Annotated in this window: 46 protein-coding genes (2 of these 46 cut by a window edge); 24 read left to right on the forward strand and 22 right to left on the reverse strand. The window is 69.8% G+C overall.

Features of this window, described 5'->3' with window-relative positions:
• The 3 genes from aspA to ABDW61_RS15140 all read left to right on the forward strand — a co-directional run.
• A protein-coding gene (gene aspA / locus ABDW61_RS15130; RefSeq protein ID WP_343639764.1) for an aspartate ammonia-lyase crosses the window boundary here: on the forward strand, positions 1 to 478 show its 3' end. It extends 935 nt beyond the left edge of the window; the window shows 478 of its 1,413 coding nt (coding positions 936–1,413); its start codon lies beyond the left edge, outside the window; it ends in the stop codon at positions 476 to 478.
• Between the two features lie 93 nt (positions 479 to 571).
• Positions 572 to 1,921 (forward strand): dicarboxylate/amino acid:cation symporter, encoded by a 1,350-nt coding sequence (locus ABDW61_RS15135; RefSeq protein WP_343639765.1) that lies wholly within the window; start codon positions 572 to 574, stop codon positions 1,919 to 1,921.
• Positions 1,922 to 1,954: 33 nt separating this feature from the next.
• Entirely contained in the window at positions 1,955 to 3,424 is a 1,470-nt protein-coding gene (locus tag ABDW61_RS15140) for an amino acid racemase (RefSeq protein WP_343639766.1), read from the forward strand.
• On the opposite strand, the gene ABDW61_RS15145 is transcribed toward ABDW61_RS15140, so the two are convergent.
• Positions 3,393 to 3,800, reverse strand: coding sequence for a GFA family protein (locus tag ABDW61_RS15145; protein WP_343639767.1), 408 nt, complete (start codon positions 3,798 to 3,800; stop codon positions 3,393 to 3,395). The two genes, ABDW61_RS15140 and ABDW61_RS15145, sit on opposite strands and share 32 nt — an antisense overlap.
• Between ABDW61_RS15145 and ABDW61_RS15150 the strand changes: the two genes are divergently transcribed.
• Positions 3,799 to 5,037 carry a histidine kinase gene (locus ABDW61_RS15150; protein ID WP_343639768.1) on the forward strand — a complete coding sequence of 413 codons (1,239 nt, stop codon included), beginning with the start codon at positions 3,799 to 3,801 and terminating at the stop codon, positions 5,035 to 5,037. The two genes, ABDW61_RS15145 and ABDW61_RS15150, sit on opposite strands and share 2 nt — an antisense overlap.
• A gap of 46 nt (positions 5,038 to 5,083) precedes the next feature.
• Here the strand turns inward: ABDW61_RS15150 and ABDW61_RS15155 are convergent, their stop codons facing one another.
• The 3 genes from ABDW61_RS15155 to ABDW61_RS15165 form a co-directional block, all read right to left on the reverse strand.
• Positions 5,084 to 6,937 carry a DUF885 domain-containing protein gene (locus ABDW61_RS15155; RefSeq protein WP_343639769.1) on the reverse strand — a complete coding sequence of 618 codons (1,854 nt, stop codon included), beginning with the start codon at positions 6,935 to 6,937 and terminating at the stop codon, positions 5,084 to 5,086.
• Between the two features lie 331 nt (positions 6,938 to 7,268).
• A complete protein-coding gene (locus tag ABDW61_RS15160) occupies positions 7,269 to 7,910 on the reverse strand; it encodes a hypothetical protein (RefSeq protein WP_343639771.1) in 642 nt (213 codons plus the stop codon).
• Between the two features lie 426 nt (positions 7,911 to 8,336).
• Positions 8,337 to 9,515: an NAD(P)/FAD-dependent oxidoreductase gene (locus ABDW61_RS15165; protein WP_343639773.1), complete on the reverse strand. Its 1,179-nt coding sequence runs from the start codon at positions 9,513 to 9,515 to the stop codon at positions 8,337 to 8,339.
• Positions 9,516 to 9,668: 153 nt separating this feature from the next.
• Between ABDW61_RS15165 and ABDW61_RS15170 the strand changes: the two genes are divergently transcribed.
• The 3 genes from ABDW61_RS15170 (at position 9,669) to ABDW61_RS15180 (ending at position 14,529) form a co-directional block, all read left to right on the forward strand.
• Positions 9,669 to 10,343, forward strand: coding sequence for a YitT family protein (locus ABDW61_RS15170; protein ID WP_343639775.1), 675 nt, complete (start codon positions 9,669 to 9,671; stop codon positions 10,341 to 10,343).
• Positions 10,344 to 10,854: 511 nt separating this feature from the next.
• Positions 10,855 to 13,614, forward strand: a complete 2,760-nt coding sequence (locus tag ABDW61_RS15175; RefSeq protein WP_343639776.1) for a TonB-dependent receptor — start codon at positions 10,855 to 10,857, stop codon at positions 13,612 to 13,614.
• Positions 13,615 to 13,686: 72 nt separating this feature from the next.
• A complete protein-coding gene (locus ABDW61_RS15180; RefSeq protein ID WP_343639777.1) occupies positions 13,687 to 14,529 on the forward strand; it encodes a DUF6502 family protein in 843 nt (280 codons plus the stop codon).
• Positions 14,530 to 14,548: 19 nt separating this feature from the next.
• Here ABDW61_RS15180 and ABDW61_RS15185 read toward each other — a convergent pair whose 3' ends face one another.
• From ABDW61_RS15185 to ABDW61_RS15195, 3 genes are all read right to left on the reverse strand, one after another.
• A complete protein-coding gene (locus ABDW61_RS15185) occupies positions 14,549 to 15,385 on the reverse strand; it encodes a hypothetical protein (protein ID WP_343639779.1) in 837 nt (278 codons plus the stop codon).
• A complete protein-coding gene (locus ABDW61_RS15190; protein WP_343639780.1) occupies positions 15,382 to 16,041 on the reverse strand; it encodes a peroxiredoxin in 660 nt (219 codons plus the stop codon). The genes ABDW61_RS15185 and ABDW61_RS15190 overlap by 4 nt, the downstream gene beginning before the upstream one ends.
• A 222-nt stretch (positions 16,042 to 16,263) precedes the next feature.
• A complete protein-coding gene (locus ABDW61_RS15195; RefSeq protein ID WP_343639782.1) occupies positions 16,264 to 16,935 on the reverse strand; it encodes a hypothetical protein in 672 nt (223 codons plus the stop codon).
• A 659-nt stretch (positions 16,936 to 17,594) separates the two neighbouring features.
• Between ABDW61_RS15195 and katG the strand changes: the two genes are divergently transcribed.
• The 3 genes from katG (at position 17,595) to ABDW61_RS15210 (ending at position 20,932) form a co-directional block, all read left to right on the forward strand.
• Positions 17,595 to 19,790, forward strand: coding sequence for a catalase/peroxidase HPI (gene katG, locus ABDW61_RS15200; protein ID WP_343639783.1), 2,196 nt, complete (start codon positions 17,595 to 17,597; stop codon positions 19,788 to 19,790).
• Positions 19,791 to 19,965: 175 nt separating this feature from the next.
• Entirely contained in the window at positions 19,966 to 20,598 is a 633-nt protein-coding gene (locus ABDW61_RS15205) for a CAP domain-containing protein (protein ID WP_343639785.1), read from the forward strand.
• Between the two features lie 91 nt (positions 20,599 to 20,689).
• Positions 20,690 to 20,932 carry a glutaredoxin gene (locus ABDW61_RS15210; RefSeq protein ID WP_343639786.1) on the forward strand — a complete coding sequence of 81 codons (243 nt, stop codon included), beginning with the start codon at positions 20,690 to 20,692 and terminating at the stop codon, positions 20,930 to 20,932.
• 42 nt (positions 20,933 to 20,974) lie between these two features.
• Here the strand turns inward: ABDW61_RS15210 and ABDW61_RS15215 are convergent, their stop codons facing one another.
• The gene (locus ABDW61_RS15215) at positions 20,975 to 21,577 is read right to left on the reverse strand and encodes a chalcone isomerase family protein (protein WP_343639787.1); all 603 of its coding nucleotides are present in this window, start codon (positions 21,575 to 21,577) and stop codon (positions 20,975 to 20,977) included.
• Between the two features lie 267 nt (positions 21,578 to 21,844).
• Here ABDW61_RS15215 and ABDW61_RS15220 point away from each other — a divergent pair, with 267 nt between their 5' ends.
• Complete coding sequence (locus ABDW61_RS15220) at positions 21,845 to 22,870, forward strand: transporter (protein ID WP_343639789.1); 1,026 nt, start codon at positions 21,845 to 21,847, stop codon at positions 22,868 to 22,870.
• 13 nt (positions 22,871 to 22,883) lie between these two features.
• On the opposite strand, the gene ABDW61_RS15225 is transcribed toward ABDW61_RS15220, so the two are convergent.
• Both ABDW61_RS15225 and ABDW61_RS15230 read right to left on the reverse strand, forming a co-directional pair.
• Complete coding sequence (locus ABDW61_RS15225) at positions 22,884 to 23,267, reverse strand: VOC family protein (protein ID WP_343639790.1); 384 nt, start codon at positions 23,265 to 23,267, stop codon at positions 22,884 to 22,886.
• Positions 23,268 to 23,299: 32 nt separating this feature from the next.
• Complete coding sequence (locus tag ABDW61_RS15230; RefSeq protein ID WP_343639792.1) at positions 23,300 to 25,846, reverse strand: ATP-binding protein; 2,547 nt, start codon at positions 25,844 to 25,846, stop codon at positions 23,300 to 23,302.
• 299 nt (positions 25,847 to 26,145) lie between these two features.
• Here ABDW61_RS15230 and ABDW61_RS15235 point away from each other — a divergent pair, with 299 nt between their 5' ends.
• The 6 genes from ABDW61_RS15235 to ABDW61_RS15260 all read left to right on the forward strand — a co-directional run bounded on the left by ABDW61_RS15235 (position 26,146) and on the right by ABDW61_RS15260 (position 33,426).
• Complete coding sequence (locus ABDW61_RS15235) at positions 26,146 to 27,552, forward strand: efflux transporter outer membrane subunit (protein ID WP_343639793.1); 1,407 nt, start codon at positions 26,146 to 26,148, stop codon at positions 27,550 to 27,552.
• 32 nt (positions 27,553 to 27,584) lie between these two features.
• Positions 27,585 to 28,802 carry an efflux RND transporter periplasmic adaptor subunit gene (locus ABDW61_RS15240; protein ID WP_343639794.1) on the forward strand — a complete coding sequence of 406 codons (1,218 nt, stop codon included), beginning with the start codon at positions 27,585 to 27,587 and terminating at the stop codon, positions 28,800 to 28,802.
• Between the two features lie 2 nt (positions 28,803 to 28,804).
• Complete coding sequence (locus tag ABDW61_RS15245; RefSeq protein ID WP_343639795.1) at positions 28,805 to 30,760, forward strand: MacB family efflux pump subunit; 1,956 nt, start codon at positions 28,805 to 28,807, stop codon at positions 30,758 to 30,760.
• Positions 30,761 to 30,918: 158 nt separating this feature from the next.
• Positions 30,919 to 31,116, forward strand: a complete 198-nt coding sequence (locus ABDW61_RS15250; protein WP_343639797.1) for a hypothetical protein — start codon at positions 30,919 to 30,921, stop codon at positions 31,114 to 31,116.
• Between the two features lie 288 nt (positions 31,117 to 31,404).
• A complete protein-coding gene (locus ABDW61_RS15255; protein ID WP_343639799.1) occupies positions 31,405 to 32,310 on the forward strand; it encodes an SDR family NAD(P)-dependent oxidoreductase in 906 nt (301 codons plus the stop codon).
• 60 nt (positions 32,311 to 32,370) lie between these two features.
• The gene (locus ABDW61_RS15260) at positions 32,371 to 33,426 is read left to right on the forward strand and encodes a nitronate monooxygenase (RefSeq protein WP_343639801.1); all 1,056 of its coding nucleotides are present in this window, start codon (positions 32,371 to 32,373) and stop codon (positions 33,424 to 33,426) included.
• Here the strand turns inward: ABDW61_RS15260 and ABDW61_RS15265 are convergent.
• Positions 33,410 to 34,357 (reverse strand): LysR family transcriptional regulator, encoded by a 948-nt coding sequence (locus tag ABDW61_RS15265; RefSeq protein WP_343639803.1) that lies wholly within the window; start codon positions 34,355 to 34,357, stop codon positions 33,410 to 33,412. The two genes, ABDW61_RS15260 and ABDW61_RS15265, sit on opposite strands and share 17 nt — an antisense overlap.
• Positions 34,358 to 34,500: 143 nt before the next feature.
• Here ABDW61_RS15265 and ABDW61_RS15270 point away from each other — a divergent pair, with 143 nt between their 5' ends.
• The gene (locus tag ABDW61_RS15270; protein WP_343639805.1) at positions 34,501 to 35,364 is read left to right on the forward strand and encodes an oxidoreductase; all 864 of its coding nucleotides are present in this window, start codon (positions 34,501 to 34,503) and stop codon (positions 35,362 to 35,364) included.
• 28 nt (positions 35,365 to 35,392) lie between these two features.
• Here ABDW61_RS15270 and ABDW61_RS15275 read toward each other — a convergent pair whose 3' ends face one another.
• From ABDW61_RS15275 to ABDW61_RS15290, 4 genes are all read right to left on the reverse strand, one after another.
• Positions 35,393 to 36,370 carry an aldo/keto reductase gene (locus tag ABDW61_RS15275; protein WP_343639806.1) on the reverse strand — a complete coding sequence of 326 codons (978 nt, stop codon included), beginning with the start codon at positions 36,368 to 36,370 and terminating at the stop codon, positions 35,393 to 35,395.
• Between the two features lie 139 nt (positions 36,371 to 36,509).
• Positions 36,510 to 37,583, reverse strand: a complete 1,074-nt coding sequence (gene rtcA / locus ABDW61_RS15280) for an RNA 3'-terminal phosphate cyclase (RefSeq protein ID WP_343639808.1) — start codon at positions 37,581 to 37,583, stop codon at positions 36,510 to 36,512.
• A gap of 97 nt (positions 37,584 to 37,680) precedes the next feature.
• Entirely contained in the window at positions 37,681 to 39,045 is a 1,365-nt protein-coding gene (locus tag ABDW61_RS15285) for a HEAT repeat domain-containing protein (protein WP_343639810.1), read from the reverse strand.
• 48 nt (positions 39,046 to 39,093) lie between these two features.
• Positions 39,094 to 40,308, reverse strand: a complete 1,215-nt coding sequence (locus ABDW61_RS15290; RefSeq protein WP_343639812.1) for an RtcB family protein — start codon at positions 40,306 to 40,308, stop codon at positions 39,094 to 39,096.
• A 320-nt stretch (positions 40,309 to 40,628) separates the two neighbouring features.
• On the opposite strand from ABDW61_RS15290, the gene rtcR reads away from it, so the two are divergent.
• Positions 40,629 to 42,251, forward strand: coding sequence for an RNA repair transcriptional activator RtcR (rtcR, locus tag ABDW61_RS15295; RefSeq protein ID WP_343639814.1), 1,623 nt, complete (start codon positions 40,629 to 40,631; stop codon positions 42,249 to 42,251).
• A gap of 118 nt (positions 42,252 to 42,369) precedes the next feature.
• A complete protein-coding gene (locus tag ABDW61_RS15300; protein ID WP_343639815.1) occupies positions 42,370 to 45,405 on the forward strand; it encodes a two-component regulator propeller domain-containing protein in 3,036 nt (1,011 codons plus the stop codon).
• A 45-nt stretch (positions 45,406 to 45,450) separates the two neighbouring features.
• Here ABDW61_RS15300 and ABDW61_RS15305 read toward each other — a convergent pair whose 3' ends face one another.
• The 3 genes from ABDW61_RS15305 to rsmI form a co-directional block, all read right to left on the reverse strand.
• The gene (locus tag ABDW61_RS15305; RefSeq protein WP_343639817.1) at positions 45,451 to 46,599 is read right to left on the reverse strand and encodes a 3-deoxy-7-phosphoheptulonate synthase; all 1,149 of its coding nucleotides are present in this window, start codon (positions 46,597 to 46,599) and stop codon (positions 45,451 to 45,453) included.
• Positions 46,600 to 46,905: 306 nt separating this feature from the next.
• On the reverse strand, positions 46,906 to 48,369 hold the full coding sequence (gene tldD, locus ABDW61_RS15310) for a metalloprotease TldD (RefSeq protein ID WP_343639819.1): 1,464 nt from the start codon (positions 48,367 to 48,369) through the stop codon (positions 46,906 to 46,908).
• Between the two features lie 97 nt (positions 48,370 to 48,466).
• Entirely contained in the window at positions 48,467 to 49,423 is a 957-nt protein-coding gene (gene rsmI / locus ABDW61_RS15315; protein WP_343639820.1) for a 16S rRNA (cytidine(1402)-2'-O)-methyltransferase, read from the reverse strand.
• On the opposite strand from rsmI, the gene ABDW61_RS15320 reads away from it, so the two are divergent.
• From ABDW61_RS15320 to ABDW61_RS15335, 4 genes are all read left to right on the forward strand, one after another.
• Entirely contained in the window at positions 49,416 to 49,823 is a 408-nt protein-coding gene (locus ABDW61_RS15320) for a YraN family protein (RefSeq protein WP_343639821.1), read from the forward strand. The two genes, rsmI and ABDW61_RS15320, sit on opposite strands and share 8 nt — an antisense overlap.
• 92 nt (positions 49,824 to 49,915) lie before the next feature.
• Complete coding sequence (locus tag ABDW61_RS15325) at positions 49,916 to 50,485, forward strand: SIS domain-containing protein (protein WP_343639822.1); 570 nt, start codon at positions 49,916 to 49,918, stop codon at positions 50,483 to 50,485.
• A 63-nt stretch (positions 50,486 to 50,548) separates the two neighbouring features.
• Positions 50,549 to 51,205 (forward strand): BON domain-containing protein, encoded by a 657-nt coding sequence (locus ABDW61_RS15330; protein ID WP_343639850.1) that lies wholly within the window; start codon positions 50,549 to 50,551, stop codon positions 51,203 to 51,205.
• 219 nt (positions 51,206 to 51,424) lie between these two features.
• Entirely contained in the window at positions 51,425 to 52,492 is a 1,068-nt protein-coding gene (locus ABDW61_RS15335) for a sce7725 family protein (RefSeq protein WP_343639824.1), read from the forward strand.
• A gap of 13 nt (positions 52,493 to 52,505) precedes the next feature.
• Here the strand turns inward: ABDW61_RS15335 and ABDW61_RS15340 are convergent, their stop codons facing one another.
• The 4 genes from ABDW61_RS15340 to ABDW61_RS15355 form a co-directional block, all read right to left on the reverse strand.
• On the reverse strand, positions 52,506 to 54,767 hold the full coding sequence (locus ABDW61_RS15340) for a molybdopterin-dependent oxidoreductase (protein WP_343639825.1): 2,262 nt from the start codon (positions 54,765 to 54,767) through the stop codon (positions 52,506 to 52,508).
• A 275-nt stretch (positions 54,768 to 55,042) separates the two neighbouring features.
• The gene (locus ABDW61_RS15345) at positions 55,043 to 55,804 is read right to left on the reverse strand and encodes a LytTR family DNA-binding domain-containing protein (protein WP_343639826.1); all 762 of its coding nucleotides are present in this window, start codon (positions 55,802 to 55,804) and stop codon (positions 55,043 to 55,045) included.
• Positions 55,801 to 56,910 (reverse strand): histidine kinase, encoded by a 1,110-nt coding sequence (locus tag ABDW61_RS15350; protein ID WP_343639827.1) that lies wholly within the window; start codon positions 56,908 to 56,910, stop codon positions 55,801 to 55,803. Before ABDW61_RS15350 ends, ABDW61_RS15345 begins: the two co-directional genes overlap by 4 nt.
• A protein-coding gene (locus ABDW61_RS15355) for a histidine kinase (RefSeq protein ID WP_343639829.1) crosses the window boundary here: on the reverse strand, positions 56,907 to 56,914 show its end. Its footprint extends 1,153 nt past the window's final position; 8 of the gene's 1,161 nt are visible here — the last part of the coding sequence; its start codon lies beyond the right edge, outside the window — the gene reads right to left on this strand; it ends in the stop codon at positions 56,907 to 56,909. The genes ABDW61_RS15350 and ABDW61_RS15355 overlap by 4 nt, the downstream gene beginning before the upstream one ends.

Genomic DNA, 56,914 nt, shown 5'->3' on the forward strand with positions numbered 1-56,914 from the left:
GCCGGCCATGCAGGCCGGCTCGTCGATCATGCCGGGCAAGGTGAATCCGGTGATCCCGGAAGTGGTGAACCAGGTGGCCTTCGAGGTCATCGGCAACGACCTCACGATCTCCTTCGCGGCCGAGGCGGGGCAGCTGCAGCTCAACGCCTTCGAGCCCATCATCGCGCACAGCCTGTTCAAGAGCGTGAACCACCTGCGCGCCGCGCTGCTGACGCTGGCCGAGCGCTGCGTGCGCGGCATCAGCGTCGATCGCGACGCGCTGCGCGACAGCGTGCAGCGCTCGATCGGGCTGGTGACCGCGCTGAATCCGTACATCGGCTACGAGAACGCCACGCTCATCGCGCAGGAAGCGCTGCTGAGCGGCGCCAGCGTCTATGACCTGGTGATCCACAAGGGCCTGCTGTCGGCCCGGCAGCTCGACCAGATCCTGCGGCCCGAGGTGCTCACGCAGCCGCGGGCGCAGCTGCAGCTTCAGTAGACAGGGACGACGGAAACCCGTGGGCCGCAGAGCCCGAGGACGGCGCAAGGGCGCCGCTTCCCATTCGCCCGCCGCGCGGGCAGGAGACAAGCGATGAAGTTCAACAAACTCACCACCTGGATCGGCGTGGCGCTGGTGCTGGGCATCGGCGCCGGCGCCCTCTGTCACGCGAGCGCGCCCGACGCCGCGGCGGCCAAGGAGCTCGGCGGCTACTTCAGCATGGTGGCCGACATCTTCCTGCGGCTGGTGAAGATGATCATCGCGCCGCTGGTGTTCGCGACGCTGGTGGCCGGGATCGTCGGCATGTCCGATGGCAAGAGCGTCGGCCGCATCGGCGCCCGCGCGATGGGCTGGTTCGTGACGGCCTCGTTCGTGTCGCTGCTGCTGGGCCTGCTGTGGGCCAACCTGCTGCATCCGGGCACGTCGATGCACCTGCCGCTGCCCGACGCGCATGCGGCGACCCACCTCAAGACGGCCTCGCTGAACTTCAAGGAGTTCCTGCCCAACGTCTTCCCGAAGAGCATCTTCGATGCGATGGCCTCGAACGCGGTGCTGCAGATCGTCGTGTTCTCGCTGTTCTTCGGCTTCGCGCTGCGCGCGGTGCGGGAGCGCGCTGGCGAGGCGATGGTGTCGGCGATCGACGGCCTGGTGCACGTGATGATCAAGGTCACCGACTACGTCATGCTGTTCGCGCCGGTCGGCGTGTTCGCGGCGGTGGCGGCGGCCATCACCGTGCAGGGGCTGGGCGTGCTGGGCACCTTCGCCCGGTTCATCGCGAGCTTCTACCTCGGGCTGTCGTCACTGTGGCTGGTGCTGGTGCTGGCGGGCTACCTGGTGCTCAAGGGGCGGGTGTTCAGGCTGCTGGGTCTGGTGAAGGAGCCGACGATGATCGCCTTCTCCACCGCCAGCAGCGAGGCCGCCTATCCCAAGACGATGGAGCAGCTCAAGAAGTTCGGCGTCAAGAGCGAGGTGACCGGCTTCGTGCTGCCGCTGGGCTACGCCTTCAACCTGGACGGCTCGATGATGTACCAGGCCTTCGCGGTGCTGTTCGTCGCGCAGGCCTATGGCGTCGAAATGTCCTTCGCGACGCAGCTCTCGCTGCTGCTGTTCCTGATGATCAGCAGCAAGGGCATGGCGGGCGTGTCGCGGGCCTCGCTCGTGGTGGTGGCCGCGACGCTGCCGATGTTCGGGCTGCCCGAGGCGGGCCTGCTGCTGATCATGGGCGTGGACGTGTTCCTCGACATGGGCCGCACGGCGACCAACGTCATCGGCAACAGCCTGGCCACGTCGGTGATCGCGAAGTGGGAAGGCAAGCTGGGTCCCGAGGAGATCGGATCGGAAGCGGGTGCTGGGGCTGCCGGGCTCTCAACGGAGGGCGCCGCCACGGCGGCTCACGCGATGGATCGGGCGCACGCCGTGCGCGTGGCCGAGCCCGCCGTCTGAGCCCGCTGGAACGCTGAAGCCGGAAGCTTCTTCATGCAGTACACCCACCCACCGTATCGCTTCGGCATCGTGGGCGGCCTCGGGATGCTGGGCGCCGCCGACCTGTTCTTCAAGCTGACGCAGGCGCTGCCCGCATCGCCCGGCGAGGGGCAGGCCGGTCTGATCTTCGAGCAGCGCCCGTTCCACGAGGGACCCAGTCCGGGAGCGGCCGAGGCGCCCCAGAGCGGGCGCAAGCTGTACGTGTTCGATCTCGTGCGCTCTTTCGAGTCGCGCGGCGCGCAGGCGGTGCTGCTGCCGTGCTTCCTGAGCCACACCTTCCTGCCGGAGCTGCAGGCGGAGGTGAAGGTGCCCATCGTGGACATGATGGCGGCGCTGAAGGCGGACATCGAACGCCGTCACGTGAAGGCGCGCCGCATCGGCGTGCTGACCTCCGACCATGTGCGGGCGAAGCGGCTGTTCGAGCGCTACTTCGGCGAGGACCGTTGGGCGCTCGTGTACCCGGACGCGCGCACGCAGGAGGACTGCGTCATGGCGGCGATCTACGGCGCCGAAGGCCTGAAGAGCGGCCAGCTGCGCGCCGGTCCCGTCGACCTGCTCGCGAGCGCGTGCGAGGCGCTGGTGCGCGAAGGGGTCGACCTCATCGTGCCCGGCTTCTCGGAGATCCCGATCGCCATCGATGCGCTCAGGAGCCGCGGCTACCCGGTGCTGGACTCCAACCTGGCCTATGTCCGCGCGGCGACGGCACAGGAGCCGGGCGGTTCGGCACCGGTGAAGGTCGGCGTGGTGGGCGGGGTGGGGCCCGCGGCCACGGTGGACTTCCTCGGCAAGCTGGTGCGGAACACGCCGGCGGCGCGCGACCAGGACCACATCAAGGTGGTGGTCGAGCAGAACCCGCAGATTCCCGACCGGACCGCCAATCTGATCGGCGACGGCGTCGATCCGACGGTGTCGCTGTATTCGACCTGCAAGCGGCTGGAGGCGGCGGAGGCGGCATTGATCGCGATCCCGTGCAACACGGCGCATGCCTTCGTCGCGCGCATTCAGCCGCATCTGTCGATCCCGATCGTGAGCATGCTGGAGACCACCGCGGAGCATCTGAGGGATCACCTCGAGCCCGGTGCGAAGGTGGGGTTGCTCGCCACGTCAGGGACGGTGCAGAGCGGCATCTATGCCGAGGCCCTTGAGCACGCGCAACTGGCGCCGCTGCTGCCTGATGCGCCTCACCAGGCGCTGGTGATGTCCGCGATCTACGGACCGCAAGGGGTGAAGGCGGGCTTCACGAACGGTCAGTGCTCGCAGGCGCTGCAAGCGGCCCTCGAGCATCTGGTGGATCGCGGCGCACAGGCGATCATCCTCGGCTGCACCGAGCTGCCGCTGGTGATCGCCGCCGATGACGCGCTGATGGTGCGCGGGCGGCCGATCCGCGTCGTCGATCCGACGGATCTGCTCGCCAAGCGATGCGTGAGTCTGGTCATGTCGGCTCCGGATCCTCGGATCGGGTGAGTCCTTCGCGGTCGCGTTCGTAATGCCTCGTGAGCGGGAAGGGCGGCAGCCAAGCCTCGCGCCGGATCGTCCACAGCTCATACGTCGGCTGTAGCTGGTCCGGCGCATCGAGCGCCCCGAGGCTGACCTCGATCTCGTCCGCGCTGCGTCCGAAGACCGAGGACCCGCAGCGCGGGCAGAAGTGGCGGCCGCGGTACTCGTGCGTCTCGCCCTCGATGGACACGGCGTCCTGGGGAAAGATCCCCGACGCGTGGAACAGCGCGCCGTGGTGCTTGCGACAGTCCAGGCAATGACAGACGCCGACGCGATACGGCCGGCCAGTGGCCACGAGTCTCACGGCGCCACAGAGGCAGCCGCCGGTGAATCGATCATCCATGATGGTGTCCATGCCTCGTTTCGTTCGGACGCGTGGTGACGACGCAACCTCAGGCCCGCTGGGTGAAATTCGACCTCGCCTGGCGGCCATAGACTGGTTCACCGGCAAGCCCCTTGGCGAGGTGATGACCTTGGCGACGCAGCAGTACCCCTTCGATCTCCAGCCCGAACTTTTGAAGAAGTTCACCGATGACTACTTTCGCCGACATGCGGCGCAGGACGTCGGCGATCACGTGCTCGCATGGAAGGCGCAGCGCGTCTATCCCTTCAGCGAGGAGCCTCGCAATCCGGTCGAGCATGTGGAGCGGCAGGTGTTCGACATCGTGGCCGTCAACATCGCGCGATATCTTCCCGAATTTGAAGAGTCCGGGACGGCGAGCAAGGCTTTCCAGCTTCGCATGCTTCGGCAGGCGATCGAGAAGAGCCCGCAGGAGTTGCAGCTCATCCTGTCCGATGTGCTGGCCCTGCCGAAGGACAGGCAGCGGGAACTGGCCGAGCTGCTGCGGGATGTGTCGCTGTCCGCGATCATCGGCTCGGCGCGCGTGGTCGCGGACCGCCTGCTCTTCCTGAGCGGATTGGAAGCGATCCTCTTCGACGATGAGCCGCGCAAGCGATTGAAGGAGCGGAGCCAGCTCCATCGCATCGTTGCGCAGAATCCCTGGCTGTTCGGCGATGAATTCGCACTGTCGGTGGACGACCGATCGCTGACGGAGGTCTTGCGCAAGCACCAGAGGCTGCTGGACCAGGATGCCGTGATCGATGCGCCGGTGCGGCACGTGTCCCAGGAGCGCGGCATCGTCGATCTCATGCTCTCGAAGGCCGTACGCCGCCATCGGGCGAACAGCCTGACCCATCTGGTGGTCGAGCTCAAGGCGCCCATGGTGAGGCTGGACCGGAAGGAGGTGTCTCAGATCGAGGGCTACGCGGCTTCCGTCATGGCGGATGCCCGCTTCCGGAATGTGGAAGTGCAATGGCAGTTCTGGGCCGTCGGCGACGATCTGAGCGACTTTGCGAAGTTCCGCGTCGGTCGCGGCGATGGCGTGATCCTCGATCAGGACAACTGCACCGTCGTGCTGAAGACTTGGGCGCAGATCATCGACGAGAACCGCGCCCGCCTGCAGTTCTTCCAGGAGAAGCTGGCCTTCGGGCCAAGCCGGCAACAGGCGCTTGGCCACCTTCAGGCCGTTCATGGGAAACAGCTCGTCGGCGTACTCGATGGCACCCAGGTGGATCGGTAGGATCTGACGCCTCGTCCGTCCCCCGGCGCCACCGCCATCGAGTGACTCAAGGCGCCGCGTTCGCCGCGCCCGAGCCGGCGTTGCGGCGGCTGTCCACCCAGTCGTCGACGACCTGACCGAGCACCGTCAGCGGCACATCGCCGGTCAGCAGCACGACGTTGTGGAACTGGCGGATGTCGAAGCGGTCGCCGAGGCGCTCGCGCGCCTGGTCGCGCAGCGCCTCGATGCGGAGGCGGCCCAGCATGTAGGCGCAGGCCTGGCCTGGCCAGACGATGTAGCGGTCGACCTCCTGCGGGTTGATGCCGTAGTCGATCGCCTGCTGGCGGGTCCACTTCATCGCATGCAGGCCGGTGTCGACGACCAGCCGGCGCGCGCGGAAGAGCGCGCCGTAGAGCTGGCCGAGATGGCCGACCGGGTCGCCCTCGTACCAGCCGTTCTCGACCGCGAGCTGCTCCGCGTAGAGCGCCCAGCCCTCGACATAGGCCGAGCCGGCCGCGTAGGCGTAGCGGCGGCGGAAGTAGGGCAGCTCCTTGGCCTCCATCTGGATGGCGAGCTGGAAGTGGTGACCCGGCACGGCTTCGTGATGGACCAGCGTGCGCATGTCCGCGATGTCATAGGTGGGTCCGGCCAGCGGGGCCCAGAAGACGCCAGGCTTGGAGCCGTCAGGCGCCGGGGTCGTGTAATGCGCGGCGGCGGTGGGCTCGGTCAGCGCGGGCTCGCGGCGGACTTCGACCGGCGCCTTCGGCAGCACGTCGAACAGCGGCTTGGCGCGCGCCTCGGCATCGCGCAGGTAGCGGGTGTAGCGGTCCAGCAGCTCGACCTGCGGCGCGGCGTCCTTGGGTTGGCGGTCGGCGTCCATCTTGCGGAAGCGTTGCTCGATGCTGCCCTCGGTGTAGCCGAGCTGGCGCAGCAGGCCGTCCATCTCGGCCTCGATGCGGGCGACCTGCTTCAGGCCGATCGCGTGGATCTCGGCGGGCGTGAGCTCGGTCGTCGTGTTGGCGCGCAGCCGCGCGGCGTAGAACTTGTCGCCGCCGGGCAGATGCCAGACGCCAGCGTCGTCCGTGGTCAGCGGGAGCTGCGCGCGCATCAAGGCCAGGCCGCGCTTCCACGCCGGCACGATGGACTTGGCGACCAGCGCCTCGGCCTGCGCGCGGGCGCGCTGCTTCGCTGCTGCGTCCATGCCGTCGATGCGGGCCATGCGCTCGGTCAGCGAGAGCACCAGCGGGTTGTTCTCAGGCGGCGCGCCGACGAACTGCTCGATCTGGCCGATCGTCGTCGCGGTGATGAAGCGCGGCATCAGCACGCCCTTGGCCTGCGCGGCGCGCGCGCGGGCGATGCCCTGGTCCATCAGCGCGGGCAGGCCCGCCATGCGTTTGAGATAGCTCTGCACGTCGGCCGCGTTGCGCAGCGGATGCTCCTGGACGAGGAAGGTCACCGGTCCGACGTGGACGCCGGACATGTGCTCGAACACGTACTGCTGGTCGAGGAAATCGGCGCTCGCGATGCTCTGGCGCATCGACCAGTCCATCAACGCGGCGGACACGCGCTGGGTGGGCGTCAGCGCGTCGCGCTTGAAGCGTCCGAGCTCCGCGAGCGCCTGCCGGTCGCGCGCGATGGCCGCGAGCTGGTCGCGTTTGGAGATCGGGTCCCACAGGCCGTCGAGGCGGGCTTGGGTGTCGCCCTCGAAGTACTGCATGCGGGTGGCGTGCTCGGGTGCGGCGCGCATGCGCTCGGCGGCGGCGCGGTCGGCCCAGGCATCGAAGCCGGCGGGGCTGAAGTCGGCAGCGGCGGCCTTGGCGGCGGACGCGGTGGCGGTCGGGGTCGCGGCCATCGCCGGCGCGATGGCCAACAGGCCGCCCAGCCCCGCAGCCAGCAGGGCGGTTCGGATCGTCTTGCTCATGTGGTCTCCCTGATCGACGAAACGTCGATTGAAACGGCAGCGAGCGTATCCGCCATTCGTCATTCCCTGGCGGATGGGGCACGAGCCGGGCGGGGTTTCAGCGAGGGCGATGACGCTGGCGGCGATGTGTGGTTGGCGATTGGAAATCTTGCGGGTGCTTCGGGGCCTCGCTAGACTTCGCGCCTCAAGATCTACCTGGGCGGAGTGCGATGGGTAGAGCCCTCCGAGTCATCGGAGTCCAGCTGGACTGGTTGTTCGCCTCACGGCGATAGAGAACTCCGCATCGCGGCGGCCCCTTCGGGGGCCGTCTGTCTTTCTGGACTGCAAGCGTTCAACCGGTGACCTTGCGCCGCAAAGTCGTCGCTTTGAGCAGGTTGACGAGAGTGATTCGACGACGCAGACGGAAGTGCTCTCGAAATGTTGCCTCGACTGCGTACGCTGATTGAACCTGCAGGAGCAAACGTCCCTTTCGCTTGGGGTCGCGAGCGATGTCAAAGAAGACGACGTACTGATGAATGGTCTCCGAGACGCCGGTAATCGGCTGCATCGTCACGAAGTTCTGCGGGTTGTCACGGGCGAACTGAATTGTCCTTCGGCGTAGCTCGCGCATGAGCACCGGCAAATGGCGCCGAGACAGTTCGTATCGGAGGTCGCAGAGCACGCGAACCTCGCGTCCGTCATTGAACAGCTCGCCGGCGGGGATTTCTCGGCGAGATCGCCCATCTCGAGCCAGCGACCGCGTGAAGCAATGACATGAAAAGAGCACCACCACGGTCACTTCGAATCCCAGTCCCGGATCGACGCGGAAGGCGAACGGCTCCAGGTGCGAGAGATCCCACGCTTTGCCACAGCGTGCCACGCCCTTGAAGCGATGGTGAGGCCGGATGGCCTCCAGGTGCTCGGCGATTGGCACCTCGGTGAACGCGATGGAATCGGTGCGACGGGCGTCGCTCTCCAGCTCGGAACTGCTCATGACCTGGCACCTCTCGGCACAACGGGGCGGTCATGTTTCCGAGGAAGCTGCCATCGAGCCTTGCGCTCGATCAACCTCGCCGCGGGTCAAGCAGAACCTGCGTGGTTCGTCGCGGGACGGAGACCTTCAATCAGTGCCTCGCTTGTGCGCGCTGACTGAGGGATGCGGCGGCGTTGGCATGCATGAGTGATGAATTGAAGCCGGGATGGAAATGCCCCTCCTGCGGATGTCGCCGGACAGTCTTGTGCACAGCCGCGCCAGTCACTAGACTTCGCGCCTCAAGAGCTACATATGGCGGAGTGAGAAAGGTAGTGCCGCCCGAGCAATCGGGTCCCAGCTGGAATGGGAGTTCGCCTCACGGCGATAGAGAACTCCGCATCGCGGCGGCCCCTTCGGGGGCCGTCTGTCTTTCTGGCGTTGCGCCGCTCAGACGAACTGCGCCGCCGCGTGCGCCGAGGCCCAGGCCCACTGGAAGTTGAATCCGCCGAGATGGCCGGTCACGTCCAGCACCTCGCCGATGAAGTACAGCCCCGGCGACTTCAGCGACTCCATGGTCTTCGACGACACCTCCTTGGTGTCCACCCCGCCCAGCGTGACCTCCGCCGTCCGGTAGCCCTCGGTGCCCGCCGGCACGACCTGCCAGGCGCCGAGCCTGGCCGCGATCTGCTCCAGCTCCGCGTGCGTGTACTGCTTGATCGGCTTGGAGACGAACCACAGCTCGCCGATCAGCGCCGCCATCTTCTTCGTGAACAGCTCGGCCAGCAGGGTCTTGAGCTCGGCGTTGGGCCGGTCGTTGCGCTGGCGCGCGAGCCAGTCCGGGATATCGAGGTCGGGCAGCAGGTTGATCTCGACCGCCTGGCCCGGCAGCCAGTACGACGAGATCTGCAGGATCGCCGGGCCGCTGAGCCCGCGATGCGTGAACAGGATGTTCTCGCGGAAGCTCTTGCCGTTGCAGCTGACGAGGCAGTCGACCGAGGTGCCGCTCAGCTCGTTGCAGAGGTCCTTGAGCTGATCGGTGATCGTGAACGGCACCAGGCCGGCGCGCGTCGGCAGCACATGGTGGCCGAACTGCCTGGCGACCTGATAGCCGAAGCCAGTCGCGCCCATTGATGGGATCGACAGTCCGCCCGTGGCGATCACCAGCGACTGGCAGCGCATCGGGCCGGCCGAGGTCGCGAGGGCATAGCCCTCCTGCGTCTTCTCGATCGTCTCGACCGAGGTCTCGAGCATCGGCGTCACGCCGGCGTCGGCGCATTCGGCGAGCAGCATGCGCAGGATGTCGATGGACTTGTTGTCGCAGAACAGCTGGCCGAGCTTCTTCTCGTGGTACGGGATGTTGTGCTTGCTGACCAGCGCGATGAAGTCCCACTGCGTGAAGCGGGCCAGCGCCGACTTGCAGAAGTGCGGGTTCTGCGAGAGGAAGTTGGCCGGCTCGGTGTAGAGGTTGGTGAAGTTGCAGTTGCCGCCGCCGGACATGAGGATCTTCTTGCCGGCCTTGTTGGCGTGGTCGAGCAGCAGGACGCGGCGGCCGCGCTGCGCCGCCAGCGCCGCGCACATCAACCCCGCGGCGCCCGCGCCCACGATCACGACATCGGTGTCCCGCACTTCCCGCGTGTCCTGCACAACTGCTTCCCTTCGACCTTGCTTCGATTGCCTGCGCCGCCGCTGCGGCGGGCGCGGGAGCTTAACGCATGAGCCGCTCGCTGAAGCCCGCACTGCTGCGACACTTCCGGGCATGTTTCCTGCTGCGAGCCCGGCATGACCGCCGCCCCTTCCGATCCGACGCCGCCTGCCCCGCCGGCCGCCGCCTCTGGCGCCGAGCCTCTCGCCGAACTGGCCATCCGCTCGCACACGGCCTTCGAGGACGCGCAGGCGATCTTCACCGGGACGCTGTTCGTGTCGCTCGCCCTGATCCTGTTCGCGCAGGTCGGCCTGCTGACCGGCGGCACCGCCGGCGCCGCCTTCGTGCTGCACTACGCCACCGGCGTGAGCCTGGGCAAGCTGTTCTTCCTGATCAACCTGCCGTTCTACTGGTTCGCATGGACCCGCATGGGGCGCGAGTTCACGCTGAAGACCTTCATCTCGATCGCGTTCCTGTCGGTGGTGACCGAGTTCTCCCCCAAGCTCTTCGCCATCGACCGCATCCATCCGGCCTATGCAGCCATCCTCGGTGGCCTGCTGCTCGGCTCGGGCTGCCTGTTCCTGGCGCGGCACCGCGCCAGCCTCGGCGGCGCGACCATCGTCTCGCTCTACCTGCAGAAGGCCAAGGGCTGGCGCGCCGGCAAGGTGCAGATGGGCATGGACTGCGCCATCGTGCTGCTCGCGCTCACCGTCGTGGAGCCGCAGCGCGTCGCGTACTCCGTGCTGGCCGCCGTCGTGATGAATCTCTTCATCGCGGTCAACCACAAGCCGGGACGCTACGCCGTGCTGTGAACGGCGCGCTCAGCGCCGGAACGGCAACCCGTTCATCGGGATCAACTCCGAACCTCTACTCGGCGCGATGCCGATCAGCAGCACGAACTGCCTGACGTCGCGGAGCCGCGGCCGGTTGCTCGATGTGGCGCACCGCCAACATTGTGGACATTTCGATTCACAAGAAGTCATCCTCTCCTCGGCGAGGAGAATGCACGCCCCTTTGGGGCCCTCGTGCTCCGCAAGAGGGTGCGACGGCCGCCGCGTGCACCAGGGATGAGCACATTCATCACCGGACCGTCGATGGAATCGCGGATCCGGGGGGAGTTCCAACAGAGTCTCAACGCGTCGGGCGGATCGCTTCCTACCCCGGGGAGCCCGGTTCCTGACGCCTCAGGGTTCCTACGGCCAACTCAAGTGAGGTGTTTGTTTCACACTTTGTGCGTGGGTAATTTGTCTCACAAAACTGTCGCCGCGTCGGCGACTCGCGGATCCCCCCAGCACAGGCGCCCTCAAGGGCGGAGACAGCATCATGACCAGCGACACCATCCACCGCTTGACTCCCCGGCAGCTCGCCCTGGCCGCAGCCCTGTGCTGTGCCGGCGGGCTCGTCGGCGGCACGGCCCTGGCCCAGGACAAGGCAGCCGACCCGGCCACCCTGGAGCGCATCACCGTCACCGGCTCCAACATCCGGCAGCTGGACCTCGAGACGGCGCTGCCGCTGCAGGTGATCAGCGCGGAAGACATCCGGCGCAGCGGCAAGACCTCGGTGACCGAGGTGCTGCAGTCCTTGTCGGCCAGCGGGCCGAACGGCCTGACCGACTCCGGCTCCTTCAGCAGCTTCGCCTATGGCGCGTCGGGCGTGTCGCTGCGCGGACTCGGACCGACGGCCACGCTGATCCTGATCAACAGCCGCCGCGTCGTGCCCTACAGCGTGCCGGACATCAACAACGGCCTGACCAACTTCGTGAACGTCGATGCCATCCCGCTGGCCGCGATCAAACGGGTCGAGGTGCTCAAGGACGGGGCCTCGGCGATCTATGGCTCGGATGCGATGGCCGGCGTCATCAACATCATCCTGCGGGACGATTACCAGGGCGCGGTGGTCGAGGCCAACGCGCGGCGCAGCACCGAGGGCGGCTTCGGCACGCAATGGGCCGGCGTGACCGCCGGACGCGGCGATCTGCAGCGCGACGGCTGGAACTGGCTGGCTGCCGTCGACGTCTTCCATCGCGACCAGGTGATGCTGCGCGACGTCGCCGACAACGTGATCGACCCCCGCCATCGCGACAGCAGCTTCTATTACACCGGCCGGCCCGGCAACAACCGGTTCACGCCCACGCCGAACTACTACAGCGGCGTCTCGGTCGATCCGGCCTCGGGCGCCTCCTTCGTCAGCACGCGCACCGGCCATGCGTCACCGAACTGCCCGGCCGACCAGCGCTGGGCCTTCAATGGCAATTTCACGCCCGCGCTGAACCTGTGCGGCTACAGCTACTGGGACGACGCCGCGCAGTACGTGTCGCCGCAGCAGCGTCAGAGCCTGTTCAGCCGCGGTGAGATGCTGCTCAGCAGCGGCGTGTCGGTGTTCGGCGAACTCGCCCTGTCGCGGCTCACCAACCGCCAGCGCGACTGGCCGACGCCCTTCGGCGCCGGGCTGGGCGCCACGCCGGATGGCCGCGACGGCGGCGTCGCCTATGTGCCGCAGTTCCTGCCAGCGGGCCACCCCAACAATCCGTTCCCCAACCAGCCGGCGGGCATCACCTACCTGTTCTCCGACGTCGGCATGCAAGGCACGGACGTGACCAACAACACCGGCCGGGTGCTGGTGGGCGCGCGCGGCAGCATCCACGACTGGAACTGGGAGACCGCGCTGATGCATGCGCAGGACACCACCGAGGTCTCCTATCGCAACCGCGTCAGCCTGCCGGTGCTGCGCGACGCGGTGCTGGCCGGCACCTACAACTTCGAGCAGCCGTCCGCCGGACCGGTCACCGCGGACCAGCTGCGCATCAATCCGATCGATCACGGCCGCGCGTCCTTCACGCTGGTCGATGCGAAGCTCAGCGGCGAGTTCGGCCAGTTGCCCGGCGGGCCGATCGGATTCGCCGCCGGCCTGGAGGCGCGGCACGAGCAGCGCGCCTATCACCCGGATGACCGCATCTACTCCGGCGAGGTCTACCTGCAGGTGGCCGGCCGGACCGATGGGAGCCGCAACGTGATGTCGGCCTTCAGCGAGCTGAGCCTGCCGTTGACGAAGACCCTGCAGGCACAGCTGGCGCTGCGGGGCGACCACTATTCGGATTACGGCTCCTCCGTCACGCCCAAGGTGGCCCTGGCCTGGGCGCCGGTGAGCAGCGTGAAGCTGCGCGGCAGCGTGTCGCAGGGTTTCCGGGCGCCGTCGCTCAATGAGGCGGCGAGCTCCGACACGCCGTTGTTCTCGGGCGTGGGCTTCGACCCCAAGCGCTGCGGACAGTTCAACATCGACTGCGATGGCTACAACAACAGCGGCGTGGTGCAGGCCAACCACAACCTCAAGCCGGAGCGCTCGACGGCCTATGGCCTGGGCCTGGTGGTGGAGCCGATGCGGGCGCTGACGCTCACGCTGGACTACTGGGAATTCCGGCGCCGCAATGAGATCACCTTCGTCGACCAGCAACTGCTGATCGACAACGAGGACAGCACCGATCCGCTCTACGCCGGCCGTGTCCACCGCCTGCCCGCCGACACCGACAGCGTGCCCGGCCAGAGCATCCCGGGCCGCATCGCGACGGTGGACCAGCTCTACATGAACCGCGGCCGCACCGAGGTGCGCGGCGTCGACGTCGGCGCCAAGGCGACCCTGCCGCTGCCCGGCACCGCGCCGCTGCGCATCGCGCTCAACGCCACCTACGTCGACCGCTTCCGCGTGCGCAACACCGATGACCAGCCGTGGATCGTCATGACCGGCAGCCTGGGCAACCCGCGCGTGCGGGGCACGCTGACCTTCGGCTGGTCGCCGGGAGCCTGGGACCTGAACGCCGCGGTCAACCACGTAGGCGGCTTCCGGGCGACGAACGCGCAGCAGGACTGCACCGGCAACGCCTTCCTGGGTGTGTGCGACATCGCGTCCTACACCACGCTCGACCTGGGCGCCGCCTACCACTGGACCAAGGCGCTGACGCTGCGCGGCAACCTGATCAACGCGGCCGACACGCGCATGCCGTTCACGCCGACGATGCCGCTGGGCAATCGCAACTGGTACTCTCCGGCGGGCCGCCTGCTGTCCGTGGCGGCGAGCTACGAGTTCTGATCCGGCGACGGGAAGCCGGAGCGGGCTCGACAATGCGGCGCCCCCGTCGGGGCGCCGCGTCACCTCATCATCATGCCCTTCGACTTCTCGCCCCTGCTGCGCTATCTGCTGCGGCGCCTGATCCGCATCGCCATCTCCAGCGGCATCACCTACCAGGCGTTCTGCAAGCTGGCGCGATCCGTCTACTTTGAAATGGCCTCGGAGTTCGAGCCGGTCAAGGGCAAGCCCAACTCGGACAGCCGCGTGAGCCTGCTCACCGGCCTGCCGCGCCGTGACGTGCGCGCGCTGCGGGAGAGCTTCGACACGCCGGACGCGCCGCGGCCCAACATCGAACGGCTGGTGCTGGACGCCTGGTCCTCGTCGCTGGAGCTGCTCGACGCGAACGGCCGCATGCTGCCGCTGCCGCGGACGCAGCGGCAAGGCGGCGCGCGTTCCTTCGAGGCGCTGGTGGAGAGCGTCAGCAAGGACTTCCGCGCGCGTTCGCTGCTGGATGAATGGCTGCGCAAGGGCTTCGTCGTGCTGGACGAGCAGGACCGTGTCGTGCCCGTGCAGCGGCGATCGACCGGCGTGGTCGAGGGCGCCGCGGGCACCGGCCTGCTGCTGAGCGAGATGGTCTCGGACCTGCTCAACGGCTTCGAGCGGGTCTATCTGCACGAGCAGGCGGTACCGGGTTTCGGTTTCCACCTGGTCTACGGCCATGGACTCAGCGACGAGTCGGCACAGCTGATCTGCGCGACTGCGCAGACCGAGGGCGTGCAGCTCATGAACCGGCTGAACCGGCTGGTGGTCGAGCGGGAGGCGCTCGACGCGCCGCGCGCCGATGCGACGCGGCGCGTGATGATCGGCTTTGGCAGCTATCAGGCCGACGGTGTGGACGATCCAGGGCTGATGACGCCGGGCTCGCGGCCGTCCTGAGCCGTCGCTGGACGCCGCGTCATCCGCCGGCTGGCGGATGCGCCTTCCTGATTTGACCCACCCAGGCCGCGGCGAGCGCCGCTGCCTCCCGCTCCTCTTGATCCGTGAGCGGCGGGTCGTTGCCATCGCTGGTCGGAAGAATGATCGGGGCCAGGGTCTCGTACGCGATTCCATAGGCGTGCGCCTCGACTTTCGAGAGGCCCAGCGCCTGGCCGCGGAGACCGAGTACACGCGCGGAGTAGGGATCGCCGTCCAGGAAGTCTCCGCGCAGCGCGTTGACCAGCGGTTGGCGCATCGACTCGGGCGGGTCGAAGCGGACGGCCTCGGCGTAGATGATCCCGACGCCCTTCACGCCGCCCGCGATGGCGCGCTCGGCGAGTTCTTTCGTCCGCGCCTTCATGTCGTCGGTCAGGGACTGGCATCGGCGGCCGCGCTGATCGGTCTCGTCGATCACGCGGTTGGCTATCCGCTCGTCCATCTGCCCGGCCGACTTCAAGGCCTCGATCGAGAAGCGCGTGATGTCGACCACGCTGCAGTTGGAGATCAGTTGCGCGGCGCGGCCCGCCTGCTGCGCCGTCCCGCCGTTGAGCGCGGCGAGCACGAGCTGGCCGTAGTCCGCGATCGCCGCCTCGGCGCCGACCCCATCCGACGCCGAGGCGCGCACCGCGGAAGCCCCTGCGGCAGGCATCGCGATGGGGATGCCGGACGCGGCCGGGGCCGGCTCCGCCGCGCCTGGCGCAGTCCGCGCCGCGAGCATCGCCCGCTCGCCGCCGGCCGGACGCGTCCAGACGTAGGCGATCGCCGCCGCGGCGATCAACGAGCCGGCGACGAACGCCGTGCGGCGGGCCAGGCTCACTTCGGCTGCTTGACGATGCGCAGGTAGGGCTTGGGCGCCTTCCAGCCTTCGGGGTAGATCGTCTTGGCTTCGTCGTCCGAGACCGAGCCCGCGATGATCACGTCATCGCCCTGCTTCCAGTTCACCGGCGTGGCGACGCGATGCTTGGCGGTCAGTTGCATCGAATCCAGCACGCGCAGGATCTCGTCGAAGTTGCGGCCCGTCGTCATCGGGTAGGTCAGCATCAGCTTGATCTTCTTGTCCGGGCCGATGATGAACACCGAACGCACCGTCGCGTTGGTGGCCGCGGTGCGGCCGTCGGAGGTGCCCGCCTCGTCGGCCGGCAGCATGTTGTAGAGCTTGGCGACGTTCAGGTCGGTGTCGCCGATCATCGGGTACTTCACCGCGGCGCCCTGGGTCTCCTCGATGTCGGCGGCCCACTTCGAGTGGTTCTCGACCGGATCGATGGACAGGCCGATCAGCTTGGCGTTGCGCTTGGTGAATTCCGGCTCGATCTTCGCCATGTAGCCCAGTTCGGTCGTGCACACCGGGGTGAAGTCCTTGGGGTGCGAGAAAAGGATGGCCCAGCTGTCGCCGATCCAGCTGTGGAAGTCGATCTCCCCGTGCGTGGTCTTGGCGGTGAAGTTCGGGGCGGTGTCGTTGATGCGCAGAGACATGGTGGGCTCCAGGTTGAGGGGGCCGCCGCTGCGCGCGGGCGAGCGGCGGGAGGGCGCGAGGCCGGACGATTCTCGTCGTCAATCGGACGGGGAACGGCCGGGAGGCGACATTCTTGTCCTTCAAACCGACGACGCGGAAAGTCTGCCCTATGCCCTTGCTCGGGCCGCGACTTTACTCATTTGCTCAGCGCATGTCGGCCGGGCCGGCGGGGCGTTCGCGGCTCATTGGCTGAAGGTCCAGTTGAGCCCGCCGGTCCACCAGGTTTCGCGGGGCGCCGAGCCGACGGCGTCGCCGCGCGCGATGCTGAGATCGAGCGACAGGCGCTCGTTGATGTCGTGGCGCAGACCGAGCCGCTTGAGCGGGCGCGTGCCGTCGTGGAAGACCTCGGCGAGGAACTGCGAGCCGGCCGTCATCTGCCATGCGACAGCTGCGCCGCGCTGGGTGCGATCGGGCGCGCCACTGGCGAACGCGCGGCCGAGATTGAGGTGGAACGCGAGGTCGTCGCGGGGCGTCCAGCTCAGCGGCATCAGCAGGGAGCGCTGCGCCCGCGGGGTCTGGTCTTGCCAGCGCAGCGCGCCGACAAGGCCGATCGACAAGCGCGGCTGGAGATCAGTGGCCCACTTCAGCTGCAAGGCGTGGAGGTGGCGGGTGGACGCGGAGCGCGTCGTCTCGCGATCGCCGTTGATCTCGGCCTCGAGCCCCATGACGTGGCAGCCCACGCCGGCGTGCTGGAGCTGGCGCCGGTCCGTGCCCGAGCGCTCGGCCCAGAGCTCGAGCGTGCACTGGCCTGGAACGGCGATGACCGCGTCGTCGACGGCGTGATGGCCGCCAGCGGCCAGGCAGGGGAAGGGAAGCAGCAGGCTGGCCGGGAGAACCAGCAGGAAGAGGGGCATGGGGGATCTCCTGTCGGGGGAGTGTGGCCCCCGAAGGGGGGCCGGATGATGACGATGGGGGATGCGAACGATCGCGACGGGTGAGTCGTCGGAATGGGGCAACAAGTGCCACTCGCGAATGGCCCTGGGTTCATCCGAAAATCGTTCACGAAGTCGTCGCGCGCCGATAGACTTCGCTTCCTCGCCCCAGGCTGCCCCCCGTCCTCATTGATCCTGGACGGGCTGTGCCCCTGGGGCGTTATTTCTCCCCTTCAGCAAATCCCTGGACGATCAAGCCTCATGTCATCCAATCCCTCTTGAAGGGGCAACTGCGGCTTGAAGATCTGACCGACTCCGACGTGGTACCGGATGTGCGGCAGAAGGGAGTCGACATGAACATCGGCGATGTGGCAGCCCGTCTCTGCAAGTCTGCAGGAGCACATCGATGGTCTCCGATCCACCGCCAGGCGGCGTCGTCGGCCTGACGAAGAGCCGGCCAGACCGCTGATGAAGCTCGTTGAAGAAGCGGCCTGAGCCGAACGGCCCGAGTCCGCCGAGAAAGCTATCGCCCCGATAGGCGACGGCTGTTGCTCCGATCTCCTGCCGAGTCCTAGACTCGTCCGCGCTCGCACGTTGCGGACAAGCGGACGGTTCCCCAAGGCTCAACTCAGGAGACGGACATGTCAGTCGAATCCAAGTGCCCCTTCACGGGCGTGTCACACAAGCACACGGTGGCCGGAGCCAAAGGCAACCGCGATTGGTGGCCCGATCAGCTCAACCTCTCCATCCTCTCGCTTCACTCGCCCAAGACCAATCCGATGGGCGAGGAGTTCAAGTACGCGCACGAGTTCAAGACCCTGGACCTGGACGCCGTCGTCAAGGACCTGCATGCGCTGATGACCGATTCGCAGGACTGGTGGCCCGCCGACTACGGCCACTACGGCCCGTTCTTCATCCGCATGGCGTGGCACTCGGCCGGCACCTATCGCGTGCAGGACGGCCGCGGCGGCGCGGGCACCGGCGCGCAGCGCTTCGCGCCGCTCAACAGCTGGCCGGACAACGGCAACCTCGACAAGGCCCGCCGCCTGCTCTGGCCGGTCAAGCAGAAGTACGGGCGCAAGCTGTCGTGGGCCGATCTGATGATCCTGGCCGGCAACGTCGCGCTGGAATCGATGGGCTTCAAGACCTTCGGTTTCGCTGGCGGCCGCGCCGACGTGTGGGAGCCCGAGACCGACATCTTCTGGGGCCCGGAGACCACCTGGCTGGGTGACGAGCGCTACGCCGGCGACCGCGACCTGGCCAATCCGCTCGCCGCGGTGCAGATGGGTCTGATCTACGTGAACCCGGAGGGCCCGAACGGCAATCCCGATCCGGCCCAGTCGGCGCGCGACATCCGCGAGACCTTCAAGCGCATGGCGATGAACGACGAAGAGACCGTGGCGCTGGTGGCCGGCGGCCACACCTTCGGCAAGGCGCATGGCGCGGGCGACGCGAGCCAGGTCGGCGCGATGCCGGAAGGCGCGGAGCTCGAGGAGCAGGGCCTGGGCTGGAAGAACAAGTTCGGCGATGGCATGGGCGTCTACACCATCACCAGCGGCATCGAGGGCGCCTGGACGCCGACGCCGACCCAGTGGGACAACAGCTACTTCGAGACGCTGTTCGGCTATGAATGGGAACTGACGAAGAGCCCGGCCGGCGCGCACCAGTGGACGCCCAAGGGCGGCGCCGGCGCGGGCACCGTCCCCGACGCGCACGACAAGAGCCGCAGCCACGCCCCGATGATGACGACGGCCGACCTCGCGCTGCGCGTCGATCCGGCCTACGAGAAGATCTCGCGCCGCTTCCTGCAGCACCCGGAGGAACTGGCCGACGCGTTCGCGCGCGCCTGGTTCAAGCTCACGCACCGGGACATGGGGCCGCTGTCCCGCTACCTCGGCAAGCTGGTGCCGAAGGAAGAGCTCATCTGGCAGGACCCGGTCCCGAAGGTCTCGCATCCGCTGGTCGATGACAAGGACGTCGCGGCGCTGAAGGCCGCGCTGCTCGCCAGCGGGCTGAGCGTGTCGCAGCTGGTGACCACGGCGTGGGCCTCGGCGTCCACCTTCCGCGGCGGCGACAAGCGCGGCGGCGCCAACGGCGCGCGGATCCGCCTCGCACCGCAGAAGGAATGGCCGGTCAACCAGCCGAGCGAGCTCGAGAAGGTGCTGGCCAAGCTCGAAGCGGTGCGCAAGGAGTTCAACGGCGCGGCGGCCGGCGGCAAGCAGATCTCGCTGGCCGACCTGATCGTGCTGGGCGGCTCCGCGGGCATCGAGGCCGCGGCGAGGAAGGCGGGGCACGAACTCGTCGTGCCCTTCACGCCGGGCCGCACCGACGCGACGCAGGAGCAGACGGACGTCGAGTCCTTTGGCGTGCTCGAGCCGGCCGCCGACGCCTTCCGCAACTACATCCGCAAGGATCTGGTGAAGCACGCCGCCGAGCTGATGGTGGACAAGGCGCAGCTGCTGACACTGAGCGCGCCGGAACTCACCGCGTTGATCGGCGGGATGCGGATGCTGGGCACGAATTTCGGCCACACGAAGCACGGCGTCTTCACGACGCGGCCTGAGACTCTGAGCAACGACTTCTTCGTCAACCTGCTGGACATGCGGACGAAGTGGCAGCGCTCGGAAAGCGACGAAGGCGTGCTCGAGGGCCGCGACCGGACCTCGGGGGCGCTGAAGTGGACCGGCACGGCGGCGGATCTGGTGTTTGGCTCCAACTCGCAGCTGCGGGCGCTGTCGGAGGTCTATGCCTCGAAGGACGGGGAGCAGGTGTTCGTCCGGGACTTCGTCAAGGCGTGGACCAAGGTGATGAACCTGGATCGCTACGACCTGATGTGATCCGCCAAAGGGGCTGGCGCCTGGAAAGGCAGCCGGCCCTGTCGGCGTGGCGGCTGTAGGCGGATTGGCTACGTTGTGGGCAATTTGGCTACAGCGTCGGCGATCCGGCCAGACTTGAGCGGCTTTGGAACGTTTCGTTCCAGCTTTCTTTCCATCTGTTTCCTAAGATTCCCGGATGGATGCCACTTCCAACAAGCCGGCCCACCGGCAGTTCCCTTTTTCCATGCTCGTTGCCGCCTTGCTGGCGCTCGGCCTGGGCGCCTGCGGCGGCGGAGGCAGCGATGCACCGGCCAGCGGTGGCACCCCGGTCACGCCCACCCCGACCGATCCCAGCCAGCCCGGACCGACGACGCCTCCCGTCGTCGCCGGCACCTGCGACCTGCCCAACTTCAAGCAGGACCTGCTGGACCGCATCAACGCGCTGCGCGCTTCGGGCGCCAATTGCGGCGGCACGAACTACCCCGCCGTGCCGCCGGTCGTCTGGAACGACAAGCTGACCCAGGCCGCCGACGGCCACGCGCTCGACATGGCGACGAAGAACTACTTCAGCCATGACAGCCAGGACGGACGCACCTTCGTCGACCGCATCAACGCGGTCAACTACAGCTGGGCCGCGGTCGGCGAGAACATCGCCGCCGGGCAGGCGGACGTGGCGTCGGTGATGAGCTCCTGGCGCAACAGCGCCGGCCACTGCGCCAACCTGATGTCGGCGAACTTCGTCGACATGGGCGTCGCCTGCCGGCCCGCTGCCTCCTCGTCGAACGCCTACAGCAAGTACTGGGTCATGGACCTGGGCAAGCAGCGCTGATCGCTGTCAGCGCTTCATCCGCGCGCCGGGCGGCGGACCGCGCGCAGCTCAAGCGCAAGGCGCCGGGCGACCCCGCATACACTCCCTCCCCATGCAGCTGAAGATCGTCGTCTACTCCAAGTCCGCCTGCCCGCAATGCGACACGGCGAAGAGCCTCCTCAAGTCCCGCGGGATGGAATTCCAGGAGATCCTGATCGACGACGAGGCCGAGCGCCTGGCCTTCTACGAGAAGTGCGGCCCATCGGTGCGCCAGATGCCGCAGGTCTTCATCAACGACCAGCGCGTCGGCGGCGTCACCGGCCTGCAGGCCGCGCTGAAGCAGCTGGGCCGCTGAGCCCTCGCGGACCGGGCGCGAGGCCCGGCCGCGCCACGTCGTTCACTTCGGCGGGGCGATGCCCAGCAAGCCGTCGCGCGTGCTGCCGCGCACCTTCGGCCCGATCCAGACCTTCATCATCATCGGGAAGAAGCTCTCGCCCTGGATGGTGTCGCCGATCTTCTGGCCATTGAGGCTGAACTCGGTGGTCTGCTTCACCGGGTCGTAGTCGATCGCGCACAGATCGCCCTTGAGCAGCTTGGCGCGGTTGCCGAAGATCACGCCCAGCTGCGAGGTCTGGACGATGTTCTTGTTGAACTCCTCCGCCGCGTTCTGGCGGATGCGGTCCAGCATCGCGTTGGCCAGGTCGCGCGAGGACACGTCGCGCATCATGTAGAAGGTGATGCGCTTGGCCCCCTTCTCCGCGACGGCCGCCTCCATCGTCGACTGCTTGCGCGGCAGGTAGAAGGCCACCGCCGTCGAGCGCGTCGAGAGGATGCTGGAAGTGGCCGCGCCGTTGAGTTGCAGCGTCTGGCCGTGCAGCACCGTGGTGTCCTGGAACTTGTAGCCTTCGACGTCCACCTCGGCGGCAAAGGACAGGCTGGAAGCGGCCAGGAGGCCGATGGACAGGGCGTTGCGCAAGGCGGTCTTGATCTTGAATGGCATGGATGTCTCCTCCGCTCGAATCGCGGTGGGGGCGGATTAAACGCGAGCGGCTGTGGCGCGTCAGCCCCGGAAACTGGGGCCGTGCCTCTAATCGCGGGGCCGATGTGACGTTTACCACGGCACCCCCGCGCATCCGCTGGCACGATGCGCGCCGCTTCATCACGCCCCTGTCGCCAGCGCCGTGAACCAGTTGCGGACCGCATTCAGACCGGTTGCCGCGTCGATGAAGGACCGCCCAAGAATTCCAAGTCCTCCGGAGAGATCCCTGTGTCCATCGACTGTTTCCGCCTGATGCCGCGCGCCCTTGCCGTGGCCGCCGCCCTGCTTGCCGCCGCGGGTGCCGCCCACGCCACCGAGAACAGCCAGGTCCGCGCGCTGCTGGGCGCGCCGTCCTATGAGATCTCGACGCCGCAGTTCCCCGGCCTGTATGCGCAGTTCTGGGTCCAGCACTACGAGGCCGACAAGCTGCGCGATGCCGATGGCCACACGCCGACGCGCGCGATGGCCGTGCCTGGTGTCGGCACGCTGCCGCTGACGGTCAATGGCTCGATCAAGGCGGATGTCTTCGTGCCGCGTCTGACCTGGGTCACCGAGAAGATCGTGATGGAGGGCCGGCTGGGCTTCTCCGCCGCCTTCCCGATGGTGCGCCAGACCAACGACTTCACGCTGACGACGGTGATCCCCGCGGCCGTGCCGCCGGCCGCCGCCGCGCAGATCAACGCGCAGCTGGCGGGCGCCGGTGCCGCGCTGTCGGGCAAGCGCAGCGGCCTGGCCGATCCGGAGCTGGCCGCCTATCTCGACTGGCAGCAGGACGAGTCGCGGGTGGCGCTGGGGGTCGCGTTCAATCCGCCGCTGGGCTCGTACGACGCGAGCCGCGCGGTCAATCCGGGCGCTGGCAAGTTCTGGACCTTCAAGCCGCTGCTGGTGGCTTCGCGCGTGTGGGAGAACGGCATCGCCGTCGGCCTGCGCGCGACCTACTCGTTCAACACCCGCAACGACGACACCGGCGTGCGCTCCGGCCAGTACCTGCATGCGGACTGGTCCGGCACCTATCAGCTGAACGACCAGTGGAAGGTCGGCGTGCAGGGTTACGTGCTCAAGCAGTTCACGGCGGATCAGGGCAGCGCGGCCGGCGCCAACAAGGTGCAGGCGCTGTCGGCCGGACCGCTGGTCGCTTACCTGTCGGAGAGCGGCGACTGGGGCGTCGACTTCAAGGTGATGAAGGAGTTCTCGGTGCGCAACCGCCCCGAGGGCACCGTGACCTGGCTGCGGCTGAACTACCGGTTGAACTGACCCGGAACGCCGCTCAGCGCTCGTAGAGCTCGAGCGGCAAGCCGTCCGGATCGGCGAAGAAGGTGAAGCGCTTGCCGGTGAGCTCGTCGACGCGCACCGGCTCGACGGCGACGCCGCGCGCCTCGAGTTCGGCCTTGCCGCGCTCGACGTCGTCCACCTCGAACGCGAGATGGCGCAGCCCCTGCGCCTCCGGATACGACGGGCGCGGCGGCGCGCCCGGGAAGCTGAACAGCTCGATCTGCCCGCCGTCCGGCAGCGCCAGGTCCAGCTTGTGCGAGCGGCGCGCCTCGCGATAGGTCTCCGCGATCACGCGCAGGCCCAGCACCTCGGTGTAGAAGCGGCGCGAGCGCTCGTAGTCCGAGCAGATGATCGCGGCGTGGTGGATGCGCAGCAGCATGGCAGTCTGTTCTCCCGTTCGCGTCGGAACCATCAATCCATCGCCGGCCGGCGGCCAGCCATCAGCGTCGCCTTCAAGGCGTCGACGTCGACCGGCTTGACCATGTGGTCATCGAAGCCGGCCGCGCGCGTGCGCTCGCGGTCCTGCTCCTGGCCCCAGCCGGTCAGCGCGATCAGGCGCGGCTGGCCGATCTCGCCGCTCATCTCGCGCAGCCGCCGCGCGACTTCGTGCCCATCCATGTCCGGCATGCCGATGTCCAGCAGGATCGCGTCCGGGCGCAGCGCGCGCACCGAGTCCAGCGCCGTCGGGCCGTCATAGGCCACCTCGACCTCCGCGCCCATCAGCCGCAGCAGCTCGGCCGTCGTGTCGGCGGCATCGCGGTTGTCATCGACCAGCAGCAGCCGCGCCGCCAGCGGGCCGTCGTCGCGCGCCTCGGCCGGCGCGCTCGCGACCGGCGCCGGAATCTCCGGCAGCCGCAACTGGAACCGGCTGCCCTGGCCCAGGCCCTCGCTGAAGGCCGTCAGCTGACCGCCGTGCAGCCGCGCCAGCGTCTGCGCCAGGCTCAGCCCGATGCCCAGCCCGCCCTGCGAGCGGCTGTGCGAGCGGTCCAGTTGCGAGAACAGCTCGAACAACTGCGGCAGTTGCTCGGGCGCGATGCCGATGCCGGTGTCGGTCACGGTGATCACGGCGTCGGCGTCCTCACGCGTGACGTGGACGTCGATGTGGCCGCCCGGGTCGGTGTAGCGCGCGGCGTTGTTCAGCAGGTTCACCAGCAGCTGCGTGAGCCGCACCGGATCGCCCTGCACCCACGGCGCCGGCCCGTCGAAGCGCAGCGTCAGCTTGTGATGCTCGCGGTCGACCAGCGGATGGCTGCTCTCGACGGCGGCATCGGCGATGTTGCTCAGGCTCACCGGCTCGTGGCGCAGCGTGATCAGCCCGCGGCTGATGCGCGAGACCTCCAGCAGGTCATCGACCAGGCGGACCATGTGATTGACCTGACGCTCGAGCAGATCCCGGATCTGGACGAAGCGCCCCTCGCGATCGGCGGCGCCCAGCAGGTGCACCGCGTTGCGGATCGGCGCCAGCGGATTGCGCAGCTCGTGCGCGAGCGTGGCCAGAAACTCGTCCTTGCGCCGGTCCGAGCGCAGCAGCCGCTCCTCCCGGTCCTGCGCGATCGCCTGGTTGCGCGCGCGCTCGACCGCCACGCGGGTGCGGTGCGCCACTTCGCGGATCAGCGCGACGTCTTCGTTGCTCCAGGCGCGCGGCGACTCGTCATGCACGAACAGCAGCGCCACCAGCCGGCCCTGCTCCAGCACCGGCACGTTGACGATGGAGCGCACCCGCATCGCGTCGAAGGCGGCGCCATGGTCGCGGGTCAGGGGATCGTCGGCCACATCGGCGATGGCGACGACCTCGTCGCGCTTGAGCGCCTCGACGAAGCTGCCGTAGTCGCGCAAGCGCCGCGTGCCCGCCAGGCTGTCGAGCCCTCCGCGCATCCAGTCGCGCTCGATGCGCACGGTCTCGGCCTCGTGATCGACGGTGCAGTAGCCCGCCCGCGTCGCCGACAGCATCATCCCCAGCATCTGCGCCGCGGCGAAGCCGACGTCCGCGGGCGCACCGACCTCGCGCAACCGCTCGCTCAGGCCGGCGAGCGCGGCGCGCCGCTGCTCGCCGCGCACGCGGGCGGTGACGTCGACGCCCTCGACGAAGATGTGCGACACCGTGCCGTCGTCATCGCGGATCGGCTGATAGACGAAATCCAGGAAGTGCTCCTGCGGCGTCCCGTCCTCGCCCGCGGAGACGAACAGCGCCGACTGGGCGGTGTAGGCGCGGCCGGTGGCGCGGACCGCGTCGAGCAGCTTCACGTAGCCCTGCGCGGCCGCGTCCGGCAGCGCCTCGGCGATGCCGCGGCCCAGCACGTCGCGGTGGCCGATCAGGCGCTGGTAGGCGGGGTTGACCGATTCGAAGCGGTGCTCGGGACCGGCCAGCACGGCCATGAAGCTGGGCGCCTGCTCGAACAGCTTGCTCAGCCGCTCGCGCTCGCCGCGCACGCGCCGCTCGGCGGTCACCTTGGCCGTGGTCTCGACGACGATCGCCATCACGCCCGCCGGCCGGCCGGCGTCGTCCAGCAGCGGCGAATAGTCCAGGTTCAGCCACACCTGCTCGGCGCGGCCATGGCGGTGCAGCACCAGCACCTGATCCTCGTAGTGCAGCGTGCCGCCGGCCAGGCCGACGCGCATGACGTTGTCGTTGAAGTCGGCCACCTCGGGCCAGCCTTCGCGCACGTTGGTGCCAAGCAGCTGAGGATGGCGTGCGCCCGCGAACACGCCATAGGCGTCGTTGTAGATCATCACGCCGGGTTCGCCCCACAGCATCACGATGGGCACGCGTGCCCGCAGCATCAGCGCGGTGGCATGGCGCACATGGTCGGGCCAGCCGGTCAGCGGGCCGAGCGCGGTGCGGCGCCAGTCGAAGTCGGCGATCCGGCGCGCGATGTCGCCGCCGCCCGCGAGGAAGGGCGGCAAGGGAGGCGCGGCGGGGGCATCGGCGGAACCGGAGGCGGCGGGGAAAGCGGGCAAGAAGGCTCCCGGGTCGAGGGAATCCGCGAGTATCCGCCCAAGCCATGGCGTCATTGGCCGTACGCCGAACGGCATCGGCGGCGCGTGGCATTGCGTCAGCGTTGACATGCCGGTTTACCGGGGGGTCAAACGCCTTGCGGCCAGCTGATGCATGATGCGGGGCCTTCTCCCAGGGCGTCTGTTCCGGAGCCTGGTCCGCTTCGTCCGTCACTGATTCCACACAGTCCGATGCGCCTGTTGCGTGAGACTTCCCGCCGATGACCCGAACTCCGATCTCAGGGCCGCGATCCCCGCAGGCCATGGCGTCGCCGACGCGCTTCCTGCCGCCGCAAGTCCTGACCCTCGCGCTGATGCTCGCGGGCTGCGTCAACCTCGCGCCGGACTACCACCGCCCCGAACCGGCCGTGCCGGCATCGGCGTCGGCGGCGCCGGCCGCCGAGCCCGCCGTGCCGGATTGGCCGGCGATGTTCCTCGACGAGCGGCTGCGCGGCGCCGTCGCCCTGGCGCTGCGCGAGAACCGCGACCTGCGCGTCGCCGCGCTGCAGGTCGAGCAGGCCCGCGCCGCCTTCCGCCAGACCGATGCGCAGCGCCTGCCCGCGCTGGGCGTCTCCGCGGGTGCCACCCGCAGCGGCGCGGCGGGGCAGGTCACGCAGCAGGTGTCGATGCAGCTGGCGCTGTCCAGCTTCGAGCTCGACTTCTTCGGCCGCGTGCGCAACCTGAGCGCGTCGGCCGAAGAATCCCTGTTGGGCGCCGCCGAGTCGCGCCGCAGCGTCCAGATCACGCTGGTCGCCGAGACCGCGAGCGCCTGGTTGACCTGGGCTGCCGACCTGGAGCGGCAACGGCTCGCGCAGCAGACGCTGGAGAGCCAGCAGCGCTCCTTGGCGCTGACCCGCCGCCGCCATGCGGCGGGCGCGGTGTCGGGCCTGGTGCTCGCGCAGGCGGAGACGGCCGTGCAGAGCGCGATCGCCGAAGCCGCCGCCTATCCGGCGACGATCGCGCAGGACCGCCATGCGCTGGAGCTGCTGCTCGGCGCGGCGCTGCCGGCGGACTTCGAGCCGCGTGCCGATGACGCGCTGGCATCGGTGAGCCTGCTGGTCGATCTGCCAGCCGGCGTGCCGTCGAGCGTGCTGCAGCGCCGTCCGGACGTGCTCGCGGCCGAGCATGCGCTGATCGCGAAGCACGCGGACATCGGCGCGGCGCGCGCGGCGCGGTTTCCGTCCATCAGCCTGACCGCGAGCGCGGGCACCGGCAGCAGCGCGCTGTCAGGCCTGTTCAAGGCGGGCAGCGGGTCGTGGAGCTTCGGCCCGTCGGCGTCGCTGCCGATCTTCGACGGCGGCGCGCGCGATGCCGCCGTGCGCCAGGCCGAGGCCAGCCGCGACATCGCGCTGGCGACCTACGACAAGACCGTGCAGACAGCGTTCCGCGAAGTCGCCGACGCGCTCGCCGTGCGCGCGACGCTGGCCGACCGGCTGGCGGCGCAGCAGGCGCTGCTGGCGTCGGCGGAGCGCCAGCTGCGTCTGGCGGAGACGCAGTACCGCGCCGGCAGCACGACGCAGCTGGACCTGCTCGATGCGCAGCGCTCGCTGATGGGCGCGCAGCAGGCGCTGGTGACGCTGCGGCTGAGCGAGCAGCTCAACCGCATCACGCTCTACAAGGTGCTGGGCGGCGGCTGGGGCGATGCTGGCGCGGTGGCCGCCGCGCGGTGAGCGTGGCGGATTCAGGGATCGAGGGAGTTCGAATGAAGCAGTGGATGAGGCCGGGCCGGCTGGCGCTGACCGTGGCGGGACTTGGGGTGGCGGCTCTGGTGGTGAAGGCGGTCTGGTTCAGCCCGCCGCCGCCGCCGCAGGTGACGTCGGCCGCGGTCGAGCGCGGCGACCTGGAGGTCAGCGTGCTGGCCACCGGCACGATCAACGCGTTCAAGCTGGTGAGCGTCGGCGCCCGCGCGACCGGTGAAGTGAAGCGGCTGGCGGTGGCGCTGGGCGACAAGGTCAAGGAAGGCCAGCTCATCGCCGAGATCGACGCGCTGACGCAGCAGAACGAGTTGCGCGACGCCGAGGCCTCGCTGCGCAGCGCCGAGGCGCTGTTGACCGCGCGCCGGGCGACGCTGGCGCAGGCCGACCTCGCCGCGAAGCGGCAGCGCGAACTGGCCTCGGGCGATGCCGGCGCGCGCGCCGATCTGGAAACCGCGGAAGCGACGCTCAACACCGCGCGCGCCGATGTCGAGTCGCAGCAGGCCATCGTCGCGCAGGCCCGCATCAAGGTGGACACCGCGCGCCTGAACCTCGGCTACGCCAAGGTGCTCGCGCCGATGGACGGCACCGTGGTCGCCATCGTCACCGAGCAGGGCCAGACGGTGAACGCCGCGCAGACGGCACCGACCATCATCAAGCTGGCGCGGCTGGACACGATGACGATCAAGGCGCGCATCTCGGAAGCCGACGTGCCGCGCGTCAAGGCCGGCATGCCGGTGCACTTCTCGCTGCTGGGCGATCCCGACCGCCGCATCGAGGCCACGCTGCGCGCCGTCGAGCCCGGCGACACGACGCTGGCCGACGCGACGACCGCCACGGGCTCGTCGACCTCGGGCAGCTCCGCCACGGCCAGCGCGATCTACTACAACGGCATCTTCGACGTGCCCAATCCCGACGGCACGCTGCGCATCAACATGACGGCGCAGGCGACCATCGTGCTGGCTCAGGCGAAAGCGACGCTGTCGATCCCGGTCGCGGCGCTCGGCGCCCGCGAGGGCAAGAGCGATCGCTACAAGGTCCGCGTGGTCGGTGCCGAAGGCCGGCTCGAGGATCGCCAGGTCCGCATCGGACTGAACAACCGCGTGCGGGCGCAAGTGCTGGAAGGGCTGAAGGAGGGCGAGAAGGTCGTCACCGCCGAAGCCGCGCCGCTGGGCGCGGGCGCGGGGGCCTCGGGCGAGGAGCATCACCCGCCGCCGGGGAGGTGACCATGGCGGCGCTGCTCGAACTGCGCGGCCTCGTCCGCGAATATCCGGCCGGCGAGGGCACCGTGGCGGTGCTGCGCGATGTCGACCTGACGATCGAGGCTGGCGAGATGGTCGCCATCATCGGTCCGTCGGGCTCCGGCAAGTCGACGCTGATGAACATCCTGGGCTGCCTGGACCGGCCGACCCGCGGCAGCTACCGCGTTGCCGGCCAGGAGACCGGCGCGATGGGGCCGGATGAGCTCGCCCGGCTGCGGCGCGAGCATTTCGGCTTCATCTTCCAGCGCTATCAGTTGCTGGGCGACCTGGACGCGGTCGGCAACGTCGAGATCCCGTCGATCTACGCCGGCGCGCGGACCGAGCACCGGCACGCGCGCGCGAAGGCGCTGCTCGCGCGGCTGGGGCTGGCGGAGCGGCTGCATCACCGGCCGGGCCAGCTGTCCGGCGGTCAGCAGCAGCGCGTGTCGATCGCGCGGGCGCTGATGAACGGCGGCGACGTGATCCTGGCCGACGAGCCCACGGGCGCGCTCGATCAGGCCAGCGGCCGCGAGGTGATGAAGATCCTCGAGGAGTTGCATGCCGACGGCCACACCGTGATCCTGGTGACGCACGACGCGCAGGTGGCCGCGCATGCGCAGCGCGTGATCGAGATCAGCGATGGCGTCATCGTCGCCGACCGCCGGCGTCCGGACGCCGCGCCGCCAGCGGTGCTCGCCAAGCCGGACCCCGCGCCGGCGGGACCGGCCTGGGCGGCGGTGCTGGCGCGCGTGGCCGAGGCCACGCGCATGGCGCTCAAGGCCATGCTGGCGCACCGGCTGCGCACGCTGCTGACGATGCTGGGGATCATCATCGGCATCGCCTCGGTGGTGTCGGTGGTCGGGCTGGGGCAGGGGACGCGGCAGAAGGTGCTCGCCGACATCAATGCGATGGGGACGAACACCATCGACGTGATGGCGGGCGAGGGCTTCGGCGACCGGCGCGCCGGCGCGATCCGGACGCTGCGCGCAGGCGACGCGGACGCGCTGGCGCAGCTGGGCTATGTCGACAGCGTGACGCCGTCGGTGGCGGTCAGCGCGGGGCTGCGCTATCGCAATGTCGATGTCGGCGCCAGCGTCAGCGGCGTCGGCGAGCAGTTCTTCCGCGTGCGCGGCTACACGCTGGCGCAGGGGCGGGCCTTCGACGCGGCGGCGGTGCGGGCGCGGGCGCAGGACGCGGTCATCGACGACAACGCGCGCAAGCGGCTGTTTCCCCATGGCGAGCCGGCGCTGGGCGAGGTCATCCTGCTGGGCAGCGTGCCGGTGCGCATCGTCGGCGTGACGGCGAAGAAGTCCAGCGCCTTCGGCAACGATGACTCGATCAATGTGTGGGTGCCCTACACGACGGCGATGAACCGCATGAGCGGCCAGGACCATGTGAGCAGCATCACCGTGCGGGTCAGCGACGCGGTGCCCAATGCGGCGGCGGAGCAGGGCATCCGGAAGTTGCTGGCGCAGCGGCATGGGACCACCGACTTCTTCCTGTTCAACACCGACAGCATCCGCAAGACGGTGGAGCAGACGACCGGGGCGATCACGCTGCTGATCTCGGCGATCGCGTTCATCTCGCTGCTGGTGGGCGGGATCGGGGTGATGAACATCATGCTGGTGTCGGTGACCGAGCGCACCGGGGAGATCGGGGTGCGCATGGCGGTGGGGGCGCGGCAGGCGGACATCCTGCGGCAGTTCCTGATCGAGGCGGTGCTCGTGTGCCTGATCGGCGGCGGACTGGGCGTGGCCCTGGCGGTGGGCGCGAGCCTGATCTTCAACCACTTCGCGGAGGCGGCGGGATTCCGGATGCTGGTGTCGGTGACGGCGATCGCGGGGGCGTTCGCGGTGTCGTCGCTGATCGGCGTGATCTTCGGGTTCCTGCCGGCGCGCAACGCGGCGCGGCTCGATCCGGTGGAGGCGCTGGCCCGGCCTTGAGCGGGGCGACGGGGAGATCGCAGACAGTGGTTCCCCGGCGCGTCGGCCGGCGATGCAGTTCATGCGGGCGAGGATGCAGTTCGTCGGAACGCCGGCCGCGAGGAGGGGCAGCGCCTAGACTGCGGCGCGATCACACCAACCGTAGAGGGAAATCTTCCATGACCATCCGCCCCGCCGCTCTGCTGCTCGCGTCCGCCGCCGCGATCCTGTCCACCGGCTGCGTCATCGCCCCCAACACCACCGAGGCCAGCACCCAGCGCATGGACGACGTGCGCAAGATGAGCGACCAGGCCACCGCCACCTGCGGCACGGGCAATGTCAAGGAAGTGAACGCGAAGAGCTTCACCTGCAAGTGAATCGCCGGGGAGACCCCTCTCCCCCACCCTCTCCCCGCACGGCGGGGCGAGGGAGTTGAGGCGCCGCTCCCGCGAGTCATTTCCGCTCGCTCCCGGAGGGGGAGAGCAACGTGTCAAGCGCTGCTTACCAACTCCCTCGCCCCCCGCGAGGGGGGAGAGGGCAGGGGAGAGGGGGCTCTTCGCAGGACCTCCGACGCGTCTCGAATGCTCCCTGTCTGCTGACAGGACCTGACCCGCTTTCCCGCGAGGCCCGCGTATCGTTTCCCTTCAACCGCAATGGGAGACGACATGAGCACCGAACGAACCGACCGGCCGCTGGCCGGCCATGTGGCCGTAGTGACCGGCGGCAGCCGCGGCGCGGGCCGCGGCATCGCGCTGGAGCTGGGCGCCGCAGGCGCCACCGTCTACGTCACCGGCCGCAGCACACGCGCCCGCCCCGCGACGCAGTACGCACGTCTGCAATCGCTCGCGAATCTCCCCATCATCCCCGGCACCATCGACGACACCGCCGACGAGGTCACCCGGCTCGGCGGCCGCGGCATCGCTGCGCGCTGCGACCACACCGACGATGCTCAGGTCACCGCGCTCTTCCAGCGCGTGCGCTCCGAGCAAGGCCGCCTCGACCTGCTCGTCAACAACGCCTGGGGCGGTCACGAGGTCTTCAGCGGCGTGTTCGACGCTCCCTTCTGGGAGCGCCCGCTGGACGAATGGGACGCGATGATGGATCGTGGCGTTCGCAACCACCTGCTGGCCAGCCGTGCCGCCGCGCCGCTGCTGATCGCGCGCGGCGCTGGCCTCATCGTCACGACGACCTTCTGGGATCGCGGCCATTTCCTCAAGGGCAACCTCGTTTACGACCTCGCGAAAGCCGCGATGACGCGCCTGGCGGGCGGCATGGCGCAGGATCTCAGGCCTCACGGCGTCGCTTCGGTCGCGGTCTCCCCGGGCTGGATGCGGACCGAGTTCGTCCTCGCCGGGCACCATACCGACGAAGCGCACTGGCAGTCTCGCCCCGAGCTCGCCGGCACCGAATCCCCCCGCTACGTCGGCCGCGCGGTCGCCGCGCTCGCGGCCGATCCGCGCGTCATGGACCGCACAGGCCAGGTGCTGCGCGCTGGCGACCTTGCCGCTGAATATGGCTTCACCGACGTCGACGGCCGCCGCATTCCGCCCTTCGAGATGCAGAACCCCTGACAGGGGCTTTGCCCTTGCGCGATCATGGCCGCTCGTTCATCGAGATCAGGACCCGTCGCCATGCCCCTGTCCAGCGCGCCCTTTGCTCCGTTCTTCCTCGGCACCCGGCTGCCGCTGATCCAGGCGCCGCTGGCCGGCGTGCAGGGCGCGCGGCTGGCCTTGGCGGTCAGCAACGCGGGCGGGCTCGGCTCGCTGCCGGCGGCGCTGCTGACGCCGGAGGCGCTCGTGCAGGAACTGCAGGCGCTGCGCGACGGTACCGACAAGCCGTTCAACGTCAACTTCTTCGCCCACACCCCGCCGCCGATCGACGAGGCGCGCGAGGCGCGCTGGCGTGAGCGGCTCGGCGCGTACTACGCCGAGTTCGGCATCGATCCCGCGCAGATCAAGGCCGGCCCCGGCCGCCAGCCGTTCACGCCGGAGATCGCCGATCTCGTCGAGCCCTTCCGCCCGCCCGTGGTGAGCTTCCATTTCGGCCTGCCGCCGGCGGATCTGCTCGCGCGCGTGAAGGGCTGGGGTAGCCTGATCCTGGGCAACGCGACGACCGTCGACGAAGCGCGCTGGCTCGAGGCGCAGGGCGTTGACGCGGTGATCGCGCAGGGCTGGGAGGCGGGCGGCCATCGCGGCCATTTCCTCAGCGACGACCTGACGCGTCAGCCCGGCACGATGGCGTTGCTGCCGCAGATCGTGCGCGCGGTGAAGGTCCCGGTGATCGCGGCCGGCGGCATCGCCGACGTGCGCGGCATCCGAGCGGCGCTGGCGCTGGGCGCGTCGGCGGTGCAGCTCGGCACGGCGTTCCTGCTCTGTGACGAGGCCACCACCAGCGCGCCCCATCGCGCGGCGCTGCGCGACCCGGCCAACCACCACACCGCGGTCACCAACCTGTTCACCGGCCGGCCCGCGCGCGGCATCGTCAACCGGCTCATGCGCGAGGTCGGCCCGCTGAGCGACACCGCGCCGCAATTCCCGCTGGCGACCTCCGGCGTCGCGCCGCTGCGCGCCAAGGCGGAGGCGCAGGGCAGTGGCGACTTCTCGCCGCTGTGGGCGGGTCAGAACTTCTCCGCGGTGCGCGAGATCGGCGCCGCCGCGCTGGTGAACGAGCTCAGCGCGGCGTTCTGACCGGAGCTCTCGCGGCTGTCGCCCCCGGCCGCGAAGCGGCTTCCACCTCGCGCGCGACCTCGATCAGCGCCCGCAGCTTCGCCTGCTGCCCGGCGCGCTGCGGGAAGTAGAGGAACAGTCCCGGCTCCTCGACGCCCGCGCGCGGCAGCACCTGCCGCAGCGTGCCGGCGCGCAGCTCGTCGTGGACCAGCGGCTCGAAGAGATAGGCGATGCCCTCGCCCAGCAGCGCGAGCTCCTTCGCATAGAGCGAGTCGGTGACGCGCACCGGTCCGGGCACGGCCACGCTGACCGGTTTGCCGTGCTCCTTCAGATCCCAGTCGTAGACGGCGCCTGAACTCACGAACCGGTAGCCGATGCAGCGATGCCTCGCGAGGTCCGCGATCGTCGCCGGCTCGCCATGCGCCTGCAGGTAGGCCGGCGAGGCCACCAGCGCGATCCGCAGCGGCGGTGTCAGGCGCACCGCCACCATGTCCTGCGCCACCGTGTGGCCCAGCCGCACGCCGGCATCGAAGCCGGCGGCGACGATGTCCGCGAGCCCTTCGTCGGTGGCGATCTCGACGATCAGCTCCGGGTGGCGCGCCGTCAGCAGGCGCAGCATCGGCGTGATCGCGATCGGCAGCGCGATGCGCGGCACGTTGAGCCGCAGCACGCCGGCGACGCGTCCGCGCTGTGCGCCGACGTGGTCGACGGCCTCGGTGATCTCGTCCAGCGCCGGGCCAAGCGCGGCGACGAAGACCTCGCCGCTGGCGGTCAGGCGCACGCTGCGCGTGGTGCGGGTGAACAGCGGCTCGCCAAGCGCCCGTTCCACCGCCTGCACCGCGTGGCTCACCGCGGACGCGCTCAGGCCGAGCGCATTCGCCGCGGCGGCGAATCCCTGGCGCCGGTGCACCTCCAGCACGACCGGGAGATGAGCGAGCAGCGATCGATCCATTCATGCATGGTATCGAATGATGTGTGCGGTCTTGTCACCTTTATCGATGAGTGTTTCGCGGCGACAGTGCAGCCATGCGCTGGAGGAATCCGCCCAGGCGCAGGACCCTCGAACCCAACACCCACCGCGACAAGGACACCGCCATGAACGCTTCGACCACTCCCCGCGCCGCCGCCGTCCAGACCTGGCTGATCACCGGCACCTCCAGCGGACTGGGCCGCGCCTTCGCCGAGCACGCGATCGCCCGGGGCCACCGCGTCGTCGCCACCGCGCGCAAGCCAGAGGCGCTGGCCGACCTGGTCGCGCTGGCGCCGGATCGCGTGCTGGCGCTGGCGCTGGACGTGACCGCCGCCGGTGCGCCGGAAGCGGCGGTCGCCGCCGCGATCAACCGCTTCGGCCGCATCGACGTGCTGATCAACAACGCCGGTTATGGCGTTTTCGGGGCGCTGGAGGAAACACCGGATGACGAGCTGCGCGCCATCTTCGACACCAACTTCTTCGGCGCGATGGCCGTGACCCGCGCGGTGCTGCCGGTGATGCGCGAGCAGCGCGGTGGCGCGATCGTCAACATCTCCAGCCTCGGCGGACAGCTGTCGTTCGGCGGCTTCAGCGCCTACTCGGCGACCAAGTTCGCCATCGAAGGCGCGAGCGAGGCGCTCGCGCAGGAGGTCGCGCCTTTCGGCATCAAGGTGCTGATCGTCGAGCCGGGCCAGTTCCGCACGCAGCTGGCAGGCGGCGCGATGCGGCACATGCCGATCCTGGGCGTCTATGAGGAAGCGATCGGCGGCACGCGCGAGTTCGCGAAGAACATGCACCAGACGCAGCCCGGCGACCCGCGCAAGGCCGCGGCCGCGATGGAGCGCGCGATCGCCGCGCCGGACACGCCGCTGCGGCTGCAGCTGGGCGGGGACTCGGTCGACGCGGTGCGCGCGCACGCCCAGGCGCTGCTGGCCGAGATGGCCCAGTGGGAGCCGGTCGCGCGCGGCACCGACTTCGACGCCGCTTGAGCGCGCCGGGCCGCGGACAGCGCGCCGCTCAGGGCAGGCGCGCGCCGCGTGCCGCGATGTAGAGGGCGTACCACTCCTCGCGGCTGAGTTCGATGCGCAGCGCGTCGCCGCAGGCGCGGATGCGATCGGGGCTGGCCGAGCCGATGACGGGCTGGACGCGGGCGGGATGCTTCATCAGCCAGGCGAACAGGACGCCTTCCGGGCTGACGCCGTGACGCTGGGCCAACTGGTGCACGAGTGCGCGGGCGGCCTCGTCGGCGGGGTCCGTGGCGGTCTCGCCGCTGAAGCGGCCTCGGGCCAGCGCGGCCCAGGCCTGCAGCTGGATGCCGTGCTGCTGGCAGTGCTCCAGCGTGCCGGTCCAGGCCAGCGCGCCGGGGCGGGCGGCGGCCTGCCGGTCGTTGAAGCAGGTGCCGGCGTCCAGCGGCTCCAGGTGGCCCAGGCCGAGCTCGAGCTGGTTCACCACCAGCGGCTGATCCAGCGCGCGTCCCAGCCAGGCCATCTGGCCGGCGTTCATGTTGGACACGCCGAAGTGGCTGACCTTGCCTGCGCCGCGCAGGCGCTGGAAGGCCTCGGCGATCTCATCGGGCTGCATCAGCGGGTCGGGACGGTGCAGCAGCAGGATGTCCAGCTGCTCGGTGCCCAGGCGCTTCAGGCTGGCCTCGACCGCCTCGACGATGTAGCCGCCGGACAGGTCGTAGCGTCCCGGCAGGTCGCCCTCGGCGAAACGGATGCCGCACTTGCTCTGCAGCACGATGCGATCGCGCAGCGAGGGCTGGCGGCGCATCAGTTCGCCGAAGACCGACTCGGCCTTGCCCCGGGTGTAGATGTCGGCGTGGTCGAACAGCGTGACGCCGATCTCGAGCGCGGCCTCGACGGCGGCCTGTGCGTGATCGACGTGGGCGCTGGTCCACGGGGAGTCGTCCCAGTGGCCGCCCAGGCCCATGCAGCCATAGGCGAGCGGACTGACGGTCGGGAAATGCTGCTGCAGCGGAAGGGCGTGGCGCATGGCGGAGGAGTCGTTGATCGGAAACGGCCAGCGCGCCCATCGAGGGGCGCGCTGCGCAAGCCTGGACGCTGGCGCGCCCTGGCGGCGGGATTGTGACGCGGCGCGCCGGGCGCCGCGTATCAACGCGGTTTCATGCCGGTCACGCGGAGCCGGGCAGCACGTCGACGCGCCACGCGTTGCCCGCGCGGGAGACCTCCAGCCGCGAGTCGAAGCGCACGTCGAGGAAGCGCTCGATGACGCTGAAGTTGGTGCGGCTGTGCTCGGTCAGCTCCGTGCAGGTGAATGCGGCCGGACGCCCGGATCCCGCCACCGCCAGCGCGAGTGGCAGCGCCAACTGGTCCGCGAGGTGCTCACCGGCCGCGCCGGCCGAGGACTGATAGCTGCGGAGTTCTGCGAAGGCCATGCGCGCCACGTCTTCCGCCGCCAGGCCGCGTTCGCCGAAGGCCACGAAGACCTCGGTCAGGTGCTCATGGGCGAGCGTGATCATCAGCGCGTTGCCGGGGCCTTCGTTCTGACGGGCGGGGAGCGTGCGCAACTGCGAGGCGTCCCAGCCGGTCAGGCGCGCGAGCGCTTCGAGCTCACGCTCCGCGACGCCGCGTGGCAGCGCGGGCGCGATCACCTCGGCGAAGGCGTCCAGCGGCGCGCCGCGCTCGAGCAGGTCGAACGGACGCAATCCGCCTTCGGCTGGCGTGATCAGCGCCTCGATTTCGCCGCCGCCCGCGGGGAAGAAGCCGTGACGCCGCAGCGTCAAGTCCAGCCCCGCGCCCGCGCGCCGGATCAGCGGCGCGAAGCTGCGCTGCAGGAAGTGGAAGGGCGGCGCCATCGGGTTGTGCGTGCCGCCGGACAGGTGCAGCCGGCTGGGCGCGTCGGCCAGCATCAGCGGCGGCAGCACCGTCTGCAGCACCAGCGTGCAGCTGCCGGCCGTGCCGACCGCGAAGCGGTAGTCGCCGGCGTGCACGCGGCCGGGGCGGAACTCGAGCGCCTGCGAGCCGAGCTCGGCGCCCACCACGGTGGCGCCGCAGACCTCCTGAGCGGCGAGCACGCAGGTCAGATGCTGGCGCATCAGGCCGGGCTTGGGGCGGCGGGCGCGAATGCGCTCGATGCGCAGCGGCATGCCGGTGCACATCGACAGCGCGAGCGCCGTGCGCAGGATCTGCCCGCCACCTTCGCCATGCGAGCCGTCCAGTTCAATCAGGTTGTTCTTGTTGTTCATCTTCTTCTCGCGCTCTGCAGCGAAATGCCGCTGTGACGTCTCTCGTTGTCCTTCTTGTCATTAGGTAGCTTCGCCTCGGTCAAGCGGCACCACCTATTCACGCCTTGGGCAGCAGTCCGGCCACCTCCAGCGCGAACTGAAGCTGGCGACGCAGGCCGGGCATCAGCAGCGGCGCGCTGGCGCGCCACTCACCCCGCAATTGCGAGGCGAGCGGCTCCGCCGGCGCGGAAACGCCGCGGCGCGTGCCGAGTTCCCACTGGACCAACGCCCTTGCCACGTACTTGGCACCTCCGTCGGGCAGTGGGAGGCGCACCAGTTTCAGCAGCTCCTCCAGCTGTGTCCAGGTTCCCCAGAACCGCAACAGGCTCAATCCGGTTTTCAGCGATCGGGCCTGACGGTGTTCCAGGACCAAGGGCCACAGCTCAGCAGGAGAGGGCGGGAGCACGCCGCGCGCGACGGCTTTCACCGCGACGCGCTGTACCTGCGCCGAGGCGTCCCCCACGGCCTGCTTCAACCAGCGCTGCTGGGCTTCGCCCGTGCACGACGCGATGAGCTGTTGCAGTGCCAGCGCTCGAAGCCGCGCAGGCGGTCTCGCGCTGCCGGTCAGGGCGAGCAGCCGCTCACTGTGGACCGTTGCGCAAGCGGAATCCACGGCAGCGAGGAACAGAAGCGCCGGCGCGCCGCCATGCGGAGCACGGTGCGGCGCTCGCAGCTGCGCTTCGGCCAGTTGCCGTATCTCCTCCGTCTGCTCTGGCCGGCGCAGCCGGGCGAGTGCGACGTCGCGCACCGACCCGCGCGGATCGAGCGCAAGGCGCTGCGCACAGGCAATCCCCGCGTCCGGCGTGGTGTCGCAGAGCCTGCGCAGCGCGTGCGCGCGCACCGTGCCAGAAGGGCTGTCCACGGCTTTCAGCCAAAGCGCGGAACGCGCCGTCGCGCCAGACAAGTCCTCGACCCGCGCGAGCGCCCAGCGCGCCGCGACCACATCGCCTCCCAGCAGACGCTCGGCCAGCAGTGCAGACCTTCGCGATTCGGAAGCGATTCGCCACTCGCTGGTGTCGAGCCAACGACGCACCAACGGAGGCAGATGCTCCCGCACGCCGGCGATGCCGTTGATGCGCTGCGGCGCCAGCATGAACGCGGCGATCCCGTCCAGCAATGAACTGTGGTCGGCGCGTTGTCCGCGCAGGACGTCGACCAGTGCCGGTAGCGCGTCGAGCCAGGCCGGAAAGGCGTCGTCAACGAAGAACTGCTCGATCGCCGAGCGGGCAGCGCTTCGCACTTGCGGCACCCAATCGTTCACGCGGGCGATCAGACCGGGCAGTGCCTCGGGCGGGCGCATCCTCGCGAGCGTCTCGATCGCTGCCTGGCGCTCGTGTCCGTCCGGCGCAGTCAAGCGCGGCAGCCATGCTGCCGCGTCCTGCTCCGGCACTTGGCCGGAGAACCGTTGTTTCCACTCCATCATGTTTCTCCCTCGACCCGAACGCCGCGCCGCATCCGACGGGCGCCATCTTCATCCCTTCACGCACACCACCTGCTTGAGGGTGTGCACGACCTCCACCAGATCCTGCTGCGCCGCCATCACCGCGTCGATGTCCTTGTAGGCCATCGGGATCTCGTCGATGACGTCCGCGTCCTTGCGGCACTCGACGCCTTCGGTCGCGGCGCGCTGGTCCTTCAGCGTGAAGCGGCGCTTGGCCTCCGTGCGGCTCATCGTGCGGCCCGCGCCGTGCGAGCAGCTGTCGAAGCTCTCCGCGTTGCCCTTGCCGCGCACGATGTAGCTGCGCGCGCCCATGCTGCCGGGGATGATCCCCATCTGGCCGTTCTTCGCGCTCACCGCGCCCTTGCGGGTCACGAACACGTCCTGGCCGAAGTGCGTTTCCTTCTGCACGTAGTTGTGGTGGCAGTTCACCGCCTCGATGTGGCTCTCGAAACGCTTGCCGATCACATTCTTCGCCGCCGCGATCACGCGGCGCATCATCACCTCGCGGTTCAGCGCGGCGTACTTCTGCGCCCAGCTCACCGCGCGCACGTAGTCGCCGAAGTACTTCGCGCCTTCCTCGAAGTACGCCAGGTTCGCATCGGGCAGGTTGGCCTGATGCTGCATCGCGTCCTTCTTCGCCAGCTCGATGAACATCGTGCCGATCGCATTGCCCACGCCGCGCGAGCCCGAGTGCAGCATGAACCACACGAAGCCCTGTTCATCCAGGCAGACCTCGATGAAGTGGTTGCCGGTGCCCAGCGTCCCCAGGTGCTTGTGGTTGTTGGTGCTCTTCAGCTTCGGGTAGTCGCGGCACAGCTCTGCGAAGTCGGGCGCCAGCTCGGCCCACGCGTGGTCGACCATCTCGGGCGGGTTCTCCCAGGCGCCGACGTCGCGGCCCTTGGGCGTGCGTCCGTGCGGCACGGCCGCCTCGATCGCGGAGCGCAGCGGCGCCAGGTTGTCCGGCAGGTCCTGCGCGCGCAGCGTGGTCTTGCAGGCCATCATCCCGCAGCCGATATCGACCCCGACCGCGGCCGGGATGATCGCCTTGAGCGTCGGAATCACCGAGCCCACCGTCGCGCCGATGCCCACGTGCACGTCGGGCATCGCCGCGATGTGCTTGAACACGACCGGCAGCTTGGCGGCATTGGCCAGCTGCTTGCGGGCCTCGTCCTCGACGGGCACACCCTGCGTCCACATCTTCACCGGCACGCCGCCGGCGACTTCCATCTCGTTGTAGTTCTTCATGCTGAGCTCCAGAGGCCGCGTTCGCGGCCTGTCGGTATTCGTTGCGAATGATTGTCTTGGCGGTGATTGTTGAGCTCCCGCCACGGCTCCCCGGGGGCGGCGCACACGCGTCGCCCCTTCTTCATTGCAACGCCCGTGCCAGCCCGTGTCAGGTCTTGCCGGACTGTCAGGTAAGCTGTTGATACGTACATGAAAATCTTCGATCTTGGGTGGGAGCGGCAGGCCTTCCGTTCATCCACGGTGTGGCTTTCTGCTATCTGGAAGGCTAGTTAGCTAGCATTTGGGATAGGAGTCTCGCGCGGTGCGGATAGACTGCGTCCATGGCCAAGAAGCATGTGGTGATCGGATTCATCGGCTCTCAGCTGGACGGCGGGCAGGGCGCGGGGCGATGGGAGAAGTGGCGGCCCACGATCTCGCTCGTGATGCAGCCGGACGTGATCGTTCATCGGCTGGAGCTGTTCCACTCGCCTCAGCATCTGGCGCTCGCCGAGCTGCTGCGCGGCGACATCGCCAAGCTCTCGCCGGAGACCGAGGTCCGGCTGGTCGAGATGGCGGTCGAGGATCCTTGGGACTTCGGCGAGGTCTACGCCACGCTCTACGACTGGGTGCGCGCCTACCGCTTCGACCCGGCGCGCGAGCAGTACTGGGCCCACATCACCACGGGCACGCACGTCGCGCAGATCTGCATGTTCCTGATGGTGGAGGCGCGCTTCATCCCCGGCGTGCTGCTGCAGACCTCGCCGCCGCGCAAGCAGCGCGAGGGCGAGCCCGGCACGATGACGCTGATCGACCTGGACCTGTCGCGCTACGACCGCATCGCGCGGCGCTTCGAGGCCGAGCAGCACGACGCCGTGGCCTTCCTGAAGAGCGGCATCGCGACGCGCAACCGGCGCTTCAACGCGCTGATCGAGGAGATCGAGCGCGTCGCCGTGCACTCGCGCGCGCCGATCCTGCTGGCGGGGCCGACCGGCGCCGGCAAGTCTTTCCTCGCGCGCCGGATGTACGAGCTGAAGCAGACGAGGCATCAGCTCGAAGGCGCCTTCGTCGAGGTGAACTGCGCCACGCTGCGCGGCGATGGGGCGGCCTCGACGCTGTTCGGGCACAAGAAGGGCTCGTTCACGGGCGCGATGGCCGATCGCGCCGGCCTGCTGCGCACCGCGGACCGGGGGCTGCTCTTCCTCGACGAGATCGGCGAGCTGGGCCTGGATGAGCAGGCCATGCTGCTGAAGGCGATCGAGGAGAAGCGCTTCCTGCCCGTGGGCGCGGACCGCGAGGTCGAGAGCGACTTCCAGCTCATCGCCGGCACCAACCGCGACCTGCGCGCCGAGGTGGCGGCCGGGCGCTTCCGCGATGACCTGTTCGCGCGGATCAACCTGTGGACCTACAGCCTGCCCGGCCTGCGCGACCGGCCCGAGGACATCGAGCCCAACGTCGATCACCTGGTGCAGCAGGTCGGCCGCGAGAGCGGCCGTGCGGTGCGCTTCAACGCCGAGGCGAAGGCGCGCTATCTCGCCTTCGCGCAGTCCGCGCGCGCGCCGTGGAGCGGCAACTTCCGCGACCTGTCGGCGTCCGTGACACGGCTGGTGACGCTGGCCGAGGGCGGGCGCATCGGCCTGCCGCTGGTCGAGGCCGAAATCGCGCGGCTCGAGTGGCTGTGGGAGCGCGACACCGGCATCAGCGATGCCGGCGCCGCCGCGCGCGAGGAGGCGCTGCTGGCGGCGCTGTTCGATGCCCAGGCGCTCGACGCGCTGGACCTGTTCGATCGCATGCAACTGGCCGGCGTGCTGCGCGTGTGCGGCGAGGCCGCCTCGCTGTCGGAGGCCGGTAGGCGCCTGTTCCAGGCGAGCCGGCAGGCGCGCAGCGTCGTCAACGACGCCGACCGGCTGCGCAAATACCTGCTGAAGTTCGGACTGTCGTGGGACCGGATCGCGGCCGTCCGGTGAGCAGCCGGCGCTCTCCCGCGAACCGCCCCCGTGCCCCGTACGGCAGAGGCGCACTCGTAAGGAGCAGTCACAATCTGCGATTCCGCCCATGACTCCCGACCGGTCCACCTTGCCGCGAATGCTCCGCCTGCCCTTGACGCTTGCGCGCCAGGGGGCAGCGGCCTTGCTGGCCGCAGGCGCGCTGGTCGCGATGGATGCCGCGGACGCGGCGCCAGTGGCGAGGCCGGCAGCGGCGGCCTCCGCAGCCTCCGCGGCGTCCGTGCCTGCATCGCGAGCCCCGGTCGAGGCCGGCGATCTCGCGGACCCGGTGCGCGCGGTCAGCCAGTACAAGATCGATCTCTGGCAGACGGAGCAGGGTCTGCCGCTCAACACCGTGCAGGCGCTGATGCAATCGCGCGATGGCGGCCTGTGGGTGGGCACGGCCGGCGGGCTCGCGCGCTTCGACGGCAAGCGCTTCGTGACCTTCGAGGCCGCGCAATCGCCGGAAGCGGCGTCGCAGCCGATCTTCGCGCTGCTCGAGGATCGCCAGGGCCGGATCTGGATCGGCCATCCCGGCGGCGCGGCCGTCTATGAGCGGGGCCGCTTCCGCGCCGCGATCACCAAGGCACAGGCTGGCCATCGGCGGATCTGGTCCTTCGCCGAGGACAAGGACGGCGCGATCTGGGCCGCTGGCGACGGCGGCCTGGTCCGCTGGAAGGAGGGTGAGGTCAAGACCTTCGGCCCCGCCGATGGCCTGCCGGCCGCGCGCTTGAGGACCGTCGTCTTCGACACCGCCGGCACGATGTGGCTCGCGACCACCGGCGCCGGTCTGTTCGCGAGAACGCCGGACGGCAAGGTCAGGATCTTCGACAGCTCGAACGGCTTCCCGCATGCGCAAGTGCGGTTCGTGCTGCCCGATCCCGCGGGCGGCATCTGGGCCGCCACCGCGGGCGGCGGGCTGGTGCGCCTGCACGCGGCCGACCAGCCGGCGATGCGGGTCTACACGACCGCCGACGGGCTGCCCAGTGATCACCTGACCGCGCTGACCCGCGACACGCGCGGCGACCTGTGGGTCGGCAGCTGGGGCGCCGGCGTGAGCCGCCTGCGCGACGGGCGCTTCAGCACCGTGTCCACCGGCAACGGGCTCGCGGGCAGCCAGATCTGGTCGCTGATGGCGGACCGCGAAGGCAGCGTCTGGGTCGGCACCTGGGTGGATGGCCTGAACCGTCTGCGCAATCGCCCGTTCACCGTGCTGGGCACTCCGGAAGGCCTGAGCCATGACAACGTCCGCGCCGTGGTGGCGGCGCGCGATAGCGCGATCTGGGCGGCGACCTCCGGAGGCGGGCTGAACCGCTTGAAGGACGGACGCATCGATGTCCTCCGCCAGACCGACGGCCTGCCGACGGACGAGATCTCGACGCTGCACGAAGCGCGCGACGGCACGCTGTGGATCGGCACCTACACCGCCGGCGTCGCGCGCCGGCTGCCCGATGGCCGACTCGAGACCTTTGGCGCCGAGCGAGGGCTGCCAGGCGTCGAGGTCCGGTCGATCCTGGAGGACCGCGCCGGGACCGTCTGGGTGGGGACGCGCACGGCGCTGGCGCGATTCAACGGCCATGGCTTCGATGTGGTCACCGCGCCCGGCCTCCCCCATGAAGGGGTGGCCGCGATCCTGCAGGACCGGTCCGGCACGCTGTGGTTCGGCACCACCGGCCAAGGGCTGGTGCGTTGGCAGGACGGCAAGGTCCGGCACTTCAGCACGGCCGACGGACTGCTCTCCGACTGGATCATCGCCCTCAAGGAGGATGCGAATGGGGCGCTCTGGATCGGCACCAATGGCGAGGGCATCAACCGGATCAAGGACGGCCGCATCGGCGCGATCCGGCCCGCCGACGGGCTGTGGGACGGGCTCTCGCAGGTCTTTCTCGAGGACCGCGCCGGCCAGCTGTGGATGACCTGCAACCGCGGCTTCTATCGCGTCTCGCGCGACGACCTGGATGCGTTCCTCGATGGCCGCGTGAAGCAGGTGCGCTCGGTCGGTTTCGGTCCGGGCGACACCCTGCGCGCGACCAGCTTCGCCGGCAACCTGCAAGCGGCGGGGGCCATCGACGCGCAAGGGCGCGCCTGGCTGCCGTCGTCGGCGGGGCTGGTGGTCGTCGATCCGGCGCGTCTGCCCGGCGGCGGCGAACCTCCCGCGGTGCGCATCGACCAGATCAAGGTGGACGGCGAACCGGTGCCGATGGACGGCCAGCCGCTGGACCTGCCGCCAGGGCCGGTGGCGCTGTCGGTGAGCCTGTCGGCCTCGACGCTGCGCGAGGCCGAACGGGTGCGTTTCCGCTTCTGGATGGAAGGGCTGTCGCGCGGCTGGACCGATGTCGGCAACGATCGCGAGTTGACCTTCCCCGCGCTGCAACACGGCCGCTACAAGCTCCGCCTCGCGGCCTCCGCCGATGGCCAGCGCTGGCGCGAGGCCGAGACGCCGCTGCCCGTCACCGTGCGCCCGCGCTTCGATGAGACCGGCTGGTTCCACTTCCTGGTGGCGCTGGCGGCGATCGGCGTCTTCGCCGGCGGCGTGGCACTGCGCATGCGGCAGCTGCGCCGGCGCCAGATCGAGATGGAGCGCCTCGTCGCGCAGCGCACCGAGGAGCTGCGCCAGGCCAACGAGCATCTGAAGCAGCTGTCCTTCCTGGACGCGCTCACCGGTCTGCCCAACCGGCGCCGCTTCAACGAGGCCGCCGACGAGGAGTGGCGCCGCGCCCGCCGCACCGGCAGCCCGCTGGGGCTGGTGCTGGCCGATGTCGACGCGTTCAAGCGCTACAACGACCAGATGGGCCATCTGAAGGGCGACGAATGCCTGGCCACCGTGGGCGCGGTGCTCGGCGCGTCGATCGGCCGCGCGGGCGATCTCGCCGCGCGCTATGGCGGCGAGGAGTTCGTCGTGCTGCTGCCCGGCGCCGACCGCGACGCGACGATGCGCGTGGCCGAGCACATCCGCGCCGGCATCGAGTCGCTCGCGATGCCGCATCCGGCCTCGCCGGCCGGGCCGGTGGTGACCCTCAGCCTGGGCGTGGCCGCCTGCGTGCCCGGCGAGGAGAACAGCCTCGCAGGACTCATCGCCCAGGCCGACGACGCGCTCTACGCCGCCAAGCGCGAAGGCCGGAACCGCGTGCGCTGAGTTCCGGCCCGCCGCCGCGGACGCGGCGAGGTGAGCGGATGACGCTCAGCGGGTGACCGTCTCCGCCCGGGCCGCGCGCACCGCCTCGCTCAGCACGTCCAGCACCTCGATGGAGTCGTCCCAGGCCAGGCAGGCATCGGTGATGCTCTTGCCGTATTCGAGTTGCGACGGATCGTCCTTGCCGGGGCTGAACTTCTGCGCGCCGCCCTTGAGGTGGCTCTCGACCATCACGCCGAAGATGCGCGTGCTCCCGCCGCGGATCTGCGCCGCGATGTCGCGCGCCACATCCAGTTGGCGCTCATGCTTCTTGCTGCTGTTCGCGTGCGAGCAGTCCACCATCAGCCGCGCGTCCAGCTTCGAGGCCTCCAGGTCGGCGCAGGCGGCGGCCACGCTCTCGGCGTCGTAGTTCGGCGCCTTGCCGCCGCGCAGGATCACGTGGCAGTCGCGGTTGCCCTTGGTCTCGACGATCGCGACCTGGCCGTTCTTGTGGACCGAGAGGAAGTGGTGCGGCCGCGCCGCGGCCTGGATCGCGTCGGTCGCGATCTTGATGTTGCCGTCGGTGCCGTTCTTGAAGCCGATCGGCGCCGACAGGCCCGAGGCCAGCTCGCGGTGCACCTGGCTCTCGGTGGTGCGCGCGCCGATCGCGCCCCAGCTGATCAGGTCGCCGATGTACTGCGGCGAGATCACGTCCAGGAACTCCGAGCCCGCCGGCATGCCGAGGCGGTTGATCTCCAGCAGCAGCTGCCGCGCGATGCGCAGGCCCTCGTCGATGCGGTAGCTCTCGTCGAGGTAGGGGTCGTTGATCAGGCCCTTCCAGCCCACCGTCGTGCGCGGCTTCTCGAAGTAGACGCGCATCACGACCTCGAGCGTGTCGGCGTGCTGCTCGCGCAATGTCGTCAGGCGCTTGGCGTACTCGAGCGCCGCGGCCGGGTCGTGGATCGAGCAGGGGCCGATGATCACCAGCAGCCGGTCGTCCTTGCGCTGCATGATGTCGCGGATGCGCTGGCGGGTGCCGACGACCAGTTGCTCCATGGCCGTGCCACGGATCGGGAAGAAGCGGATGAGGTGTTCAGGAGGCGGCAAGGGCGTGATGTCCAGGATGCGTTCGTCGTCGGTCTGGGAGGTCTTGTCCTGCGGCGAATACCAGCGCTCCGCCTGTTGGGCGCTGGGATACGGGGTCGACTTGGCATTCATGGGGATCACGCTTTCTATGAGGGCTGGGGGTGGTGCTCGGGCCCCGGCCAAAAAAAACCGCCGGGCTTGTGGGCCCGGCGGTTTCTTGAGGATTCTTGGCGCGCTTGCTTATGCGTTCGCCTCTCCTCCGCCGGGGCGGTGCGAGAACCAAAAATAAGCAAAGTAAAACTTCGGTGCGGAACGCATAAGGACCAATAGTGCCTGCGCGGGTCGCGGCGCGTCAAGCGCCGCGAGGGGACTGCCGCGCTTGTCGCGTGACGGCATCGGGCAAGCGAGCCTTCGTGGAATCACGGGGCTCGCCGGGGGTCAGGCCGTGCCGCCGACGGTCAGGCCGTCGATGCGCAGCGTCGGCTGGCCGACGCCCACCGGCACGCTCTGGCCTTCCTTGCCGCACACGCCGACGCCGGTGTCCAGCTGCATGTCGTTGCCGATCATGCTGACCCGCGTCATCGCGTCGGGGCCGTTGCCGATGATGGTCGCGCCCTTGACCGGGTACAGGATCTTGCCCTTCTCGACCCAGAAGGCCTCGCTGGCCGAGAACACGAACTTGCCCGAGGTGATGTCGACCTGCCCGCCGCCGAAGTTGGTCGCGTACAGGCCCTTGTCGATGCTGGCGATGATCTCCTTCGGATCCTTGTCGCCGCCCAGCATGTAGGTGTTGGTCATGCGCGGCATCGGCACGTGGGCGTAGCTTTCGCGGCGGCCGTTGCCGGTGGGCGCGACCTTCATGAGGCGCGCGTTCATCGCGTCCTGGATGTAGCCCTTGAGGATGCCATCCTCGATCAGCACGTTGCGCTGCGAGGCGCAGCCCTCGTCGTCGACGTTGAGCGAGCCGCGGCGGTCCGGGATCGTGCCGTCGTCCAGCACGGTGACGCCCTTGGCGGCGACGCGCTCGCCGATGCGGCCGGAGAACGTGGACGAGCCCTTGCGGTTGAAGTCGCCCTCCAGGCCGTGGCCGACGGCCTCGTGCAGCAGCACGCCGGGCCAGCCCGGGCCGAGCACGACGGTCATCTCGCCGGCCGGGGCGGGACGCGACTCGAGGTTGGTCAGCGCCGCGCTCACCGCCTGCTCGACGTAGGACGCGATCATCTCGTCGGTGAAATACGCCAGCCCGAAGCGGCCGCCGCCGCCGCCCGAACCCACTTCGCGGCGGCCGTTGCTCTCGGCGATGACGGTGATGGACAGGCGCACCAGCGGCCGCACGTCGGCGGCCAGCGTGCCGTCGGCGCGCGCGATCAGCACCACCTCATGCTCGGCGGCCAGGCCGGCCATCACCTGCGCGATGCGCGGGTCCTTGGCGCGGGCCATGCGCTCGGCGCGCTCCAGCAGCGCGACCTTCTGCGTGCTGTCCAGGCTGGCGATCGGGTCGGCGTCGCCATAGAGGGCGCGGCTGCCGGAGACCACCGGCTCGGCCGGCACCTTGACGCGCTTGCTCTGTCCGGCCGATGCGATCGCGCGCACGGTGCGCGCGGCGTCGAGCAGGGCGGCCTCCGAGATGTCGTCCGAATACGCGAAGGCCGTTTTCTCGCCCGCGACGGCGCGCACGCCCACGCCCTGGTCGATCGAGAAGCTGCCGCTCTTGACGATGCCTTCCTCCAGGCTCCAGCCCTCGGCACGGGTGGTCTGGAAGTAGAGGTCGGCGTCGTCGACGCGGTGCTCGGTGATCAGCCGCAAGGCCTGCGACAGCGACGCGTCGGTCAGGCCGAAGGGTTCGAGCAACTGGGCACGGGCGGTGACCAGGCGGGCGAGGGTGGGTTCGCGCGAAATCATCGGGCGATTGTAGGCAGCCGCCGCGACCCTGGGCCCGTCAGGGAGACACGAGCCATCCGCCGCCGGCGGGACGGCATCGGCATCGGGATCGAGCGGGTCAGCGATCCCCGCCGTCCGTGTCGTCGTCGCCGCCGGCGGCCGAATCCTGCTTCCAGTCCAGCGCCTGCTGATACAGCGCCTTGCGCGATTCGCCGGTCAGCTCGGCCGCCAGTGCCGCCGCCTGCTTCAGCGGGAGATCGCGCACGAGCACCCGCAACGTGCGCAGCGCGTCCGCGGGCAGCCCCTCGGCGCTGGACGGCGCCTCGGCGGCGTGCAGCACCAGCACGAACTCGCCGCGCTCGCGCTGCTTGTCCTCGGCCATCCATGCGGGCAGCGTCGCGCAGGGGGCGGTGTGGATGGTCTCGAACTGCTTCGTGACCTCGCGGCACAGGGTCAGCGTCTGTGTTGGCGCGAGTTCGGCCAGCAGCGCGACGAGTTCGTGGATGCGATGGGGCGCCTCGAACAGCACCTGGCTGTGGGGCGCGCCGGTCAGCGCCTGCAGCGCGGCGCGGCGCTCCGCCGCCTTGGTGGGCAGGAAGCCGACGAAGCGGAATCCCTGCGCGCGCGTATCGCCGGCGACGCTGAGCGCCGCCGCCGCGCTGCTCGCGCCGGGCAGCGGGACGACGCGCACGCCGGCCTTCGCGGCCGCGGCGACCAGGAGCGCGCCGGGATCGGAGATCGCGGGCGTGCCGGCGTCGCTGACGTAGGCGATGCGTTCGCCGTTCAGCAGCCGGGAGACCAGGCCTTCGGCGGCCTGCTGTTCGTTGTGCTGATGGAGCGCGATCAAAGGCTTGTGCAGGCCGAGCCAGCGCAGCAGCTGCGCGCTGACGCGCGTGTCCTCGCAGGCGACGGCATCGACCAGGCCGAGCAGGTGGATCGCGCGCAGGCTGAGGTCGGCGAGATTGCCGATCGGGGTTGCGACGACGTAGAGCGTGCCGGCCGGATACTGCTGATGGCCGGCCGCGGCCGCGGCGGCAGCGGTCAGCGAGGCGGACGGGGACGTCGGAATGTTCAAGAAGCTCTCCATCGGACGGGACGGCGCGGATGCGCAGGCACGGGGCGCCGGCGCCGAGCAGCGCGCCCTGGACTACCTGAGGCGGCAGGGGCTGCGGCTGGTGGCGCGCAATTATCGGGTCGCGCGCGGGCCGTCGGCCCGGGGCGGGGAGGTCGATCTGATCCTGTGGGCGCGCGATGGGACGCTGGTGTTCGTCGAGGTGCGCTCGCGCGAAAACGACGCGCATGGCGGCGCGGCGGCCAGCGTGACGCGGGCCAAGCAACGGAAGGTGATCTTCGCGGCGGAATGTTTCCTGCGCACGCAGCGGGTGCTGCCGCCTTGCCGGTTCGATGTGGTGGCGATCGACGGAGAGCGCGTCGAGTGGCTGCAAGGCGCATTCGACGTGCCGGCCGAGCATTGAACTCCCTCGCCCCCCGCGAGGGGGGAGAGGGCAGGGGAGAGGGGGAGCCTCGAAGGGCAGCAGCGCTGCCGCACCCCTTATCATCCGCGCTCATGTTGGAACAACGCATACAACAACAATTCTTCGAGAGCGCGGACCTGCTGTACCAGGTCGCCGAGGGTCTGTCCCGCCCGCTCGCGGTCGCGGCGCAGATGATGGTGGACGCGCTCACCGCCGGCGGCCGCGTGCTGACCGCCGGGCTCGGCCCCTCGGCCGCCGACGCGACCTACATGGCCTCGCTGCTCTGCGGCCGTTTCGAACAGGAACGCCCCGGCCTCGCCGCCATCGCGCTCGATGCCCAAGCCCAGGGCTACGCCGACCCCGCTTCCGCGCTGATGCGCCAGATCCAGACCTTTGGCCATCCCGGCGATCTGCTGCTGCTGTTCGAGGCCCAGGCCAGCGGCGCCGCCGCCGCGCTGCTGCAGGTGGCGCATGGCCAGGAGATGAGCGTCATCGTCCTGAGCGGCACCCAGGACGACGACTGGCGCGCCACGCTGCTGGACACCGACGTGCAGCTGCGCGTGCCGCACAGCCGCTTCGCGCGCGTGGCCGAGGCGCACCGGTTGCTTTCCCACTGCCTGGGCGATGCGATCGACCTGCAACTCCTGGGCGCGAGCGAATGACTCCCGCGGCTTTGCCGCGGTGATCCCGCGGCCCCACTTCAGACCATGAAGGACTTCCCGATGATGACCAAGACCCGCTGGACCTCCCGCACCCGCCTCGTGATCCTGGCCGCCGCGCTGGGCGGCGCGCTGCTGCAGACCGCGTGCGTGCCGCTGATCGTCGGCGGCGCGGCGGTGGGCAGCGCGCTGGTCGCGACCGACCGCCGCACCTCCGGCACCCAGCTCGAGGACCAGGGCATCGAGCTCAAGACCGGCAACCGCATCCGCGAACAGCTCGGCGACCGCGTGCACATCAACGTCAACAGCTACAACCGCATGGTGCTGCTGACCGGCGAGACCCGCAACGACGAGGACCGCGCCGCCGTCGAGCGCATCGCGCAGGGCGTCGAGAACGTCAACAGCGTGCTCAACGAAGTGGGCGTCGGCATGCTGAGCTCGCTGTCCAGCCGCGCCAACGACGTCGCCATCGCGGCCAAGGTCAAGGCCAGCCTGGTCGATGCGAAGGACCTGATCTCGAATGCGTTCTACGTGGTGGTCGAACGCGGCAACGTCTACATCATGGGCCGCGTGACCGAGCGCGAGGCCGCCCGCGCCACCGACATCGCGCGCGGCGTTCGTGGCGTGCAGAAGGTCGTGCGCGCGATGGAGATCATCAGCGAGGCCGAGCTCGCCGCGATGGGCCAGTCGCAGCAGCAGACCAAGCCCAAGAGCGAGCAGTAAAGCGCGCCGCGCCCGCGGGCGCTCCCTCCCTCGAAAGGGACCGCATCGCGGTCCCTTTTTTCATTGGCCGCACACCCGCCGCCGAGAGGGGCGCATCAGTGTGGGCGAGCGCCTGGATCGGTGCGAAGTCAACTCGGCGCTTTCAGCCTTTTTTGCGGATCCTTTGACGCGCCTCACACATGAAGGCGATCGCTGCTGACGGATCGACCATGGCTCTCCATGATCCCGCCTCCCTCAATCGACACTGCGGAGGCGGAGACGATGTATTACCCCTATCTCCATGGCAAACAGAAGGAGGTGCTGGCCCTGCGGCACCTCGCGGCCTTGCTGGGATCGGAAGGACAAGTGCAGCCGGTGCTGGAGCCGGTGCGCCAGGCGGCGACCTCGTTGCGGCACACGCTCGAGGCCTGCGAGGCGCACCGGCTGCAGACCTGGCTGGTGGTGAACCCGGTGCGGCAGGACTTCGAACTGCTGCGCCCGGCGCAGACGCTGGAATGGGGCCGTCAACTGTTCACGTCGCTGCCGCGGCGCCAGTGGATCCATCCGACGCTGATGCTGGGACCGGCGCTGACGCCCGAGGTGGTGCGGCGCTTCGTGCAGCTCTTCGGCGGCCGGCCGATGGGCCTGGTCGTGGGCCGCGACGCGCCGCCGCTGCCCGACGTGATGGCGCTGCTGGCCGGCGTGCAGGTGCGGCGCGTGTTCTTCAAGGACGCCGAGCCCGCGCCGCTGGCGCGCGCCGCGCTGAACGGCGCCGGCTGCGTGTGGGTCGAGAACCGGCGCCTGCCGGAGAGCCAGGACCTGCGGGCCAGCGAGCGGCACCTGTTCACCGACCGGCCCGCCACTTTCCGCGAGGAGGGGCTGGCCGGGTTCTCCGACTACACGACGCTGCCCTCGCGGCCCGAGGCGCCCGAGCTGCCCTCGCGCTCGGTCGCGTTCCGGCTCAGCTTCCTGCGGCCGCAGGCGGCGGGCGGGGCGGTCTGGCTCGAGCATTTCATGAACGGGAAGGTGGCCGAGGGCGGCGGCGCGGACGCGCGCTTCCGCTACGCGCTGCACGCATTCCATGCGGCGCTCGACCGCAAGGACGCCTGCTTCGGTCCCACCGAGGCGGCTCGGCGCTACCTCACCAGCCTGATCGACGGCTCGACGCCGTCGCGCGCGCTGAGCAAGCAATGGGAGGTGATGCATCACCTCGAGCTGGTCAGCGGGATGCTCGCGGGGCGATTCCCGCCGGCGCCGGTTGGCGACGCGCCGCGCAGCCTGCTGGAGTTCGATCCGGTGCGGCGTTGATGCCGCGGTCCGGCTAGGCCTCGGCGGCGCTCAGGCGCACGGGAATCCCGCTCAGCACCGAGGTGCCGGAGAGGGGATCGCGCGCCTCGTCGTCGAGCAGCAGGTTCATGTTGACGCCGGGATGGCGGGCGGCCACGGTGAGCTGGCTGCCCGCCAGATCGTGGCCCCAGCCGTGCGGCAGGCTGACCACGCCGGGCCGCATGTCGGCCGTGATGGCGATCTGCGCCAGCACGCTGCCGCGCGCGTTGCTCAGCCGCGCGGTGCCGCCGTCCACGAGCCCGGCGCGCGCCGCGTCGTCGGGATGGACCAGCAGCGTGCAGCGCTCGCGGCCCTTCGCGAGCACCGGCAGGTTGTGCATCCAGCTGTTGTTGCTGCGGGTCTCGCGGCGGCCGATGAGCAGCAACTCGTCGCCGGTCGGATGACGCAGCGCGGCGTCGGCGTGCGCGAGGTCGGCGAGCAGCGCCGGCGGTGCCAGTTCGATGCGGCCCGAGGGCGTGCGCAGCACTTCGGGGATCCGGGGCTGCAGCTCGCCGAGGTCGATGCCATGCGGTGCGGCCTTCACCTTGGCCAGCGTGAGGCCGTGCGGCTTGGCGCCGAAGCCGTCGCCATACGGGCCGGAGCGCAGCGCGAGATCGAGCCAGCGCGCCGGTCCGGCGCCGCCCTCGAGCATCGCGAAGACCGCGTCGGCGTGATCGCCCGCCGAGCGCTTGAGCTCGGCGCGCAGCGCCGCGTCGTCGATCGCCTGCAGGTCCGCGTCGGCGGGCTGGCCGGCGGCAATCGCGGCCAGGCGCAGCAGCGTCTGCCATTCGGCGCGCGGCGCGTCGCTCGCGTCAGGATCCGCCGGCATCACCGGGCCGGACCAGCGCGCGTGATTGCGCCAGGACAGCTGCGCGAACACCATGTCGTAATGCCAGTCCTCGAGCGGCGACGGCGGCGGCAGGATCAGGTCGGCGTGGCGGCTGGTCTCGTTGATGTACGGGTCCAGGCTGACCATGAAGTCCAGCTGGTCGAGCGCGCGGGCCAGGCGGGCGCCATTGGGTGCCGACAGCACCGGGTTGCTGGCGACCGTGATGAGCGCGTGGACCTGGCCCTCGCCCGGCGTTTCGATCTCCTCGGCGAGGCAACTGATGGGGAACTCGCCCATCACCTCCGGCGATTTGCCGACGCGGCTGTGGCGCCGGCCGGTCGACACGCCCTTGCCCTGTCCGGGCTTGCCCATCGTGTTGGCGGCGAAGGCGGCGGCCTTCGGGAACATCAGGCCGCCTTCGACGTCGAAGTGGCCGGTGACGATGTTGAGCGCGTCGATCAGCCAGCTGTTGAGCGAGCCGAAGCGCTGCGTGCAGGTGCCGAAGCGGCCGTAGAGCACGGCCTTCGGCGTGGTGGCGAAGTCGCGCGCCAGGCGCCGCTGCGTCTCGGCGGGGATGCCGCAGTGGGCGGCGCCGCGCTCGGGCGGGAAGCCGGCGGCGGCGGCGCGCAGCGCGTCCAGGCCCTCGACGTGCGCGGCCAGCGGGCCCAGGCGCTCGAGCCCTTCGTCGAAGATGGTGTGCAGCAGGCCCAGCAGCAGGAACACGTCGCCGCCGGGGCGGATGGGCAGGTGCTCATCGGCGGCCTGGGCGGTTTCGGTGCGGCGCGGATCGATGACGACGATGCGGCCGCCGCGGGCGCGCATCGCCTTGGCCTTGCCGCGGTAGTCGGGGCTGGTCCACAACGAGCCGTTGCTGACCATCGGGTTGGCGCCCAGGCAGATGAAAAGGTCGGTGCGCGGCAGGTCCGGGACCGGCACGCTGAGCCAGTGGCCGTACATCAGGCCGCAGGCGAGCTGCTTGGGCATCTGGTCCAGCGTCGAGGCCGAGAACAGGTTGCGCGTGCCCAGCGCCCGCGCCAGATGCGGGAAGTAGCTGAACAGGCCGATCTTGTGCGAGGCGGGATTGCCGATGGACAGGGCGACGGTGTCGGGACCATGGCGTTCGCGCAGCGGGGGGAGGCGGCGGGCGATCTCGGCGAAGGCCTCGTCCCAGGAGACCGGCTCGAAGCCGGAGCGGTCGGCGCGGCGGCGCATCGGCTGGCGCAGGCGGTCGGGGTCTTCGTGGAGGTCCTTCAGCGCGACGCCCTTGGGGCAGAGGTAGCCGTGGCTGAAAGGGTCGGCGTCGTCGCCGCGGATCGAGACGATGGCGCGGCCGTTGCCGGCGGGGCGGGTCCGGATCTCAAGGCCGCAGGCGGCTTCGCACAGCGGGCAGATGCGGTAGTGGGTCTGGTCGGTGGCTTCCGGGGCCATGGCGTGTCTCCCGTCGTATGCCAGCGATTGTGGGAGCGAGCGGTTGGGCCTGGGGTCATGTACGCGACAGGTCCACAGCACTGCGACGGCCGCTGGCCCTTCTTACCCCCTCGCCCCAGCGGGGAGAGGGAGGGGAGAGGGGGCTCGTGCCACAGCGCTGCTGCCCTTCGAAGCCCCCCCTCTCCCCTGCCCTCTCCCCCCTCGCGGGGGGCAAGGGAGTTCGTGCCGGCGGCGCGCAGTCTTCAACACCGGCGGCGCGTTGGGGCGGCCGCGACTCACATCTGGCGGAACAGGTGGGTGTAGCTTTCGGCGACGATCAGCGCGTCCTCGCTCTCCTTGAGCTTGACCTGCATGCGTCCGCGGAAGTCGCGGCTGACGCCCGCCACGGCGGCCGCGTTCACCAGCGTCGAGCGATGGATCTGCCAGAACTGCTGTGGGTCCAGCTCCTCCACCAGCTCCTTCAGCGGCTTCCTGATCAGCGCCTCGCCCTGGCGCGTGGCGACGCGGGTGTACTTGTTGTCGGATTGGAAGTACAGCACCTCGTCGACGGTGATGAGCTTCAGCGTCTGCCCCACCGAGGCGTTGATCCAGCGCAGGAACTGCCGCTGCGGCGAGTGCGCCGCCTGCGCGCCGAGCTGGCTCAGCACCGCGCTCAGATCCGCCGGCGGTCCCGCCAGCCGCTGCTTCACCCGCTGGATCGCCGTGAACAGCCGGGCCGGCTCCAGCGGCTTGAGCAGGTAGTCGACCGCCCCTTCGTCGAAGGCCGACACCGCGTACTGGTCGTACGCCGTGACGAACACGACATGCGAGCGTCCCTGCACCTGGCGCGCGACCTCCAGCCCCGTCGCCCCCGGCATCTGGATGTCCAGGAACAGCACGTCCGGCCGCGTCTCGTGCAGCAGACGCAGCGCTTGCACGCCATCCGCGGCCTCGCCGACCACGGTCAGTTCGGGCCACAACTGCGACAGGCGCTCGACCAGCTCGTGGCGCAGCGTCTCCTCGTCCTCGGCGACGACGGCGGTGGGCGACAGGCTCATGCGGGCAGCTCCAATGTGAATTCGGTGTCCTCGGCATTGCTGCGGCAGCGCAGCCGCGGCGGCGGCGCCTCCGGCGCGCGGTCCAGACGCTCGAGCCGCTCGCCCAGCGCGCGCAACGCGGTCTCCTCGCCGCACAGGCCGCCGCGGTCGAAGGACAGCCGCAGCCGCAAGCCGCCGCCGGCGAACTCCTGCGCGCTCAGCCGCGCCTGCGTCGGCAGCCGCGCGGCGTCGCGCAGCATCAGCTGAGCCAGCGGCAACAGCAGCATCGGCGGCACCGGCCGCGAGGCCAGCCACGCCGACCATTCGGTCGCCAGCGGCAGCGCGCCGCGCTGGCGCCCGGCGACCACCGCGAGATAGCTGTCGAGCAGCGCGGCCTCCGATTCCAGCGTCACGCCGCGCTCGCGCAGCCGCGGCAGCGCCACGCGCAGATGGCGGATCAGCCGCTCCATCTGATCGGGCGCCGCGCCGTCTCCGGCGTCGTAGGCGCGCTCGATGTCCACCAGCGTGTCGAACAGGAACTGCGGCTCCACCTGCGCCTGCAGCGCCGCCAGCCGCGAGGCCGCGGCTTCGCGTGTCATCGCGCTCTGCTCGCGCAGCAGCGTCTCGAGCCGGGCACGCGTGCGGCGCCGCTGCATCGCCATCTCGTACCAGGCGACCGACAGGCTCGCGGTGACGCAGATCGAGAGGCACTCGCCGATGAAATTCAGCCACTGGATCGGCTGATAAGGATGCTCGCCCTTGCGGCTGCGCGCCAGGTCGGCGATCGACGGCAGATGCAGCATCGGCATCAACTGGTCGTACAGCAGCTTGGCCAACACCGCGCCGCCCAGCACCGCGAGCGCGAGCGCCGCGATCCGCCAGCCGCCGCGCAGCGCGCTGCGCGTGGCCGGCAGCCAGGTCAGCAGGATCACCAGCGCCACCAGCAGCGGCGTCAGCATCTGGTTGGCCAGCGCGGACGGCCAGCGCGCGTCGTCCATCACGTAGAAGATCGATGGCGCGTCCACCAGCCCGTAGAAGACGCCGATCAGGAGGAACCAGGACAGCTCCTCGCGGCGCAGCGAGCGCCACGCATGCCAGAGCCGTGCCCCCGCGCCGCGCGCGCTCATGCGA

The sequence above is a fragment of the Roseateles sp. genome (genome assembly GCF_039595595.1).
GTDB lineage: Bacteria > Pseudomonadota > Gammaproteobacteria > Burkholderiales > Burkholderiaceae_C > Roseateles.

Excerpts from the sequence above, each read along its gene's own strand:
- ABDW61_RS15160 (WP_343639771.1), bottom strand. The coding sequence starts at position 7,910 with ATGAGCAGTTCCGAGCTGGAGAGCGACGCCCGTCGCACCGATTCCATC.
- ABDW61_RS15285 (WP_343639810.1), bottom strand. The coding sequence starts at position 39,045 with ATGATGGAGTGGAAACAACGGTTCTCCGGCCAAGTGCCGGAGCAGGAC.
- ABDW61_RS15245 (WP_343639795.1), top strand. The coding sequence starts at position 28,805 with ATGGCGGCGCTGCTCGAACTGCGCGGCCTCGTCCGCGAATATCCGGCC.
- ABDW61_RS15320 (WP_343639821.1), top strand. The coding sequence starts at position 49,416 with ATGTTCAAGAAGCTCTCCATCGGACGGGACGGCGCGGATGCGCAGGCA.
- ABDW61_RS15175 (WP_343639776.1), top strand. The coding sequence starts at position 10,855 with ATGACCAGCGACACCATCCACCGCTTGACTCCCCGGCAGCTCGCCCTG.
- ABDW61_RS15255 (WP_343639799.1), top strand. The coding sequence starts at position 31,405 with ATGAGCACCGAACGAACCGACCGGCCGCTGGCCGGCCATGTGGCCGTA.
- ABDW61_RS15180 (WP_343639777.1), top strand. The coding sequence starts at position 13,687 with ATGCCCTTCGACTTCTCGCCCCTGCTGCGCTATCTGCTGCGGCGCCTG.
- katG (WP_343639783.1), top strand. The coding sequence starts at position 17,595 with ATGTCAGTCGAATCCAAGTGCCCCTTCACGGGCGTGTCACACAAGCAC.
- ABDW61_RS15155 (WP_343639769.1), bottom strand. The coding sequence starts at position 6,937 with ATGAGCAAGACGATCCGAACCGCCCTGCTGGCTGCGGGGCTGGGCGGC.
- ABDW61_RS15290 (WP_343639812.1), bottom strand. The coding sequence starts at position 40,308 with ATGAAGAACTACAACGAGATGGAAGTCGCCGGCGGCGTGCCGGTGAAG.
- ABDW61_RS15270 (WP_343639805.1), top strand. The coding sequence starts at position 34,501 with ATGAACGCTTCGACCACTCCCCGCGCCGCCGCCGTCCAGACCTGGCTG.
- ABDW61_RS15265 (WP_343639803.1), bottom strand. The coding sequence starts at position 34,357 with ATGGATCGATCGCTGCTCGCTCATCTCCCGGTCGTGCTGGAGGTGCAC.
- ABDW61_RS15170 (WP_343639775.1), top strand. The coding sequence starts at position 9,669 with ATGACCGCCGCCCCTTCCGATCCGACGCCGCCTGCCCCGCCGGCCGCC.
- ABDW61_RS15275 (WP_343639806.1), bottom strand. The coding sequence starts at position 36,370 with ATGCGCCACGCCCTTCCGCTGCAGCAGCATTTCCCGACCGTCAGTCCG.
- ABDW61_RS15325 (WP_343639822.1), top strand. The coding sequence starts at position 49,916 with ATGTTGGAACAACGCATACAACAACAATTCTTCGAGAGCGCGGACCTG.
- ABDW61_RS15195 (WP_343639782.1), bottom strand. The coding sequence starts at position 16,935 with ATGCCCCTCTTCCTGCTGGTTCTCCCGGCCAGCCTGCTGCTTCCCTTC.
- ABDW61_RS15240 (WP_343639794.1), top strand. The coding sequence starts at position 27,585 with ATGAAGCAGTGGATGAGGCCGGGCCGGCTGGCGCTGACCGTGGCGGGA.
- ABDW61_RS15260 (WP_343639801.1), top strand. The coding sequence starts at position 32,371 with ATGCCCCTGTCCAGCGCGCCCTTTGCTCCGTTCTTCCTCGGCACCCGG.
- ABDW61_RS15190 (WP_343639780.1), bottom strand. The coding sequence starts at position 16,041 with ATGTCTCTGCGCATCAACGACACCGCCCCGAACTTCACCGCCAAGACC.
- ABDW61_RS15205 (WP_343639785.1), top strand. The coding sequence starts at position 19,966 with ATGGATGCCACTTCCAACAAGCCGGCCCACCGGCAGTTCCCTTTTTCC.
- ABDW61_RS15135 (WP_343639765.1), top strand. The coding sequence starts at position 572 with ATGAAGTTCAACAAACTCACCACCTGGATCGGCGTGGCGCTGGTGCTG.
- rtcR (WP_343639814.1), top strand. The coding sequence starts at position 40,629 with ATGGCCAAGAAGCATGTGGTGATCGGATTCATCGGCTCTCAGCTGGAC.
- ABDW61_RS15250 (WP_343639797.1), top strand. The coding sequence starts at position 30,919 with ATGACCATCCGCCCCGCCGCTCTGCTGCTCGCGTCCGCCGCCGCGATC.
- ABDW61_RS15140 (WP_343639766.1), top strand. The coding sequence starts at position 1,955 with ATGCAGTACACCCACCCACCGTATCGCTTCGGCATCGTGGGCGGCCTC.
- ABDW61_RS15225 (WP_343639790.1), bottom strand. The coding sequence starts at position 23,267 with ATGCTGCTGCGCATCCACCACGCCGCGATCATCTGCTCGGACTACGAG.
- ABDW61_RS15235 (WP_343639793.1), top strand. The coding sequence starts at position 26,146 with ATGGCGTCGCCGACGCGCTTCCTGCCGCCGCAAGTCCTGACCCTCGCG.
- ABDW61_RS15350 (WP_343639827.1), bottom strand. The coding sequence starts at position 56,910 with ATGAGCGCGCGCGGCGCGGGGGCACGGCTCTGGCATGCGTGGCGCTCG.
- ABDW61_RS15150 (WP_343639768.1), top strand. The coding sequence starts at position 3,799 with ATGATGGTGTCCATGCCTCGTTTCGTTCGGACGCGTGGTGACGACGCA.
- ABDW61_RS15330 (WP_343639850.1), top strand. The coding sequence starts at position 50,549 with ATGACCAAGACCCGCTGGACCTCCCGCACCCGCCTCGTGATCCTGGCC.
- ABDW61_RS15345 (WP_343639826.1), bottom strand. The coding sequence starts at position 55,804 with ATGAGCCTGTCGCCCACCGCCGTCGTCGCCGAGGACGAGGAGACGCTG.
- ABDW61_RS15210 (WP_343639786.1), top strand. The coding sequence starts at position 20,690 with ATGCAGCTGAAGATCGTCGTCTACTCCAAGTCCGCCTGCCCGCAATGC.
- ABDW61_RS15305 (WP_343639817.1), bottom strand. The coding sequence starts at position 46,599 with ATGAATGCCAAGTCGACCCCGTATCCCAGCGCCCAACAGGCGGAGCGC.
- tldD (WP_343639819.1), bottom strand. The coding sequence starts at position 48,369 with ATGATTTCGCGCGAACCCACCCTCGCCCGCCTGGTCACCGCCCGTGCC.
- ABDW61_RS15300 (WP_343639815.1), top strand. The coding sequence starts at position 42,370 with ATGCTCCGCCTGCCCTTGACGCTTGCGCGCCAGGGGGCAGCGGCCTTG.
- ABDW61_RS15335 (WP_343639824.1), top strand. The coding sequence starts at position 51,425 with ATGATCCCGCCTCCCTCAATCGACACTGCGGAGGCGGAGACGATGTAT.
- ABDW61_RS15340 (WP_343639825.1), bottom strand. The coding sequence starts at position 54,767 with ATGGCCCCGGAAGCCACCGACCAGACCCACTACCGCATCTGCCCGCTG.
- ABDW61_RS15215 (WP_343639787.1), bottom strand. The coding sequence starts at position 21,577 with ATGCCATTCAAGATCAAGACCGCCTTGCGCAACGCCCTGTCCATCGGC.
- ABDW61_RS15145 (WP_343639767.1), bottom strand. The coding sequence starts at position 3,800 with ATGGATGATCGATTCACCGGCGGCTGCCTCTGTGGCGCCGTGAGACTC.
- rtcA (WP_343639808.1), bottom strand. The coding sequence starts at position 37,583 with ATGAACAACAAGAACAACCTGATTGAACTGGACGGCTCGCATGGCGAA.